The sequence below is a fragment of the Arthrobacter sp. MYb23 genome, from assembly GCF_002979775.1.
Classification (GTDB): Bacteria; Actinomycetota; Actinomycetes; order Actinomycetales; family Micrococcaceae; genus Arthrobacter.
Genome location: NZ_PCPR01000004.1, coordinates 169,069 through 225,388, shown reverse-complemented (window position 1 = coordinate 225,388; position 56,320 = coordinate 169,069). Strand labels below are relative to the sequence as shown.

At 61.5% G+C, this 56,320-nt stretch carries 53 protein-coding genes and 1 tRNA gene (1 of these 54 cut by a window edge); 19 read left to right on the top strand and 35 right to left on the bottom strand.

The window, feature by feature from the left end:
- Together CQ020_RS07480 and CQ020_RS07475 are read right to left on the bottom strand one after the other, a co-directional pair.
- A protein-coding gene (locus CQ020_RS07480; protein WP_105691246.1) for an SRPBCC family protein crosses the window boundary here: on the bottom strand, positions 1 to 251 show its 5' portion. 199 nt of this gene lie to the left of the window's left edge; 251 of the gene's 450 nt are visible here — the first part of the coding sequence; it begins with the start codon at positions 249 to 251; the stop codon falls past the left edge of the window.
- Positions 252 to 330: 79 nt separating this feature from the next.
- Positions 331 to 624, bottom strand: a complete 294-nt coding sequence (locus tag CQ020_RS07475) for a DUF4287 domain-containing protein (RefSeq protein ID WP_105691245.1) — start codon at positions 622 to 624, stop codon at positions 331 to 333.
- 117 nt (positions 625 to 741) lie between these two features.
- Between CQ020_RS07475 and CQ020_RS07470 the strand changes: the two genes are divergently transcribed.
- Positions 742 to 1,656 carry a hypothetical protein gene (locus tag CQ020_RS07470; RefSeq protein WP_258141752.1) on the top strand — a complete coding sequence of 305 codons (915 nt, stop codon included), beginning with the start codon at positions 742 to 744 and terminating at the stop codon, positions 1,654 to 1,656.
- A 6-nt stretch (positions 1,657 to 1,662) separates the two neighbouring features.
- Here the strand turns inward: CQ020_RS07470 and CQ020_RS07465 are convergent, their stop codons facing one another.
- The 4 genes from CQ020_RS07465 to CQ020_RS07450 are packed head-to-tail and all read right to left on the bottom strand — an operon-like array spanning position 1,663 to position 4,527.
- Positions 1,663 to 2,562 (bottom strand): diacylglycerol kinase family protein, encoded by a 900-nt coding sequence (locus tag CQ020_RS07465; RefSeq protein ID WP_105691243.1) that lies wholly within the window; start codon positions 2,560 to 2,562, stop codon positions 1,663 to 1,665.
- A 32-nt stretch (positions 2,563 to 2,594) separates the two neighbouring features.
- Entirely contained in the window at positions 2,595 to 3,350 is a 756-nt protein-coding gene (locus CQ020_RS07460) for a class I SAM-dependent methyltransferase (protein ID WP_105691242.1), read from the bottom strand.
- The gene (locus CQ020_RS07455; RefSeq protein WP_181151797.1) at positions 3,350 to 3,709 is read right to left on the bottom strand and encodes an iron chaperone; all 360 of its coding nucleotides are present in this window, start codon (positions 3,707 to 3,709) and stop codon (positions 3,350 to 3,352) included. Before CQ020_RS07455 ends, CQ020_RS07460 begins: the two co-directional genes overlap by 1 nt.
- A 26-nt stretch (positions 3,710 to 3,735) precedes the next feature.
- A complete protein-coding gene (locus tag CQ020_RS07450) occupies positions 3,736 to 4,527 on the bottom strand; it encodes an IclR family transcriptional regulator (protein ID WP_105691241.1) in 792 nt (263 codons plus the stop codon).
- Positions 4,528 to 4,585: 58 nt separating this feature from the next.
- Here CQ020_RS07450 and CQ020_RS07445 point away from each other — a divergent pair, with 58 nt between their 5' ends.
- Entirely contained in the window at positions 4,586 to 5,263 is a 678-nt protein-coding gene (locus CQ020_RS07445; protein WP_105691240.1) for an ABC transporter ATP-binding protein, read from the top strand.
- A gap of 1 nt (position 5,264) precedes the next feature.
- The gene (locus CQ020_RS07440) at positions 5,265 to 6,827 is read left to right on the top strand and encodes a DUF6297 family protein (RefSeq protein WP_105691239.1); all 1,563 of its coding nucleotides are present in this window, start codon (positions 5,265 to 5,267) and stop codon (positions 6,825 to 6,827) included.
- 7 nt (positions 6,828 to 6,834) lie between these two features.
- On the opposite strand, the gene CQ020_RS07435 is transcribed toward CQ020_RS07440, so the two are convergent.
- Positions 6,835 to 7,686 carry a PhzF family phenazine biosynthesis protein gene (locus tag CQ020_RS07435; protein WP_105691238.1) on the bottom strand — a complete coding sequence of 284 codons (852 nt, stop codon included), beginning with the start codon at positions 7,684 to 7,686 and terminating at the stop codon, positions 6,835 to 6,837.
- A gap of 73 nt (positions 7,687 to 7,759) precedes the next feature.
- On the opposite strand from CQ020_RS07435, the gene CQ020_RS07430 reads away from it, so the two are divergent.
- Positions 7,760 to 8,182, top strand: coding sequence for a DUF1801 domain-containing protein (locus CQ020_RS07430; RefSeq protein ID WP_024818807.1), 423 nt, complete (start codon positions 7,760 to 7,762; stop codon positions 8,180 to 8,182).
- A 68-nt stretch (positions 8,183 to 8,250) separates the two neighbouring features.
- Here the strand turns inward: CQ020_RS07430 and rplI are convergent, their stop codons facing one another.
- The 4 genes from rplI to rpsF form a co-directional block, all read right to left on the bottom strand.
- Positions 8,251 to 8,703, bottom strand: coding sequence for a 50S ribosomal protein L9 (gene rplI, locus CQ020_RS07425; protein WP_024818808.1), 453 nt, complete (start codon positions 8,701 to 8,703; stop codon positions 8,251 to 8,253).
- 18 nt (positions 8,704 to 8,721) lie between these two features.
- Entirely contained in the window at positions 8,722 to 8,961 is a 240-nt protein-coding gene (rpsR, locus tag CQ020_RS07420; protein WP_003800144.1) for a 30S ribosomal protein S18, read from the bottom strand.
- Positions 8,962 to 9,089: 128 nt separating this feature from the next.
- Positions 9,090 to 9,671 (bottom strand): single-stranded DNA-binding protein, encoded by a 582-nt coding sequence (locus tag CQ020_RS07415; protein WP_011776754.1) that lies wholly within the window; start codon positions 9,669 to 9,671, stop codon positions 9,090 to 9,092.
- Positions 9,672 to 9,721: 50 nt separating this feature from the next.
- Positions 9,722 to 10,027, bottom strand: a complete 306-nt coding sequence (gene rpsF / locus CQ020_RS07410; protein WP_011776755.1) for a 30S ribosomal protein S6 — start codon at positions 10,025 to 10,027, stop codon at positions 9,722 to 9,724.
- A gap of 232 nt (positions 10,028 to 10,259) precedes the next feature.
- Here rpsF and CQ020_RS07405 point away from each other — a divergent pair, with 232 nt between their 5' ends.
- Complete coding sequence (locus tag CQ020_RS07405) at positions 10,260 to 10,598, top strand: YnfA family protein (protein ID WP_105691237.1); 339 nt, start codon at positions 10,260 to 10,262, stop codon at positions 10,596 to 10,598.
- Between the two features lie 76 nt (positions 10,599 to 10,674).
- On the opposite strand, the gene CQ020_RS07400 is transcribed toward CQ020_RS07405, so the two are convergent.
- A tRNA-Leu gene (locus CQ020_RS07400) sits at positions 10,675 to 10,757 on the bottom strand.
- Positions 10,758 to 10,877: 120 nt separating this feature from the next.
- Between CQ020_RS07400 and CQ020_RS24125 the strand changes: the two genes are divergently transcribed.
- The gene (locus tag CQ020_RS24125) at positions 10,878 to 11,048 is read left to right on the top strand and encodes a hypothetical protein (protein ID WP_181151796.1); all 171 of its coding nucleotides are present in this window, start codon (positions 10,878 to 10,880) and stop codon (positions 11,046 to 11,048) included.
- Between the two features lie 26 nt (positions 11,049 to 11,074).
- Positions 11,075 to 11,734 carry a DUF1345 domain-containing protein gene (locus CQ020_RS07395; RefSeq protein ID WP_258141750.1) on the top strand — a complete coding sequence of 220 codons (660 nt, stop codon included), beginning with the start codon at positions 11,075 to 11,077 and terminating at the stop codon, positions 11,732 to 11,734.
- A gap of 105 nt (positions 11,735 to 11,839) precedes the next feature.
- Here the strand turns inward: CQ020_RS07395 and CQ020_RS07390 are convergent, their stop codons facing one another.
- From CQ020_RS07390 to CQ020_RS07380, 3 genes are all read right to left on the bottom strand, one after another.
- Positions 11,840 to 13,246, bottom strand: a complete 1,407-nt coding sequence (locus CQ020_RS07390; protein WP_024818811.1) for an amino acid permease — start codon at positions 13,244 to 13,246, stop codon at positions 11,840 to 11,842.
- A gap of 222 nt (positions 13,247 to 13,468) precedes the next feature.
- Positions 13,469 to 14,776, bottom strand: a complete 1,308-nt coding sequence (locus CQ020_RS07385; protein WP_105691236.1) for a M18 family aminopeptidase — start codon at positions 14,774 to 14,776, stop codon at positions 13,469 to 13,471.
- Between the two features lie 37 nt (positions 14,777 to 14,813).
- Positions 14,814 to 15,701: an intradiol ring-cleavage dioxygenase gene (locus CQ020_RS07380; RefSeq protein WP_105691235.1), complete on the bottom strand. Its 888-nt coding sequence runs from the start codon at positions 15,699 to 15,701 to the stop codon at positions 14,814 to 14,816.
- Positions 15,702 to 15,865: 164 nt separating this feature from the next.
- Here CQ020_RS07380 and CQ020_RS07375 point away from each other — a divergent pair, with 164 nt between their 5' ends.
- Genes CQ020_RS07375 through CQ020_RS07365 form a run of 3 tightly spaced genes read left to right on the top strand, consistent with a single transcriptional unit; the run spans position 15,866 to position 17,875 of the window.
- On the top strand, positions 15,866 to 16,315 hold the full coding sequence (locus CQ020_RS07375) for a hypothetical protein (RefSeq protein WP_105691234.1): 450 nt from the start codon (positions 15,866 to 15,868) through the stop codon (positions 16,313 to 16,315).
- A complete protein-coding gene (locus tag CQ020_RS07370; RefSeq protein WP_105691233.1) occupies positions 16,312 to 17,052 on the top strand; it encodes a cyclase family protein in 741 nt (246 codons plus the stop codon). Before CQ020_RS07375 ends, CQ020_RS07370 begins: the two co-directional genes overlap by 4 nt.
- Before the next feature lie 52 nt (positions 17,053 to 17,104).
- Positions 17,105 to 17,875, top strand: coding sequence for an IclR family transcriptional regulator (locus CQ020_RS07365; RefSeq protein ID WP_105691232.1), 771 nt, complete (start codon positions 17,105 to 17,107; stop codon positions 17,873 to 17,875).
- Here the strand turns inward: CQ020_RS07365 and CQ020_RS07360 are convergent.
- The 8 genes from CQ020_RS07360 to CQ020_RS07325 all read right to left on the bottom strand — a co-directional run bounded on the left by CQ020_RS07360 (position 17,822) and on the right by CQ020_RS07325 (position 27,137).
- Positions 17,822 to 18,607, bottom strand: coding sequence for an IclR family transcriptional regulator (locus tag CQ020_RS07360; RefSeq protein ID WP_105691231.1), 786 nt, complete (start codon positions 18,605 to 18,607; stop codon positions 17,822 to 17,824). The two genes, CQ020_RS07365 and CQ020_RS07360, sit on opposite strands and share 54 nt — an antisense overlap.
- 35 nt (positions 18,608 to 18,642) lie before the next feature.
- Positions 18,643 to 19,791, bottom strand: a complete 1,149-nt coding sequence (gene alr, locus CQ020_RS07355) for an alanine racemase (RefSeq protein WP_258141749.1) — start codon at positions 19,789 to 19,791, stop codon at positions 18,643 to 18,645.
- Between the two features lie 75 nt (positions 19,792 to 19,866).
- On the bottom strand, positions 19,867 to 21,324 hold the full coding sequence (locus CQ020_RS07350) for an amino acid permease (protein ID WP_105691230.1): 1,458 nt from the start codon (positions 21,322 to 21,324) through the stop codon (positions 19,867 to 19,869).
- A gap of 310 nt (positions 21,325 to 21,634) precedes the next feature.
- Positions 21,635 to 22,327 (bottom strand): response regulator transcription factor, encoded by a 693-nt coding sequence (locus CQ020_RS07345; protein WP_105691229.1) that lies wholly within the window; start codon positions 22,325 to 22,327, stop codon positions 21,635 to 21,637.
- Positions 22,324 to 23,613: a histidine kinase gene (locus tag CQ020_RS07340; RefSeq protein WP_105691228.1), complete on the bottom strand. Its 1,290-nt coding sequence runs from the start codon at positions 23,611 to 23,613 to the stop codon at positions 22,324 to 22,326. The genes CQ020_RS07345 and CQ020_RS07340 overlap by 4 nt, the downstream gene beginning before the upstream one ends.
- Positions 23,614 to 23,639: 26 nt before the next feature.
- Entirely contained in the window at positions 23,640 to 24,539 is a 900-nt protein-coding gene (locus CQ020_RS07335; RefSeq protein ID WP_024818816.1) for an ABC transporter permease, read from the bottom strand.
- Between the two features lie 5 nt (positions 24,540 to 24,544).
- Positions 24,545 to 25,486, bottom strand: a complete 942-nt coding sequence (locus CQ020_RS07330) for an ABC transporter ATP-binding protein (protein WP_024818817.1) — start codon at positions 25,484 to 25,486, stop codon at positions 24,545 to 24,547.
- A gap of 148 nt (positions 25,487 to 25,634) precedes the next feature.
- Positions 25,635 to 27,137, bottom strand: coding sequence for a bifunctional phosphatase PAP2/diacylglycerol kinase family protein (locus CQ020_RS07325; RefSeq protein WP_105691227.1), 1,503 nt, complete (start codon positions 27,135 to 27,137; stop codon positions 25,635 to 25,637).
- Between the two features lie 55 nt (positions 27,138 to 27,192).
- Between CQ020_RS07325 and CQ020_RS07320 the strand changes: the two genes are divergently transcribed.
- Positions 27,193 to 27,897 carry a phosphatase PAP2 family protein gene (locus CQ020_RS07320; protein ID WP_105691317.1) on the top strand — a complete coding sequence of 235 codons (705 nt, stop codon included), beginning with the start codon at positions 27,193 to 27,195 and terminating at the stop codon, positions 27,895 to 27,897.
- Here the strand turns inward: CQ020_RS07320 and CQ020_RS07315 are convergent.
- From CQ020_RS07315 to CQ020_RS07290, 6 genes are all read right to left on the bottom strand, one after another.
- Entirely contained in the window at positions 27,842 to 29,029 is a 1,188-nt protein-coding gene (locus CQ020_RS07315; protein WP_105691226.1) for an MFS transporter, read from the bottom strand. The two genes, CQ020_RS07320 and CQ020_RS07315, sit on opposite strands and share 56 nt — an antisense overlap.
- Positions 29,026 to 29,793, bottom strand: a complete 768-nt coding sequence (locus tag CQ020_RS07310) for a DeoR/GlpR family DNA-binding transcription regulator (RefSeq protein WP_105691225.1) — start codon at positions 29,791 to 29,793, stop codon at positions 29,026 to 29,028. The genes CQ020_RS07315 and CQ020_RS07310 overlap by 4 nt, the downstream gene beginning before the upstream one ends.
- A gap of 154 nt (positions 29,794 to 29,947) precedes the next feature.
- Positions 29,948 to 31,630 (bottom strand): ABC-F family ATP-binding cassette domain-containing protein, encoded by a 1,683-nt coding sequence (locus CQ020_RS07305; protein ID WP_105691224.1) that lies wholly within the window; start codon positions 31,628 to 31,630, stop codon positions 29,948 to 29,950.
- A gap of 72 nt (positions 31,631 to 31,702) precedes the next feature.
- Positions 31,703 to 33,703 (bottom strand): penicillin-binding transpeptidase domain-containing protein, encoded by a 2,001-nt coding sequence (locus CQ020_RS07300; protein ID WP_105691223.1) that lies wholly within the window; start codon positions 33,701 to 33,703, stop codon positions 31,703 to 31,705.
- A gap of 122 nt (positions 33,704 to 33,825) precedes the next feature.
- Complete coding sequence (locus tag CQ020_RS07295; RefSeq protein ID WP_105691222.1) at positions 33,826 to 34,482, bottom strand: response regulator transcription factor; 657 nt, start codon at positions 34,480 to 34,482, stop codon at positions 33,826 to 33,828.
- Entirely contained in the window at positions 34,479 to 35,759 is a 1,281-nt protein-coding gene (locus CQ020_RS07290; protein ID WP_105691221.1) for a sensor histidine kinase, read from the bottom strand. Before CQ020_RS07290 ends, CQ020_RS07295 begins: the two co-directional genes overlap by 4 nt.
- A gap of 195 nt (positions 35,760 to 35,954) precedes the next feature.
- Here CQ020_RS07290 and CQ020_RS07285 point away from each other — a divergent pair, with 195 nt between their 5' ends.
- Both CQ020_RS07285 and CQ020_RS07280 read left to right on the top strand, forming a co-directional pair.
- A complete protein-coding gene (locus CQ020_RS07285) occupies positions 35,955 to 37,049 on the top strand; it encodes an ABC transporter permease (protein ID WP_105691220.1) in 1,095 nt (364 codons plus the stop codon).
- Positions 37,050 to 37,073: 24 nt separating this feature from the next.
- Positions 37,074 to 37,790, top strand: a complete 717-nt coding sequence (locus tag CQ020_RS07280; RefSeq protein ID WP_258141748.1) for an ABC transporter ATP-binding protein — start codon at positions 37,074 to 37,076, stop codon at positions 37,788 to 37,790.
- A gap of 48 nt (positions 37,791 to 37,838) precedes the next feature.
- Here the strand turns inward: CQ020_RS07280 and CQ020_RS07275 are convergent, their stop codons facing one another.
- Positions 37,839 to 38,210 carry a helix-turn-helix domain-containing protein gene (locus CQ020_RS07275; RefSeq protein WP_181151807.1) on the bottom strand — a complete coding sequence of 124 codons (372 nt, stop codon included), beginning with the start codon at positions 38,208 to 38,210 and terminating at the stop codon, positions 37,839 to 37,841.
- 125 nt (positions 38,211 to 38,335) lie between these two features.
- Here CQ020_RS07275 and CQ020_RS07270 point away from each other — a divergent pair, with 125 nt between their 5' ends.
- The gene (locus CQ020_RS07270) at positions 38,336 to 38,941 is read left to right on the top strand and encodes an NAD(P)-dependent oxidoreductase (protein ID WP_105691218.1); all 606 of its coding nucleotides are present in this window, start codon (positions 38,336 to 38,338) and stop codon (positions 38,939 to 38,941) included.
- Positions 38,942 to 38,947: 6 nt separating this feature from the next.
- Here the strand turns inward: CQ020_RS07270 and CQ020_RS07265 are convergent, their stop codons facing one another.
- The 5 genes from CQ020_RS07265 to CQ020_RS07245 all read right to left on the bottom strand — a co-directional run bounded on the left by CQ020_RS07265 (position 38,948) and on the right by CQ020_RS07245 (position 44,873).
- Positions 38,948 to 40,393: an NAD(P)/FAD-dependent oxidoreductase gene (locus CQ020_RS07265; RefSeq protein WP_105691217.1), complete on the bottom strand. Its 1,446-nt coding sequence runs from the start codon at positions 40,391 to 40,393 to the stop codon at positions 38,948 to 38,950.
- Positions 40,386 to 41,903, bottom strand: coding sequence for a glycosyltransferase family 87 protein (locus tag CQ020_RS07260; RefSeq protein WP_181151795.1), 1,518 nt, complete (start codon positions 41,901 to 41,903; stop codon positions 40,386 to 40,388). The genes CQ020_RS07265 and CQ020_RS07260 overlap by 8 nt, the downstream gene beginning before the upstream one ends.
- Before the next feature lie 183 nt (positions 41,904 to 42,086).
- Positions 42,087 to 42,227, bottom strand: coding sequence for a hypothetical protein (locus CQ020_RS24120; RefSeq protein WP_181151794.1), 141 nt, complete (start codon positions 42,225 to 42,227; stop codon positions 42,087 to 42,089).
- 598 nt (positions 42,228 to 42,825) lie between these two features.
- Complete coding sequence (locus CQ020_RS07250) at positions 42,826 to 43,407, bottom strand: histidine phosphatase family protein (RefSeq protein WP_091464242.1); 582 nt, start codon at positions 43,405 to 43,407, stop codon at positions 42,826 to 42,828.
- Positions 43,404 to 44,873, bottom strand: coding sequence for a CCA tRNA nucleotidyltransferase (locus tag CQ020_RS07245; RefSeq protein WP_105691215.1), 1,470 nt, complete (start codon positions 44,871 to 44,873; stop codon positions 43,404 to 43,406). The genes CQ020_RS07250 and CQ020_RS07245 overlap by 4 nt, the downstream gene beginning before the upstream one ends.
- A gap of 196 nt (positions 44,874 to 45,069) precedes the next feature.
- On the opposite strand from CQ020_RS07245, the gene CQ020_RS07240 reads away from it, so the two are divergent.
- From CQ020_RS07240 to trxA, 5 genes are all read left to right on the top strand, one after another.
- Positions 45,070 to 45,573 (top strand): NUDIX hydrolase, encoded by a 504-nt coding sequence (locus CQ020_RS07240; RefSeq protein WP_105691314.1) that lies wholly within the window; start codon positions 45,070 to 45,072, stop codon positions 45,571 to 45,573.
- 26 nt (positions 45,574 to 45,599) lie between these two features.
- Positions 45,600 to 47,627: a murein biosynthesis integral membrane protein MurJ gene (murJ, locus tag CQ020_RS07235; protein ID WP_105691214.1), complete on the top strand. Its 2,028-nt coding sequence runs from the start codon at positions 45,600 to 45,602 to the stop codon at positions 47,625 to 47,627.
- Positions 47,628 to 47,766: 139 nt separating this feature from the next.
- Positions 47,767 to 49,470 (top strand): ABC transporter substrate-binding protein, encoded by a 1,704-nt coding sequence (locus CQ020_RS07230; RefSeq protein ID WP_105691213.1) that lies wholly within the window; start codon positions 47,767 to 47,769, stop codon positions 49,468 to 49,470.
- 244 nt (positions 49,471 to 49,714) lie between these two features.
- Positions 49,715 to 50,671: a thioredoxin-disulfide reductase gene (trxB, locus tag CQ020_RS07225; RefSeq protein WP_024818838.1), complete on the top strand. Its 957-nt coding sequence runs from the start codon at positions 49,715 to 49,717 to the stop codon at positions 50,669 to 50,671.
- 35 nt (positions 50,672 to 50,706) lie between these two features.
- Positions 50,707 to 51,033, top strand: coding sequence for a thioredoxin (trxA, locus tag CQ020_RS07220; RefSeq protein WP_024818839.1), 327 nt, complete (start codon positions 50,707 to 50,709; stop codon positions 51,031 to 51,033).
- Positions 51,034 to 56,320 lie beyond the last annotated feature (5,287 nt).

Here is a 56,320-nt window from a genome sequence, read left to right as displayed (position 1 = left end):
AGTGGCCAGCCCCTCGCAAGGAGTTCCAGCTTGTGGCCGGGTTCCATGCTTGTCACGCGGCTGCTGTCATCAATAAGGAAGGGCCAAGAGCCTACGGAATGGTGCAACGTCGCACCAACTTGTGGCCACTGCTCGTCCACGGCGCGGATCCTTGAGGCCCCCACCACCCAGCCGGAATAGAGCCATCCGTCCTCGATGACCTTCCAGATGTCAGCGGCAGGGGACGTGAACAGCTGCGTCACGGTGGCCATGGCGTTCCTCTCTGCGTGCACAACAGGAATGGCTTGACCCTAAGCTAAGCATGCTTAGTGTTACCCTGCCACCATCTCATCAGTGAGTTGGCTTGCTGTCCTTGCCGTCCAGCCACAGCATGTCCGACTCATCGCGGTGGGTTCCGTCCGACCCCACATGCTTGGTGTCGATTTTTGGGCCCTTCTTGATGACGTGCACCAACGCCATTCCGTGGCCACGGCCAAGATCATAGTCAGATTTGAGCCATTCAAGAATGGTCCCGGCTTTCACCGCAGGGTCCTTGAATCCCTTGGTTTCCGCAATTTCAACCAGTTGCCGCGGGGTAAGCCCGGTTTTGTCTTCAATGGCATCAAGGTAAGCCTGGAACGACATCGGTGTCGCCTTTCGTCTGTGCTTCAACGGGCGGAATTCTTAGTACGTGCGGACATCCTATCGGCCCGAGAGCACCAACTCGTGCCCCATGAGGGAGGTGAGCCCTACACTGATCGCATGATGAGCCGGCGGGGGCGTTGTTGTGCGGTGGGCATGGTCGTCGCTGTGACGCTGCCGCTTGCGGTTGCCTGCGACTCCGGCGGCTCCGGCAGCTCCGGCAGCTCCGGCGGTATCCACTCGACGACCGCCAGTGGAAGCCCTGGACCCATCACAGTGGAGGTCAACCAATCCCGGGATCAATACGGCAAGCAAGCCATCCAACTACAGCTCACCAACACCACGGATTCACCACTGACCGTGACCAGTGCGCGGCTGCAATCCAGGCTGTTTGAAGGTGACATCTCCTGGGAATCATCAGGGGGCGGCCTTGAGTTGCCGCCCCGTCAGCCCAAAAGCCTGCCTGCTGCTTTGCCTGCGGCTAACTGTGAAGCATCCACGGACGAGTCCACGGAACTCAGCGTCAGGATCAATTACTCGGCAGCGGACACGGCCCCTGTGGAGGAGAACACCAGCGCCTCAGATCCCTTCGGCGTCCTGCCCAGGAACGCCAGCGAGCTGTGCATCGCGTCGGAAGCAGCAGCCATCGCAACCATGGTCTTGGACCCCGTACTTGAGGTGGCCGCGGACGGCCGCACCGCCGTCGTGCGCCTTGTCATCAGCCCAGCCACGCCGGGAAGTGACGTGCCAAGCCTCACTATCGAGTCATTCGAGGAGACCACGCTGCTGGCCCAATCCTCCGCAGCTCCCTGGCCCGTAAACGTAACCGTGGGCGCGGCCCAACAGGAACTCCCGCTGACCATCCGCCCGGCCCGTTGCGATCCTCATGCTGTTGCTGAAGACAAGGTGGGGACACTCTTGCCGCTGAGGGTCGTGATCGGTGACCGGAAGGGCTTGCTGAAGATTGCGGCGTCCAATGACCTGCGCGGCCGGATCTACGACTTCGTCACCGCCGCCTGCGCCCCGGCAGGATAGACGCGTCTAGCCGAGAGTAGCCAAAGCCTGGGGAGCGCACTCCACTTTCACCTTGACGTTGGCCTCCACGCTCTTTACTTCACCGTCGATTTGGTACGGGAGCGGCTTGAGGGTTGTGAATTCGTAGCTGGTCACGCTCGGCTGATCGCCCAACCCTTGCGTAGTTGCCTTCAGCGCAGTCAGGAGAGTGCGCCATTTGGGCATGTGCGGGAAAACGATCACCTCGAACTTCCCATCCGACGGGTGATTCTCTGCTTCGCTCAACGTGGCGTATTTGGCCATTTCATTGATGTTGGCGAAGACTAGGCTGTCGAACTTCCGGCGCTTCCCATCCTCCATACGGATGCCAAAGGGCTCGAACTTGGAGAACGTCTGGATGACGGTGACCATTTCCTTGAGAGCGCCCTTGCTGCCCTTTTCAAGTTCGGTGGCCACCACCGGAGTGAGTCCGAATCCGATGTAGGAATGCGCGTACTCGAAGGGCTCGTTCTCTTGTTGTCCCGTGTGAATACGGAGGAGGTCGATATTGTGGACCCGCCCGTCCGCAATGGCCTCTTCCAACGGCTTTGTACCAATGATCCGGCTGTGGTCATTGGCGTTTCCGGCGGCCCTGACTGCACAGACGGCCTGCGGGTTTCCGGCCTGCATCACACCGTTGACCACCTCGTTGTAGCCGCCATCGCCACTCACCGAAACCACCAGGACGTCGCCGCCTTCAGATGCCGCCTCCCGCGCCAGGTCAACCGCATGCCCGGCGTGCTCAGTGGGCTGGAGGGTGATCTTGGGCTGATACGTGAGCAACCCCCTCAGCTTGTCGTGCAGCTGCTGCGCCAACTCAGGCGCGTCCCCGGTGCTGTTGGGATTGAAGATGATGACAATCGACTCAAAGGTCCGTGCAGAATCCATACGTGCTCCTCCTAGGTGCGCCCGTTTAACTTCTACCCATTGCGCTGGGCGTCAATCAGGTGCCGGGTGGAGTGAGCGATGAAGGGGCGGCCAGCTCTCATGTGCTCGTCCAGCTCCTTGAGTTTGTCACGATAGGCCGCCACGGAGAAGTCGGGCACCCACCACACGCATTTACGCAGAATCCACACCACCGCGCCCACGTCGAAGAACTCCATGCGGCACCGGGCCGTCCGAAGGTCCACGACGGTCAAGCCTGCAGCTTCCGCAGCGGCCGACTCGGCCTGCGGATCACGGCCCTTCCTCTGTTCCGGCAGCGGTCCGAGGAAATGCTCAATGAGTTCAAACGCCGACGCCGGGCCAACATGTTGGGCGAAATAGTGCCCACCCGGGGCCAAGACACGGTGGATCTCGGTCCAGTCCGGCCGAACGGGGTGCCGGGCCGTAACCAATTCGAATGACTGGTCCGGGAACGGCAACGGCATATCAGTGGTTACTTCAACCACTTCAACCCCGCGGGGACCGAGCCTCTCAGCAGCCCTCCGGGCGTTGGGCGGCCAGCCCTCGGTAGCCACCATGCGCTCAGGGAACTTGCCAGCCTCTGAAAGTACCTCTCCCCCACCGGTATCAAGATCCAGTGCGCTCCGCACGGTAGCAAGGCGCCCGGCCAGCAACGTGGCGAATCCCCACGGCGGACGTTCCTCGGTGGCCCGCCCGTCCAGCCAATCAAATCCCCACCCTGTCACGTCCGCTTCGGCGGCCTCGTTCACCAAGGTTTCGAAGTCCCTCATCAGTTCTCCATCTTTTTCTCAGCCGCGAGTTGGGCAGCAACTTTGGCGATCAGGCTGTAGGGAATCGGCTTGGCCAGCGGAAACTTCAGCGTCCCCTTGCCTGACAAGTAAGGAGCCAGCTCCGTGGCTAGACCTTCATCGCCGCGAGGGACCGGATAGACCGAAATGTGGTGCACCCAGGCAGCGAAGTACACCACATAGTGCCCGCCCATGGTGATGGTGGGAATGCCGTAACTGATCATCTCCCCCGCACCCGGCACGGCAGCGTGAATGGTTCGGCGGATTTCGTGGAGGACCCGCTGAGTGGCCTCAGGCTGGGCGGAGATGTACGCGTCCACAGTTGGGTGTGTCTCAGGCATCGTCATTCTCTCCCTTTGGTTATGGATCAGCTTTCGCCGGGAAACCGGCCCCCGATGAGCCTGGTCATGTGTTCAGCAATAGCGAGAAGGGGTTCCACCCAGGCTTCACACGTCTCCAGCGGCATCCGAAGTGTTGGTCCGCTGATGGTCACAGCTCCCACCAAGCCGGCGGCTGAGTCAAAAACAGGGGCAGATAGGCCGGACGCCCCGTCCTCCCTCTCGCCCACAGTGATCGCGAACCCATCCGCATGGGTCTTCTTTACGGCGGCCTCAAGTTCCTCGGAGCTGGTGATGGTGTAGTCCGTGATGGACTCCAAAGGATCCCTCAAGACAGCTTCCATCAGTTCCGGAGACCAAGCGAGCAGAACCCTGCCCGCTGATCCGGCATGAAGAGGGACAATCTTGCCCAGATGCATCTCGCGGCGGAGTGCGTGATGAGTATCAGCCATGGCCACGCAAACCCGGTAGTGCTGCTCGGCCTTAAAGAAGCATGCAGTCTCGCCAGTGGTGTCCCGCAGGGTCTTGAGCAGCGGGCTCAGGATGTCCACCACCTCCATTCCCCGCGTGGCAGGCGCCGCCCAATAAGCCATCCGCATGCCGATGCGGTAAGCATCGCCTTCCCGGTCCAGGAAGCCCTGAGAGGTCAGGTTGGTGACCAGTCGCTGCACCGTGGACGTGGGCATGCCGGTGAACTCGCGGATATCGGCCAACTGAAGCACCGGCTCGGACAAGGAAAAGGCATCCAGGATGGACGTGATCTTGCCCAGGACAAGCAACGGGTTGCCGTTGGCCTTCGCGGAAGCATCGGATGCTGACATAGGACTCACGCTAAACGCTGCAGCGGGGTGGCGCCAATCCCGCCGGTAGGGTTGCACCATGGGGACAGTTTTGGAGGCCGAAGGCCTGGTGGTTGGCTATGCCGGAGCTCCCGTGTGCGGCGAAGTATCTGCGACGGTAAACGCGGGCGAGGTCCTGGGAATCGTCGGCGTCAACGGTGCCGGAAAGTCCACGGTAGCCCGGACCATCGCGGGACGGCAGGCCGCCCTGGCCGGAGACGTGAAGGTCCACGGCCTCCTTATCGATCCGGATGCCGTGCCGTTCCGTAGGCAAGTCTCCGCCGTTTTCGACGACGACCTCTTCTTCCCATCGCTCACTGTCCGGGAGCATCTGCTCTTGATCGCCCGGGGACACTCCCTAAATGACCCCGAGGCGCGCGTTGAAGAAGAACTCGAATTCTTCGGGCTGATGGTCAGGTCCCATGCAATCCCGGATGCCCTCTCCTCCGGGCAGCGGCGCAGGCTGTTGCTCGCAGCGGGACTCATCCGCCCGTCGTCGCTCCTGATTCTCGATGAGCCGGAACAGAGGCTGGATCCACAGATGCGCGTTGCCCTCGGTGAGCGCATTGCTGAGCACGCCAGGGATGGTGGCGCGGTGCTGCTGGTGACCCACGATCCGCAACTGCTGCTCGCCACGGCCTCCACGTGTTTGGTCATTGATGAGGAAGTCCGGGAATTCGATCCGGAGCAGGGGGCTTCGATCATTGCCGGGTCCTGACATGCTTGCCCTTGACCGTTCGCCCCGGCACCGGGAGCTGGCCGCTGAGATTGTCCGGTTCACCCGCCGATCCACCAGACACTACAAGCGCAGCCGGATCTCATGGGGAACCCGCTTCGTTGACGTTTACAGTTGGGGACTCGGCATAGGTGTTTCCTTGACCATTGCGGCCTCGTTCGTGTTGGCCCTCCGAAACGAAATCGCACACCGCGCCTCCACCACCGGCAGCATCATTGGAGAGCAATGGCTCGTCCTGCCGGAACCCGTGTTGTGGACCGCCGTGACCTTCGCGGCCCTCCTGGTCATCAGCAACCTTGCAAGGAAGCTGGGACCGATGTCCGTGAACGGAGCCGAGAGCAGTTGGTGGCTGACGCTTCCTGTCGACCGCCGGCCCATGGTCCTGCCGCCCTTCCTTCGCAAAGTGGCGCTCACTGGAGCCGGTGCAGCCGTTGTCTACCTGCCCTTCAGCATGGTGACCGCCGTTGGCCGCGCTCCGCTCGATCACGTTCTTGCGTCGCTCACCTTCGGCCTGGCAGCTGCCATTGCGGTGATTCTGGCGGCCCTGCAGCAGCTTGCTTTCATTGGCCCGCGTCTTCTGGGCCCGCGTCTTCTGGGTCCCCGGCTTGGCAGGACGATTGCGGCGGCCGTACTTCTTGCGTGCGCCGTCCTTCCGGCGCTGACATCCTCCGGGTGGCCCACAGCGCTGGTGGCCGTTGCCGCCGTCGGGCTCCTTGCCGTAGTGGTGCCACGCGCCGGTCAGGTGCGCGGCGACGAACTGGTACGCGGCGGCGCCGTTGCCGGGCACGCCGGAGCTTCCCTGTTCATGATGGACTCCAACGAGGTGCTTCGAGCGCTTGGCGGCACCCGCAAAAGGGTCGACGGCGGCAGGGCAGCCCGCTACTACGGCCGCCCTGCCCAGGGGCCACTGAGGGCGCTGATCCGCGCTGACGTGGTGGCCTTCCTCAGGCTCAATCCCCCAGTGACACCGCCGATTCTGTGGCTCGCCGCCTGCATCACCATACTGCTCGTGGAAGGTGGCCTGCCTGAGTTCGCCCAATTGGCAGTCATCGTGATCGCCGGGTGTGCCACGGCTTCCGGCCTGGGCAGCGTGGCCCGCAGGACGGCGTTGGTCCCCGAGCTCGACGCGATGCTTCCACTGCATCAGGCGCTTGTGCGGACCAGCCGGACATTGATGCCGTGCGTGGCGATGTCCGTGTGGATGGCCGCGTTGTCCAGTCTGCTGGTGCTGCTCGGAGCGGCGAACCCTGCCTTGATAGGCGTTGGCGCCCTCGCCGGGGTCGGCATGGGTGCCGGGACTCTCCGCGCGGCCACAAGGACCCCGCCGGACTGGACTGCGCCACCGGTTGAAACCCCGTTCGGTCCGGTTCCGAGGGCCCAACTCGGCTCCCTCATGCGCGGGCTGGACGTGACCATCCTGGCCACGGTTCCCCTGCTGGTGGCGCTGTACCTTGGCTTCGTGCCGCTGTCCGTTGTTGCTGTCCAAGGGGCCTTCAGTGCCGGCATCTTCCTGCTGGTTGTCCTCACGCGCCCCAAGCGCTCCTAGCCAGCGCTTAGAGCAGCACTGTGCCTTCGATGCACGTGGCTGAGGCGCCGCCCACCCAGATTTCGCCATCCTCCGCCTTGACGTGAATACGGCCAGCCCTGCCCAGGACAGTGCCTTGGGCGGCCACGTACTCATCGGGAGCCCGCCCACTGCCGATCAGCCACTGGGCCGCACCGGCATTGAAACTTCCTGTCACCGGGTCCTCCACCATGGCGTCGCCCGGGATGAAGGTGCGGACTTCAAAGTCGACGGCGGCACCTGGCTTATGCGGGCCAATGATCCCGACCTTCAGGTCACCCATGGCAGGGAGATCCGGCTCCACGGCCAAGACCTGCTCCGCTGAGCCAAGCAGCACGCCGATCCATGTGGGGCCGTTGACCAGCCATGACGCGTCCAGCAGGGCATCCTCGGGCAGTTGCAGGCCGGCAGCGAGCTGCGCCCGGGTATTGTCATCCACCGGACCGAAGCGGGTCAACGGTGGTGCAGCGAAAGCCAAGCGACCGGCGTCGTGCTTGACCCTCACCAAACCCGCGCCGCATTCCTGAACCAGCACACCGTCCACCTTGGGCACTCCCCCGGCTTGCAGCCACGTATGGGCCGAACCAAGCGTGGGGTGGCCCGCGAAAGGGAACTCCTCGCTGCCCGTGAAGATCCGCACCTTGTAGTCCGCTTGGGGATGTGTGGGCGGGAGCAGGAACGTCGTCTCAGAGAGGTTCGTCCAGTTGGCGAAGTGCTGCATGGTCTCCGTACTGAGGCCTTCGGCATCCACGACGACGGCGAGCGGGTTGCCCAGGTAAGGCACCTCGGAGAAAACGTCCACTTGCTTGAACGGGCGGATACGCAGGGCTTCTGAAGTCACTGCTGAAGGCTATCACCGGGGTGCCCTCCGGTTTTTACTGTCGCACCCGCGACGCGTCTGCGAAACTACCCCTATGGCAGAGAACAAGACTCAGCCCACGGATACCTCCGTGGAAGAATTCCTGGCCGCGGTGGAACACCCAAAACGGCGCGAGGACGGCTTCGAGTTGCTGGAAATGATGCGCGACATCACCGGCCAGGAAGCCGTCATGTGGGGCCCTACGATCGTTGGCTTCGGCAGCTATCACTACAAGTACGAGACCGGCCGCGAAGGTGACTCAGCCGCCGTCGGATTCTCCCCGCGCAAGGCCAACCTGGCCCTGTACGGGCTGACGTACGGCCCGGATGCGGACCGGTTGCTTCCCGAACTCGGTAAACACAAGACCGGGGCCGCTTGCCTCTACGTCAACAAACTCGACGACGTGGACCGTGACATTCTGGCCGAGATGATCCGTACTGGGTACAAGCACGTCATGGAGGAGCTCAACTCTCCCTGATCCTGCGGGAAAGCAAAAGGCCCCCACCACCGGAATCCGGTAGCGGGGGCCTTTCTTGCAGTCAGAGACTACTTGCTTGCAACGACCTCGAGGTCGATGACAGCAGAAACATCCTCGTGCAGGCGAACGTTAGCCGTGTACGAACCGACAGACTTGATGTGGTTCGGCAGTTCAACGTTGCGCTTGTCGATGGCGCCGAGGCCAGCGGCCTCAACAGCAGCAGCGACATCAGCAGGCTTGACGGTGCCGAAGAGACGACCGGACTCGCCGGCCTTCACCTCGAGCTTGACCTTCTTGGAGGACAGAGCCTGGGCCTGTGCCTGTGCAGCTTCAACAGAAGCGTGCGCACGAGCGGCGCGGGCAGCCTTGATGGACTCAACCTGCTTCTCGCCACCCTTGGACCAGGTCAGAGCGAAGCCGCGGGGCAGCAGGAAGTTACGTGCGTAACCGTCCTTGACCTCCACAACATCGCCAGCAGCACCGAGACCGGTTACTTCGTGGGTCAGAATGAGCTTTGCCATGTTAGTTAATCCCTTCCCTTAGCCGCGGCCAGCGCCGGAGTAAGGCAGCAGAGCAACTTCGCGGGCGTTCTTGATTGCCTGGGCGATCTTGCGCTGTTCCTGAACGGTAACGCCAGTGACGCGACGAGCGCGGATCTTTCCGCGGTCGGAGATGAACTTGCGCAGCAATGCTACGTCCTTGTAGTCGATGACGGTGATGTCAGCGGCCTTCAAGGGGTTGGACTTTGGTTTGGGCTTACGGAGTTCAGCCTTAGCCATCGTGGAGCTCCTTATCTATGGAGCCCGTGGATATTGATCCACGGGATGGTGGTGTTCGACGGCGATTGTCACCATGATGCCTTTCGGCAGTTCCGGTGAGTGTCCGGCGTCGGACTTTTATTTTTTGTTTAGAAGGGAGGTTCGGAATCCGGGCCGTTGCCCCAGCCGCCAGCATTGCTGACACCGGGCGTAGCCCAAGGGTCATCCTGCTGCTGTGCGGGCTGGTTGCCGCCCCAGGTTCCACCGGAGTTGCCGCCGCCCTGGTTTCCACCAGGAGCGCCTCCTCCGAAGCCACCGGAATTACCGGCGTTACCGCCACCGAAGCCACCCTGGCCACCGCCGGAGCGCTGGGTACGGTTGACCTTGGCGTTTGCGTAACGCAGGCTCGGGCCAATTTCATCGACCTCAAGCTCGATTACGGTGCGCTTTTCGCCTTCTTTTGTTTCGTAAGAACGGCTCTTCAAACGGCCGGAAACGATGACGCGCATGCCCTTGGTGAGGGACTCGGCCACGTTCTCGGCAGCTTCACGCCATACCGATGCGCGGAGGAACAGGGTTTCCCCGTCCTTCCACTCATTGGACTGGCGGTCAAAGGTCCGGGGAGTAGAAGCGATGGTGAAGTTCGCTACTGCTGAGCCAGACGGGGTGAACCGCAGCTCGGGGTCATTGGTGAGATTACCGATGACCGTAATAGTGGTTTCGCCTGCCATCTACTGCCTCCTTGTTCGTTCCTTCGGGGTAAAGACTTGAAAGGGGCTGATTACTCAGCAACGACCTTCTGGTCTTCAGGGCGGATGATCTTGGTGCGCATGATCGTCTCGTTGAGAGACAGCTGGCGATCAAGTTCCTTGGCGGTAGCCGGTGCTGCGGTGAAGTTCACCACTGCGTAGATACCTTCGGACTTCTTCTTGATGTCGTACGCCAGACGGCGACGGCCCCAGATATCAACCTTTTCGATGGTTCCACCATCGGTGGTGATGACATTGAGGAACTTCTGAAGCGACGACTCTACGGTACGCTCTTCGACCTCGGGGTCGATGATTACCATCAATTCGTAAGGACGCATATGTGAACCCACCTCCTTTGGGCTAAGCGGTTACGGTATTTCCGTAACAGGAGGTTCATTTGCGATGCTGCGTTGGCGCTCCCCGGCCTAAAACACGACAAGAGGGCGTAACACAGACTTCAATATCTTAGTGCATCTCCTGCACTCAAAGCTATTCGGCGGGATCCCCGGCCGGAACCCGCCACGTTACGTATGTGGATAACCCCGGCCCCCGGCGCGCAATACTGGGGTTATGACCGTACTGAAGTCAATCGTCCTCTTCGTTTTCGCCGCTGTCGCAGAGATCGGCGGAGCCTGGCTGATCTGGCAGTCCGTACGCGAAGGCAAAGCCTGGTGGTGGGCAGGGCTCGGCATCATTGCGCTGGGCATTTACGGATTCTTCGCAGCATTCCAACCCGAGGCCCACTTTGGCCGGGTCCTCGCGGCCTACGGCGGCGTGTTCATTGCCGGTTCCCTGGCGTGGGGAATGCTCATGGACGGCTTCCGGCCGGACCGCTGGGATGTGATGGGCGCAGCGATCTGCATCGTCGGGGTGGGCATCATCATGTTTGCGCCGCGCACGGGCAGCTGAAGCCGGCAACTGAGGACCTAAGGCAGGCCCGAGCACGACAAAACCCCCGGAAGATCAGCTTCCGGGGGTTTCTCTGTGCGCGGAGGGGGACTTGAACCCCCACCCCCTTTCGAGGACTAGCACCTCAAGCTAGCGCGTCTGCCATTCCGCCACCCGCGCAAGGTGATCAGGAGAAATAGTGTTTCGTTTTTCTCCTTGACAGCGACAAAGACAATAACACGACCGGGAGCAATCCGTAGATTCCAGTTGCGGTGGAAGCCTCCCGCTAGGGTGGGGGCCATGGATGCCACACCGCTTAGCACCTTGGTTCTGACCGTTGTTTTCTCAGCGATCGCCCTCTATTTCCTGTACTTCGTGATCCGCGCGGGCGTCCGGGACGGCATTCTGCAGGCTGACAAGAAGCGCAGCGAGCACGATGCCACCGACCCGTCACGCCGTACAGACTTTTGAGATCCCGCACTGGCTAGGGTGAGCTCATGCACAACGTCAGGGTGAAGCGGAGCCGGCTGCGCTTTGTGGTCATGGTTCTAGCCGGCGCATCGGCCTTCGCCGTTACCGGCGCCTTAGGTAACTGGGTGGATGCTCCGGCTGTCGGCTGGGCCGTGGCCGCCTTGGTCTACGTGGCCTGGGTGTGGTTGGTGATCGCGCGGCTTGATCCTATGGAAACGCAGCACCATGCAACCTCCGAGGACCCGTCGCGGGGGGTCACGGACGTACTAATACTCATCGCCAACCTGGCCAGCCTTGCGGCTGTGGCCGCAGTAATCGTCGATTCGCATACGCAAGGAACCGGCGCACGCCTTTCCTCTGCAGCACTCGCCCTGGCATGCGTGGGACTGTCCTGGATGCTGGTCCAAACCCTCTTCACGCTGCGCTACGCCGAGCTTTACTACAGCCAGGACGGCCGTGCCGGGGGCGAAGTGGGCGGCATCAACTTCAACCAGGACCGCCCTCCGCAGTACACAGACTTCGCCTATCTGGCCACGAGTTTGGGCATGACCTACCAAGTATCGGACACCAACCTCGGGAATCACACCATCCGGCTCGAGGCGCTGAAACATAGCCTGCTGTCCTACTTGTTCGGGACCGTCATTTTGGCCGTCACCATCAACCTGGTCATCGGCCTGGCCCAGTAGCCGAGCAATGGTGTCCTTAAAGCGAAACTGGACAGCCGCCGTCGAATATTGACGGCGGCTGTCCAGTTTGAGAAATGGCGACGCTTTCAGAAATAACGACGCCGGTCAGGAACCGATCTTGGTGCGTTCGGCTTCCCCTCCAAGCACCGGGGTTGAAGGAGTAGCGCCCTTTCGGCGGTACCGAAGCACTCCGATACCCACCACAATGGCGGCCAAAGCCAGCGACAGGAACAGCGATTCGCGCGTGGATTCGATGACGACCATACCGATGATCAGTGCCACGATGGCGCCGATAGTGACCCACGTGAGGTAAGGGAAGAGCCACATTTTGAGCTCAAGATCCTTGGCGGCGGCCCCCATTCGCTTGCGGAGGATCAACTGCGAGGTGGCAATGACCAACCACACAAACAGCGCGATGGCACCCGAGGTGTTCACAAGGAACAGGAACACGGTGTCCGGGGCGATGTAGTTGGCTCCCACGGTGAGGAATCCCACCACGGTGGATGCAAGTACTGCCGCAGCCGGAACGCCGCGCTTGGAGATCTTCATCCATGCCCGGGGAGCATCGCCGCGCTGCGACAGCGAGAAGAGCATGCGGCTGGCGGTGTAAAGGCCCGAGTTCAGGCAGGAGAGCACCGAGGTGAGGACAACGATGTCCATGATGGTGCCGGCGCCCGGGATTCCGTAGAGCTCGATGACGGCGACGTAGGGGCTCTTGGCCACGGAAGCATCGTTCCAGGGCAGCAGGGTCACCACGATGGCAATGGAGCCGATGTAGAAGATCAGGATGCGCCACACGGTGGACTTCACTGCCTTCTTGACAGCGTCCACAGGGTTCTCGGATTCGCCAGCGGCGATGGTGGCGATTTCGGCGCCGAAGAAGGAGAAGACCACCACGAGAATGCCTGCAAGGACCGCGCCGGGGCCGTTTGGCATAAACCCGCCCTGGTCCAGCAGGTTGGCGACGCCGGGGGCGGAAACACCTGGCATGAAGCCGAGGATGGCTACGATGCCTGCGAGGAGGAAGATGACGATTGCCGCCACTTTGATGGAGGCGAACCAAAATTCGAACTCACCGTAGGACTTCACGGATCCCAGGTTGGTCAGCGTGAGGAGCACCATGAGAACGAGTGCCCAGATCCACTGATCCACGCCGGGAACCCAGCGATGCATGATGGCGGCACCGGCCGTGGCTTCGATGCCAAGGACGATGATCCAGAACCAGGCGTAGAGCCAGCCGATGCTGAATCCGGCCCAGCGGCCGAGTGCCTTGTCTGCATAGGTGGAGAAGGAGCCCGTCTCAGGATTGGCCGCAGCCATCTCACCAAGCATGCGCATGACGAGGATGACCACAAGGCCCGCAGCAAGGTAGGCCACGAGGATGCCCGGACCGGCCTGCTGGATGGCGGCCCCGGAGCCAACGAACAGCCCGGCTCCGATGACGCCGGCAATGGCGATCATGGAGAGGTGTCGTGGCTTCAGGGACTTGGAAAGTTGTTGGTCAGCGTGCATGGTTCGGCGCCGTCCTTTAGGTTTTGAGGTTGGCCACGGTGGTGTGCCACGGGCCACATGACTACATCACGCTAACCTGCTACACGAAGGCCGATCCTATGCAACCGAACAGTTTGATCATCCAGAAACAGGGACAACGCACAAAATGTAACCAAGGAAGCAATCAATGTTTCCTATAGGAAACATTCGAAATACCCCTGAAATGACTGCTTGAGGCTTTACTCAGACAGCGGTCCGGAAGAACAACTCCGAAACGGCGGCCAGACTCTTCGGATCGTCCACCCCGCACAGCTCCCTTGCGGAGTGCATGGACAGAAGCGGGATCCCCACGTCCACCGTCCGGATCCCCAGGCGGGTAGCAGTCAGTGGCCCGATGGTGGAACCGCACGGAAGATCGTTGTGGGAAACGTACTCCTGGTATGGGACATCCGACTCGTCGCAGAGCCGGGCCCACAAAGCGGCTCCCGTGGCATCCGTTGCGTACCGCTGGTTGGCGTTGATTTTGAGCAGTGGACCGCCGTTCAACACCGGCCTGTTGGCGGGATCGTGCTTCTCCGCATAGTTCGGATGGACGGCGTGGCCCGCGTCTGCAGAAACACAGAACGACGCCGCCAGGGCCTGCCGCCTTTGGCTCACCGAAGCACCCAGGCCGTCGGAAATGCGCACCAGGATGTCCTCAAGGATTGGCCCGCAGGCGCCGGAGCGCGAATTGGAACCGATCTCCTCATGGTCGAACGCCGCGAGGACAGCGATGGGGCCTGTCGCCGGCGCAGCGGATGCGTGGGCTATCAGAGCCAGCAGGCCTGCGTGGGTGGAGGAAAGGTTGTCCAATCGGCCGGAGGCGAAGAACTCACCCTTGGCCCCGAACACCGCAGGTGTCTGCGTGTCCGCCACGACGACGTCGTAACCACCGATGTCCGCGGCATCAACAGTGGCGCCTTCAACACGATCGGCAAGCAATCCCAAAAGGTCCTCACCGGCAGGATCTCCTTGGCCGAAGATGGGGTTCATGTGCTGCTGCTTGGACAGGTGGAGCCCGTTGTCATTGACGCCGCGGTCCAAGTGAATTGCTAGTTGCGGAAAACGAAGAAGCGGACCGGTGGCGGTCAGGTGCTGAGTGCCGTCACGCAGGACCAATCGGCCGGCCAGCTGCAATTCGCGGTCCAGCCAGGAGTTCAGCAACGGTCCGCCGTACACCTCGACGCCTGCCTGCAGCCAGCCGAATTTTCCGGTGGTGGGCTTCGGCTTCAGCTTGAACGACGGCGAGTCGGTGTGTGCACCCAGAATATTGAAACCAGTGGTGGGCCCGGCTTTCTCGGGTGTCACCCAAGCGATGAGTGCACCGTCGCGGATCACGTAGAACTTACCTGCTACACCATCCCAAGGCTGGAGTTCATCCAGCCCGGTGAAGCCAACAGCATCCAGGCGTCGAGCAGCCTCGTGCACCGCGTGGAAACTCGACGGGGACGCCGACACGTACGCACCGAGGTCCTTGATGTGGTCAATTGCGGCGGAGGCATTCGAAGGCATGCCCCCGAGTCTAGCCCCGCTTTCGTTGACGGCCGGGCTAGACGGTGACGTTCAGCGCGGCCGTGTAGCCGCCCGCCACAGAACCGGACATAGTCGCCAATTGGTATATGCCTCCATCGTCACCAAAGACGTTGTCCGAGGTCAGAGTGGTAATCGGGAAGTTGCGGGCACTCGATTCGTACCCGGAAGTCGCGTAGACCTCCTTGCACGCCTTTTCAGTCAGCGCGATCTGCGAGACCGCCAGCACCTGCCCGGCAGCGGAGGTGTTGCTCATGGATTCGAATACCTCAAAGTGAATATGAGGCCAGCGGCCCCTGTATGCACCCGGGAAGATGGTGCTGAAGGTAAGTTGCCCGTTGGAGTCAGCTTCCTGCACGCCGCGGAGGTAGTTCTCATTCTCAAGGCCCGAATCGTAGAGCGAGTATTTGCCGTCCTGGTCGCAGTGCCAGGCATACACGGCCGCTCCGGCCAAGGGAGCGCAACCATTGGAGTTGTCCAGAAGCGTCAGGGTAACCGTCAACGGCACGCCTTCGGCTTTAGTGGTGGACGTGCCAAAGCTGGACCTGATATCGCGACGAACCACCCCTGAAGCCTCGAGCACGTTAGGACCATTGGAACCGTCGCCCGGGTAGGGCCCCAACGTCTCCTCCGGGATCTCCACCCCGCATTCCGCGAAGGCACGGGTCACGGTGCTCGTAGCCGACGCAGAAGGCGACGCGGCCGCCGTCGTGCTTGCCGTGGGGGCGGCAGTAGCGCTGGCAGTGCTCGACGGCGTTGCGCTGCCGCCTCCCGTACTTGGCGTACAAGCCGCGAGGGCCGCTGCAGTGCCTGCGCCGAAGAGGATCCCTAAGCTGCGACGCCGGCTCAAGAGAGTGGAGAGATCAAACTCAAGGCCGCGATCGTGATTGGGGTGAGGAGTAGTCATGCATCCATGAAACGCGTCGCGCCTATGGCTTGTACATGGGGAAACTGTGCCGGGACTGTGAACTCCTCCCTAAGGTGTGCAATATAAACATTTCTATATGCTTGTAATGCTCATCACATCGTGGCACGATATCTCGAAGACACACTGAAAGAAGGGTCCCCCTAATGAACATTGAACTCAAAGCGGTGCGCAAGCTTCGCATCCATTGGCCCATACCAACGGAGACCATGACCCAACTCGCTGGTGGCGACCTCCAGGCGTTGAACTCCGACGCCGGCATCACCTCGTTGCTGGATGAACTGCAGGCCACACCGGAACTGGGCGGCTTTGGCAATTACCACCACGTCTTCGAGTCCTCAGCAGGATTCGAAGGCTTCACCGTGGCCGAAGGGGCCAACCCCACCCTCGGCACGGTGGGCCAGCGGACAATCTCACCCACGTTCGTGTTCACCACCTACTTTGACGACTCCCTGGATCAAGGCACCGTCCAAGCCCTTGTTCAACGAATTGTGGACATCCACCCTTGGGAAGTTCCCGTGATTGAGGTTTCAGGTCCGCTCAGCGTTTCCAGCAGCGCCGCAGCCACTCACGCCGAATCGAGGTTGGCATCATGAGCTCTCCCTTGTGGCAGCAGCTGGCACCACTTCTCCTCAACAGAACATTCACGGACCTGACCCATGCCTTTCATCCAGGTCAGCCCCACTTTCCGGCCTTTCCTGACGAATCCAGGGAAACTCTCTTCGATCTGGAAAAGGGAGACGGATTCACGGCCCACAGGTACTCGATTGTGGGCCAGTGGGGGACTCATGTGGATCCGCCGTCGCACTTTGTCCGCGGCGGGCGGACACTTGATCAACTCCCCGTCGAAGAAATGATTCTGCCGTTGGTGGTCCTGGACATCAGCAGCCGGGTCCTGGCCAATCCGGATGCTACGCCCACCATGGACGACGTCCTGGAGTGGGAATCGCGCAACGGCGACATCCCCGCAGGTTCCTTCGTGGCACTGCGCACAGGATGGAGCCGCCGGTGGCCGGACACAGCAGCCATGGCAAACCGGGACCGCCAAGGGATAAGCCACACTCCAGGGTGGTCCGGCGACGTGCTGGAGTACTTGATCGAAAAGCGCGCAGTCACTGCCGTGGGCCACGAACAAACAGACACCGACCCGGGCATGGCCACCTCCCGCCAGGATTTCAGCCTCGAAACTTACGTGCTCGCCCAGGACAAATGGCAGATCGAATTAATGGCCAATCTGGAGCATGTTCCGGAGGCTGGAGCCGCCCTGATTGCTACCTGGGCAAAGCCGCTCGAGGGCAGTGGCTTTCCGGCCAGGGTCTTCTCCATCCACTAGGTCCGCCCGCCCCCTGACACGCGTGCCTCAACGGGGTGGCTAGAATCGACCCATGTCAAAGACCTCCAGCATGGGCCGTGGAATGCTGGCCCTCCTTGCCGTGGGAGAACGTCATACAGAAGGATTCGACGGCGGCACGGTGGCTGACGTCGCAGCACGCTTGGGCAAAGACCGCAGTCAAGTGTCGCGGAGCCTTAAAGGCGCGCAGCAGGAAGGCTTCCTCAGGCGTACCGAGCAGCGTGAATACAGCTTGGACTGGTCCATCCTCACGGATGCTCAGCTGGTAACTGAGCAGCGGCTCAAGACCGACGGCCTCACTGCGTTGGAAGGCTTGGCCTCCGAAACCAATGAGGCCTGCTTTCTGGGCGTGCTCAGCGGAAACAGTACGGTGACAATCGGCGAGCAAGTTCCGGAAAGCGCCAATCTGGTGGGTTCCTGGCTGGGCCGCCCCTACCCGGCCTACTGTAGTGACGCCGGCCAAGCACTCCTCTGGGATGCCGACGACGCTGAAATACGGCTCATCTTTGACGACGTGGAGTTCATCAGGCACGGACCCAACACGCCCGTTTCAGTAGACGACTTCCTGGAGCGGCTCAGCAAAGCACGCGCCCGAGGATACTCAGTTGTGGATGAAGAGGCCGAACCCGGACTCTACTCGCTGTCCGCGCCCATCAGGGACTTCAAAGGAGAAGTTTCGGCTGCCCTGCAGATCGTTGGCCCGAAGTCACGCATCGAACCCCAGCGGGAGGCATTCGCCGTAGCACTGGGCTCATGGCGTGAGTGGCTTGAGGCCCAGGTGGGCGGGCGCGCCAAGGCGCAGTGAAGCCGACTGAAGAACCGCGGCAATCTCCGGGGCGGCCGCCTCAAGGCTTGACCTGCTTCCCAGGACGCTGAGGGCCGCTGCTATCCTGCCACCGGTTTCGCGGACAGGGACAGCCAACTCCCAGACTCCGTGTTCAAACTCTTCGGCCGCCAGAACAAAGCCACGGGGGCGATCGCGCTCCATGAGTCTTGCGACCTCCACCGCTGAATGCGCCGCCGCCGGACCGCCCACGCCAATGAAGTTGACCTCGGCGAGCAGCGACTCAATTTCAGTGACTGAATGATCCCACAGCAAAGCCCGCCCCGAGCCTGTGCACCACACCGGCGTCACCATACCCGGCTTTGCGAACCCACCCAGCACTGAGTTGTTGGTTGACGAGCGCAACAAGAGGACCCGGACGCCGTCGCGGACCGACAGCCGGGACCTCAGCCCGAAAGCCGACACCAACTCTTCCAACTCCGCGCGGGATTGCTGGACCCATCCTGCGTTGAGGGATGCAGCCAGACTGAAAAACCGCGGCCCGGTCCTGAAGGGACCCCGGTCCACGCGCTCCAACAGCCCCAAATCACACAGCTCCTGAGCGAGGCGGGACACCCGGCTCTGTTCCATGTCCAGCTCCGCGGCCAGCTGTGACACTCCCAGGAGTTGGCGGCCCTGTTTCTCCCGGTCCGTTACCAAGCGAACAAGACGAAGGCCCTGCGACAAGGACGACGCCTCGGGTGACACATCCACGAATCCGCTCCTTCCACCAAGCGTTCACGCAATTCTCACACGCTGACGTCAGCCGCAAGGACCCGGGCACGGTTGCCCCACACTGTGTAGAGGTCTGCGAGTATCGCGGCGTTCGCCGTTTCAAGTTCTTCCACCGTGATTTTCACGCCGTCCTGCCCGCCGAACAGCACTACCTCGTCCCCGGGCCGGACATCCCTCAGAGAAGAGACATCAACCACCAAGGAGTTCATGGAAATGATGTCCACTACCGGTACCCGGTGTCCTCGAACCAGCACCTTGCCCTGCCGGCCCAGTGAGCGCCGGTAGCCGTCGCCGTAGCCTGCGGTCACCGTGGCGAGACGCGAATCCTCGGCGAGAGTATGGGTAAGCCCATAACCGACGCTGCTTCCAGCCGGATAGCAATTGACAGAACCGATCCGGGCTTTGAACGTCATGCACCTTTGGAAAATGGTGTGCCCCGGATCCGAATCACCGTACAGGGCAGCACCCATGCGCACCATGTCCAACCACGTTGATGGGACGTTCAGGGCCGCGTAGGAGTTCGCGGCATGCAGCAGGATTTCGCTTCGGGATATGCCAGCCCCCTGAAGGATTGCTTTCGATTCAGCTTTGAAGCGGTGCAGCGCGCGCTTCACATGGTCAACATCATCTTGCGGGAAATGCGTCATGATGCCGGCAAGCTCAAGATGCGGAAGACCCACAATTTCCAGTGCGCAGGCCCGTCCCAGCGGAGAGGATACGTCGAGGCTGTGACGGCTGATTCCAGAAGAGTTGATGTCCAGATGCACGCGCAGCCTCCGCCCCTCATCGGCGGCGATCCTGCTCATTTCCCACGCACTTTGTGGATCAGCAACAAGTTCCTCGATGCTGTGGGGCAGACCGGCTTTGATCTCCTGCGGCGCCGCAGCCCGGACCCGCAATAGCCGCCCACTGAACCCATGCTCCCGGGCGAGTCCTGCTTCCGAGTTGGTGCCAACCCCTATGTACGGAACACCGAGCGCCACCAGGGACGGTAGCAGGAGGTCGGCACCGTGCCCATAAGCGTCGGACTTAATCACGGCGCACAGCAGAGCCCTCCCCTGCAACATGTCCAGCGCGGACCGGACATTCGCGTCGAAGGCGGCTCCGTCAATTTCAAGCCAACTGGAAAGGTTGTCCGTCGTCGAAGAGTGATTTTCCTTCACGGTCATTCTGTTTCCCCCTGGAACGGCGCCGCGACCGGGCACGAAGTCCCGGTCGTGGCGCATCGCAACTTCTCATCAGGCCGAACGGCGTGCCTTCGCCTTCGGACCGTAGCGGAAGTGGAAGAACAAGTAACAGGCGGCCACAAAGGGAACCCCAAAGTACAGGGCAGCAATCTGTGAAGGATCAAAAGCGATACCAACGAGGGAGACCAGGCAGAGCGCAAAAGCCAGGATAGGCACCAGCGGATAGAGCGGGGCTTTGTAGGCCAGGTCCGCCACACGCCCGCCGTTGCGGACGAATGCCCTTCGATGGAAGAAGTGGGATGCGGTGATGGACATCCACACACCCACCACGGCAAAACCAGCGACGGAAACGAGGGCCAGGTACACAGTCTCCGGGGCAGCCACACTGCTGACCAGGGATGCCAACCCGCCAACCATGCTGACAGAAAGGGCTATCAGCGGTATTCCGCGCCGGGTGAGACGCTTGAGGGCCCTGGGTGCGTGCCCTTCATCGGCTAGTGAATAGAGCATGCGGGCGCAAGAGAACAGACCGCTGTTTCCCGCGGACAGGAGCGCGGTAATGATGACGAAGTTCATGATGTCCGCTGCGAAGGGGATTCCGACGGAAGCAAAGACCGTGACGAAGGGACTCTCATCCAATCCCACTTGGTCGAAGGGTACGGTGGCGGCGATGACGGCGATGGCGCCCACAAAGAAGATCAGGAGCCGGATCACGGTGCTGCGCATGGCTTTGGGGATGCTCCGGGCCGGGTCCTTGGTTTCCCCGGCGGCTACGCCAATGAGTTCGGAGCCGGAAAAGGCATAGAAGACAGCCAGTGCTGTCACCAGGACGCCGGCAAAGCCGTTGGGGAACAGACCAGCCGAAGTGTTGAAATTTTCGAAGAGAAACGGGTGGCTGTTGGACTCGGACATTGGGTGGAAGCCGAACAGGGCAGCTCCGCCAAAGATGATCAGGGCGATGATGGCCCCCACCTTGACTATGGAGAACCAGAACTCGGACTCTCCGAAGAACTTTGAGGAGAAGGCGTTGAATCCGAACAGCATGGCGGCGAAGACCAGGCACCACACCCACACCTCAACGTCCGGGAACCATCGCTGCATCAGCAATCCGGAGGCCGTGAACTCAGATCCGATTGCTACGGCCCAACAAAGCCAATAGAGCCAGGCCGTGGCGAAGCCCGTTGCCGGTCCGATGCTGCGGGACGCGTAGATGTGAAAAGCGCCGGACACCGGGTACGCAATGGCCAGCTCTCCAAGGCAGGCCATCACCAGGTAGACCACGAAGGCTCCCACCAGATAGGCAATGACGGCGCCAAGTGGGCCTGCTTGGGAAATGGTGTAGCCGGAACTCAGGAACAGTCCTGAGCCGATCACCCCTCCCATCGCGATCATGATCAGGTGCCGTGGGCCCATTGACCGGCGCAGGCCTGTTTCCACCAGGGTGGTTTCCACCGGGGTGGGTGAGGCGTCCGATGGATGGTCCAGTTTCAGGGGTGTAGATGATTCCATGTCTTGTCTCCGTTACGTGACAGATGCGAACGGCACGCCGTGGTTGCTGGGGAACCAGGGCGCTTGTAGTGACGAAGGTAACACAGAATCAACCCTTGTGGGCGTTAAATGCATTTATGAATGTATATAACGCACACGCTGGTATGGAACCAGGGAAGGTCGCACGGCTGGGTTCTACGAAGTAGGGGTCAAGCCATCCTTGTGAGTTGCTTCCCGACCCTCTTTGAGGCGCAAACACGTGAACAACAACCTGGATAGGTTGCCATTTCGAAGTTTTCTTATCAAAAGAGGTCAGGAAGCCACAGACGGACTAGTAGTCCGGGTTGCTGGGAACCACGAGCCCGGTTTCGTAGGCATAGACAACAACCTGCACCCGGTCACGCAACTGGAGCTTGCTCAGGATCCGGCGGACGTGGGTCTTCACCGTAGCCTCGGAGAGGAAGAACTTCTGGGCAATCTCAGCGTTGGAGAGGCCCTCAGCAATGGTGGTGAGTATTTCAGTCTCACGTGGCGTGAGCTCATCCAGGAGCGGGTCACGGTGCGGAATGGGCGTTTGTCCGGGCACGACGCCGCCGCGGACATACGTTTCCAGCAAGCGTTGAGTGACGCGTGGTGCCACCACCGCGTCGCCGCTGGCCACCAGGCGCACCGCGTGAACCAGTTCAGAGGGTGCAACGTCCTTGAGCAGGAACGCAGATGCCCCGGCCTGCAAGCCGCTGAAGGCGTACTCATCAAGATCGAAGGTAGTCAGGATGATGACCCGTGCGTCGGTGCCTGAATCCGAGATCCGTCGTGTTGCTTCGATGCCGTCCATGCCTGGCATACGAACGTCCATCAGGACAACATCCGGTTGCAGGGCCTCCACCTGGCGGACTGCCTCAATCCCGTCCGAAGCCTCGCCCACAACGTGGAAGTCCTCTTCGCCTTCAAGAATGAGCCGGAAGCCCATCCGCAGCAGCGGCTGATCGTCCACCAGCAGCACATTGATAATGCCATCGGTCATGATTCCCCCTTTTCGCCGTTCCAGCGGAGCTCAGCGTGGACCGCCCAGCCTCCTCTTTTTCCCGGACCGGCAGTAACGATTCCAGCATAGATTCCGGCACGTTCATTCATTCCAGCAATCCCTTGTCCGCTCCCCAGGCTGCCCACGGACTCGCTGCCGCCCTCACGGCTTCCACGGCCGTCGTCGAGCACGTCAATGGTGACCAAATCGCCGTCGCGGGCCACTTGAACGTCAACACGGCTGAGCGATCGCCCGTACCTCAGTACATTGGTGAGCGACTCCTGCACGATCCTGTAAACGGTGAGTTCAAAGGCCGGGTCAGCCGGGAGGCCCGGGCCCGTATGGGCGTAGTGCAGCGGCAATCCAGCAGTTCGGAACCCATCCAGGAGTTTCGCCAGGTTCTGCCCGGATTCAAGGGGGGTCAGCGGTGCCGGCCGCCCGGAATCGTCCCGAAGGACGCCGAGCACCCTGCGCATATCTGCCAGGGCGGCCCTCCCCGTGCGCGACAGTTCGCCGAGGACGTCGCCGGCCCGCTGCGGATCCTTCTTCACCACCACTGCGGCACCGTCCGAGAGACTGATCATTACCGTCAGTGAGTGTGCAACGACGTCGTGCATTTCACGGGCGATCCTGTTCCGTTCAGTGACCTTGCCAAGCTGGGTCGTCCGCGCGGCCCACGCCGCGATCTCTGCCTCATGCTCCCTGCGCTGGCGTACCGAGATGCCGATGCCCGTGGCCAAGAGGTTGGAAAGCATGATGGTTACAGCGGTGGCAATGTTGTTGATGAGGTGGAAGTTCTCCGGGACGTCCTGCAAGTTGTCCATCTGGCTGGGACTCGTCCACATGAACAGGTACAAAAGGCTCAAGGGCAGGCTGGCTGCCGCGAAAACCACCAGCGTCAGTGCGCGCCTCCGGAGCGACGCCACCGCGTACAGTGCGAACCACAGGCCAGCCGAAACGTTCGAGCCCCAGGGGTTAAGGATGGTGGCCGCTATTTCAAGAAGTGCGACGGCGAGAACCACCTGCAGCGGGAACCGTCGCCTGAAGAACAACGCCGAGGCGATCAACAGCAGTATTGCCACCACGAGCCATTTGCCGTCGACGGCCGACGGAATGATGGTGGGCAGCGCCAACAGAACGTAGCAGAGGATCACCACGGCATCCATGGCGCGGGGGCGCTTGAAGAAGTAGCGCCGGATCCGGCCCCTGCGTCGCTGGGCAATTTCAGCGAAGGACGCATCGGCCGTGGTGGCCGATGCGTCCTTCATCTGTGGAGCTTCAGTCATGAATTGAGCCTAGACGGCAACCCGTCCTAGACGTCCCGCTTCTTGATGACCACCATGGCCGGAATGAGGAAGAGCAGGACGTAGCCCAGGAAGATCAGGCCACCCTGCCACGGATCGATGATGCCATCGATGTGCCCGATGGAGAGGAACCGGCCGCCTGCCTCGCTGGGAATGTACTGGGGCACGTACTTCCAGAAGTCGCCCGGAACCAGGGACAGGAAGCCCGAAGCAATGGACAACACGAAGAACAAAGCCACCAGGACGGTAACGCCGCCAGCGGAATTGCGGAGCAAGGTGCCCAATGACAGACCGATCAAGGCCACACCGGCCACATACAGTCCACCGGTGAAGATGCTGTACATCACGCCATCGGTTGACCAATCAAGATTCATGTCCAGGCCCTGGAATACGGGCATGGCGATCAGGAAGGTGATCACCGCTGCGATGGTGGTGATCACGTAGGAAATGACCACCAGAAGCAAGGCCTTCGCGGCGAAAGCCGGAATGCGCTTGGGAACGGCGTTCATGGTGGAACGGATCATGCCCGTGGCGTACTCGGAAGAGATGAAGAGGACGGCCAGGGAGCCAAGCACCAGAGTGCCAATCTGGATTCCGGCGTTGGGCAGGTTGTAAAGGTCAAATCCTGAGCCCGGGGGGAACGACTGAGTCAGCATCTCCGGGGTGACAGGCTGGCCCGCATCCTTGGCCTGCTGGATCATCTGGTCAAGGAAGGTGAAGCGGATCAAGACAGCCAGGGCGCCAACGCCAACGGTGGCCACCAAGGTCACTGCAAGCAGGATCACCGTGGATGTCAGTGAACGGAGCTTAATCCATTCGGACTTGAGAATTCCGCCAAAGGTCACGCCGCGGACGCCGGCCGATGCATGGGCGGGTGAGTTGGTGCGGTTTTCGGTCATGGTGCTCATCGTCCTTACTTTCCTTCCGGTGCAGCGGCGACGGGCTCGCCAGTCATGTGCGAGTGGTACTCCACCTCGTCTTTGGTGAGGCTGAAGTAAGCGTCTTCAAGGGACGAAACCTGCGGCGTGAGCTCGTAAACCAGGACGTTGTTGTCCAACGCAACCTGCGCGATTTCCCTCGGCTGCAAACCGACCACTTCGAGGGTTTCGGTTTGGCTCTGATCCACCCGGACGCCTTCACCCACAAGCAAAGCCGACAATTGGCTTGCGGCGGACGTACGAACCAGGGTCTTCGCCTGCTGGGCGCCGGCGATGATGTCCTGCACCGGCGCATCAGCGATGATCTTGCCACGGCCGATGACGATCAGGTGATCGGCCGTCTGCGCCATCTCACTCATGAGGTGCGAAGAGAGGAAAACGGTCTTGCCCTGGGTGGCAAGGTACTTGACCAGGTTGCGTACCCACAGCACACCTTCAGGGTCCAAGCCATTGACGGGCTCGTCGAGGATGAGGGTTTGAGGGTCTCCCAGCAGCGCTGCGGCAATACCGAGCCGCTGCCCCATACCCAGCGAGAACCCTCCCGCTTTCTTCTTGGCGACGGCCCCGAGTCCGGTCATCTCGATGACCTCGTGGACACGGGACGTGGGGATGCTGTGCGTTGCGGCCATGGCCAGCAAGTGGTTGTAAGCGCTGCGGCTGGTGTGGACAGCCTTGGCGTCCAACAGAGCACCGACCTGGTGCAGCGGCGCCTTGTGCTGCGCGTAGTGCAGGCCGTTGACCGTGACATCACCTGCTGTTGGACGGTCCAGCCCCATGATCATGCGCATCGTGGTTGACTTACCGGCACCGTTCGGGCCCAGGAAGCCCGTCACCCGTCCGGCTTGGACAGTGAAACTGACGCCGCCTACGGCGGTCTTCTCGCCGTAGACCTTGGTCAGGCCTTTTGCTTCGATCATGGAAGCGTTCCCTCCTCGGAGCACATGTGCGTGCAAGTGAGTTTTGAATGTACCTACAACGCTACTCACGGAGGGCCAGTAAATCGCCTGTCTCAGGGATGATTCAGGGTTCAGTCAGGGTAATCCCAGCGGATGACACCACGGCCCTTTAATCCACCGGCAGGGGCGAGTAGACGGTGAGTTCGCGCGCTTTTATGGTGAATGTGGCGCTACGGACGCCGGGCTTCGGCTCCCCATCGACCGCCAGGACCAATGGCTGACCGATCGCTTCCACCGTGATCTCCGTAGCCTCCGTCAGGTGGGTGACCTTGGATGCGGCCACGGTGCCGGTCACCACTGCCCACAGCAAGCGCGCACGGGCGAACGGCTCATCCGCCGTGATCATGCGGATGTCCAGGACACCGTCGTCCACCACCGGCCTTCGAAGCGGTGCATGGTCACGAGGGTAGTAGCGGCCGCGTCCCAGGTAGAGGATCCAGAGTTTGTGTTTCACTCCGTCCACCGTGAGTGTGGTGGGCGAGTTCACGCCGAAGGTGCGCAGGGAGGCAACCAATCCGGCCAATGGTTTTCCGAGTGCCGGTTGCAGTCGCTCCCGCCTGCGGACCAGGTTGGGATACACGCCAACGCTGGCGGTGTTCAGCATGGCTAGTTCAGATGTTTCCGGCAAGTCCGGCAGGCCTCGCTGGATCACCACACGCCCCAAATCAACGGACGCCGCGTGGCCTTTGGTTGCGGCGTCAATGGCATTGTCGATCGAGTTGGTCCCGAGGTCCCGGGCGAAATGGTTGAGCGTTCCGCCTGGGAGGACCAGCAGCGGCAGTGAATGCTCGACGGCGGCAGCTGCCGCAGTGCCGACCGTTCCGTCACCGCCCCACACGCCAAGGGCAACGGTGCCTTCCCTGGTGGCCGCGGCTTCGATCTCTGCAGCAATGTCTTCGCCTTCGGCAATCTCCCGAATATACGCCTTTGGGAATATGCCTTTCAGTAATTCTCCCGTTTCCGCAGTGTAGGAACCACCCATGGCGTTGACGGCGATACTCAGCCCTTCGCCGTCGTGAATTGCCGGCGCCTCCGCTGGCGTACGGCGCGGAGTCGGTTCAGGGGGCCGGGCAGGCCACCACTTGCGTGTTACCAGCGCTGCGCCAGCACCGAGGGCCGAACCCAGCACCACATCGGAGGGCCAATGAGCTCCCGTGTGCACGCGGGAATAGGCGACTCCCACGGCAATGGGGGCCAAGGCGACTCCAATCGCCGGGGAGACGATTCCAGCACCCACGGCGAAAGCAATGGCCGAGGCTGAGTGGCCGGAGGGCATGGAGGAACTGGTGGGTTGTGGATTCACAAAGCGGAACAGCGGCAGATGCTCCGGGCGCGGGCGGTTCCGGGGGAGTGCCCTCTTGAAGATGACATTGGTGACACCCGAGGCAACACCCAAGGCGAGCACTCCGTGAAGCGCTGCCCTGCGCGGTTTACCGGGGAAGGCAGCCATGACTCCGGCGATGCCGAACCACAGTTTCCCCTTGGTGGCCGCAGCGGAGAGTCTCCTGAAAAAGACATCGTGATCGCCCTGGGGTTGCCGGGACACTGCCTGCACCAGGAAATGGTCGAATCTCGCAACCCGTTTGGGGCCTTTGCCCAAGAAGCCTCGCATCCCATCACACTAACGCCTGCCGGTGACGCTCATCTGCCGTGGCTACGATGAATGGATGATTCGCGTACTCCATCCACGTCCACAGCCTGGCTGGCAGCTGGTCACTCCCGGAGTACTCCTGCTCTGTGCCTTCGTGGTTCCGGGGGTAATGATTATGGCCGGACAAGGCGAGCCGGCTTTCAACCGGGTGGATACCGGCTGGCAGTCTTACGCCTTCAGCCTGCACTCCCCCTTCTGGGATGGCGTGAACGTTGTCCTCAACTGGGCTGGGTATGCCGGGATGCTCTTCTTCCACGTGGTGCTCGCGATTTCGCTCCTCATATGGCAGCGGCCCATGGCAGCCATCTTCGCGGCTGCAAGTGGCATTTCGGTGCTCGCACTGACGCAACTGGCAAAAGCGGTGGTGGGTAGGGAAAGGCCTGAGGGGGCGAAAGTACTGACCGATACCGGCTCATACCCCTCGGGGCATGTATCTGCCACCACGGCATTCCTGCTGGTACTGGCGCTGCTGATCGGGCGCTGGTGGATGGCACTCATAGCCGTCATCGGCATGGTGGCCATGATGGTCAGCCGCACTTACCTCTCCGCCCACTGGTTCAGTGACGTTTTGGGGGGCGCGTGTCTTGCCGCTGGCATCGTCCTTCTGATGTGGTGGCGCTTCCGCGACATATGCATCAAGGAGAATGAATTAGCTGACGGCCGGACTATTTGGGCGGTAAAGGCTTCGCAACGCCGGCAAGCAGCAGGGCAAGCAAAATAGGCGCCCCGATGGCCAGCAAGGCCAGGTGGATTCCTGTGTGGTCGCCGAGGTAGCCCAGGAGCGGCGGTCCAGCAAGGAACGCGATGTAGCCGATGGTGGAAACCACGGAAACGCGGGCCGCCGCATGCTTGGGGTCATCCGCCGCGGCTGACATTCCCATGGGGAAGGCCAGAGCCGCACCGATGCCCCACAGTGCCGCGCCGATTCCGGCCAGGACTACGTTGCCGGCAAAGACGAACAAGGCCAGTCCAGCTGCGGCCGCTGCCATGCTGGCCCTCAGCACTGCGACTCGGCCGAACTTATCAATCGCCTTCCCGCCCAGGAACCTCATGATGGTCATGGCCAGGACAAAGAGGGCGAACAGCAACGCACCCGTGGATTCCGAGGCGCCCAGGCCATCAACGGCGGCCTTGGCGATCCAGTCGTTGCCAGCGCCTTCGGTCAGTGTGGCACCGAGGACCACGACGCCGATGAGCAGCGTCCTTCCATCACGCCAAGCCGTGGGACCCTTCTCAGCCGGCACGCCGCCGTCGTGAATTTCTTCTACCTCGTGCGGCAGGAAGTACTTGGGAACGGTCAGGGCGAGGGCGACCGCAATCGCCGCAATAACCAACAGGTGCTCCGGCAAACCCACACCCAATTGGGAGAGACCGGCGCCGATCAGCGCGCCCAGGAACGCGCCACCGCTGAAGGCGGCGTGGAACTGGGGCATGATGGTGCGCTTGAGCCGGTGCTCGACGTCGGCGCCCTCAATGTTTTGAGCCACGTCCCATAGCCCGATTCCGATGCCGAAGAAGAACAGGGCAACGGCCGTCGCCGGAACCGAGGCAGCCATGAGCGAGAAGGCAATGGCCGCACCTGCAGCGCCCGCGACGATGCCGGCCACCCGGACCGTATTAGCTGTGCCGATCCTGCCCACCACCCAGCCGGCCGATGGCAGCGCCAGCAAAGAACCGACGGCGGTGCACAGCAGTAAAGTGCCCATCTGGCCGGACGTCAGGCTCAGTGTTTCGGTCACGGCCGGGATGCGCGCAGCCCAGCTGGCGAAGACCAAGCCGTTCATGCCGAAGATCAGGAACGTCGCCACCGCTGCGGCGTTGACGCTCTTGGTACTTTTGGTGCTGGTGGTCATGCAATCACAACTTCCACGGAGAGTTTGTTGAGCCGGGCAAGGTCTTCGGTCGATGGCTTGAGGTCTGTCACAATGACGTCCACAGCCTCCATGGCTGCCACCAGGGCCACCGCGCTGGCGTCCCACTTGCTGCCTGCGGATGCCACGATCACCCGCGTCGCGGATTCCAGACCGGCGCGTTTCACCGCCGCATCATCAAGATCGTGAGCCAGCAGGCCGTCCTTGAGGTTGAGCGCGCAGGGAGTTACGACGGCGGCGTCGAACCTCAGCGAGCGGATGTTGGCTTCGGTCATGGGTCCCCTGAAGGACTGTTCCCCCGGGATGAGTCGGCCGCCGGGGAGGATGAGCTCCGGAGCGCGGACATCCTTGGTACTCGTCAGTGCTTCGACGCCGTGCAGTGACATGGGCATCACCGTGATTTCACGGTTGCTCAGGCGGCGTGCGACCTCCGTTGCCGTGGATCCGCTGTCCAGCCACACGTACTGGCGGTCCCTGATCAACTGGTCTACAGCCGCCGCGATTCGGACCTTAACCTCGTGGTCTTCCAATTCGCGCTGCCCATAGCCTGGGTTATCCCCGCGTGCCAGCAAGCTGCGGGCACCGCCGTGGACGCGCTTCAGCACTCCGTTGGCGGCGAGGATTTCCAGATCCCGTCTCACAGTTGCTCCAGAGGCTCCCGTGGCGTGGACGAGTTCGTCCACCGTGGCTTCCTCGCGGGTGCGCAACAGCTCGCCAATGAGCCGGTGGCGGTCAGCAGTTCCCATACTCCAACCCTAGCAATGTCTGATCAATTAATCACCTGGCATGATCATTTGCGCACCAACCCTCTCTCACCTCCTATGGCCTAAAACGAAACGCTCTTGCAGCAGGTGCAAGAGCGTTCGCTAAAAGGGGCTGTTGTGTGAGAGAGCGACGGAACTAACGGGCGCGCTCCACCCGCTTCTCATCCCACACGGGTTCCTCGGATTCGTAGACCTTGCCGTCGGAGCCGAAGATCATGAAGCGGTCGAAGGACTTTGCGAACCAGCGGTCGTGCGTGACCGCCAGAACGGTGCCTTCGAAAGCATCGATAGCACGTTCCAGGGCCTCGCCCGAGTGCAGGTCCAAGTTGTCCGTGGGCTCGTCGAGCAGCAGCAAAGTGGCGCCGGAGAGTTGCAGGAGCAGGATCTGGAACCGTGCCTGTTGGCCGCCGGACAAGGACTCGTACTTCTGCTCGGACTGACCAGCCAAGCCGTACGAATCCAAGGCTCCAGCGGCGGCCTCGCGGGCAAGTCCGGAACGGTGTTCGTCGCCGCGGTGCAGGATCTCCAGCAGGGTTCGACCCAACAGATCAGGCCGGACGTGCGTCTGCGCGAAGAACCCGGGCCGGATGCGGGCCCCCAGCTTCACGGTGCCTTGATGCGGTACTTCAGCAATCACTACCTCGGATACCGGCAGGTGCTCGCGCTCCGGATCGGTGCCGCCTGTGGCGAGGAGGCGCAGGAAGTGGCTCTTGCCCGAACCGTTGGAGCCGAGCACACCCACACGGTCTCCGAACCAGATTTCCGTGGAGAACGGCTTCATGAGTCCGGTCAGTTCGAGCTTCTCTGCCACTACGGCACGCTTGGCCGTTCGCCCACCTTTGAGGCGCATCTTGACGTTCTGCTCGATCGGCAAGGCCTCGGGTGGGCCGGCTTCCAGGAACTTGGCCAGGCGGGTTTGCGCAGCTTGGTACCGGTTGGCCATATCGGAACGGAAAGCAGCCTTGTTCTTGTACATATTGACGAGTTCTTTGAGCTTTATGTGCTCCTCATCCCAGCGCTTGCGGAGTTCTTCAAACCGGGCGTTACGGTCCGCGCGGGCCTCCACATAGGATCCGAAACCGCCGCCATGAATCCACGCGCTGGCGCCGTTGATGCCCGGTTCGAGCGTCACGATGCGACCCGCCGCGTTGTTGAGCAGCTCGCGGTCGTGGCTGATGAACAGCACGGTCTTCTTGGATTCGTTGAGCTTCCCCTCCAGCCAGCGCTTGCCAGGGACATCCAGGTAGTTGTCCGGTTCGTCGAGGAGGAGGAGCTCATCCGGGCCGGCAAACAGCGCTTCGAGCACCAGGCGCTTCTGCTCGCCACCTGACAACGTGGAGGCGCGGCGGAACTGTGCTTTGTCGAAGGAAATTCCGAGGGCTGCCATGCAGACTTCGTCCCAGACGGTCTCGACGTCGTATCCGCCGGCGTCTCCCCAATCCACGATCGCTTGCGCATACTTCATCTGGGTGGGCTCGTCGTCGTGCTCCATCATGGCCAGCTCGGCGTCCTCCACGGCCTTGGCAGCGGCCGCTAGGCTGGCCTGCGCCGTAGAAACCAGGAGGTCCCGGACGGTGGATTCGTCACGGACCTGGCCCACGAACTGCCGCATGATGCCCATGTTTCCGGAACGGCCCACCACGCCTTCGTCAGCGGTGAGATCGCCGGAAATGATCTTGAACAGGGTGGTCTTGCCCGTTCCGTTGGGTCCGATGAGCGCCGTTTTGGTGCCATCGGGGACCTTGAAGGTCACCCCGTTGAGCAGCTGGGTGCCGTCGGAGAGGAAGTAGTCGATGCCGGAAACGTCAATATGGGCCACGTTTCAATCCTCCCACGGCGGCGGATTGGCACTCGACGGCGGACCCACCCGTTCGCCGCCGCCCCAGCGGTATCAGCCGGCGGCGGTAAGGAACGACTTCAGCAGGGGTCCGCTGGTGGTGGCACCCAAGCCGCCTTCTTCCACGAACACAGCAACGGCCAGGTCCCCATGCGTTGCGACAATCCATGCATGGGTCTTTGGCGGGTTGTCATTGCCGAATTCCGCGGTGCCTGTTTTGGCCCCAACCGGAGTACCGGGGACTTCGGCGAGGAAGCCTGCGTGGCCTGAGGTCACTACTGCCCGCATCATGTCGGCCAGTGAAGCGGCTTCTTCCTTGGTGATCGGCTGGGTGGATGCCGGTGACACAGGAACGGCGCTCACTGAAGCAGACGCGGACGACGGCGATGCGGTGCCACTTTCGGTGGGCGAGGCACCGGCGCTGGGGTTCTGAGCATCGGTGTTCTGGGCGGCGTTGGCATTAAGCACGAGCTGCGGAGAAACCGGTGCGCCGTTGGCGACGGAAGCCGCCATGACCGCGGCCGAGAGCGGGGAAAAGAGCACCTTGCCCTGGCCAATCATGGAAGCTGCGTGTTCGGTACCTTCGGCAGCCCCGGGAACCGAACCCAAGAACGCGTCGGCGCCCAGTTTGGGAGCTTCAACCGCCACGCCCAGGGCCTGCGCTGCGGATTCAAGCTGGTCCTGGCTGACGGCATCCCGGGCGTTGATGAAAGCCGTATTGCAGGAGTGCGCAAAAGCGTCGCGGAGGGTCACCGAGCCAAGGGAGCTTTCCGGATAGCCTTCGGCGTTCTTGAAGGTGCGGCCGTCCACCGTCAGTGTTGAGGGGCACTCCACCTTCGAGTCCGAGGTGGCGCCGTTGCGGAACATTGCCAGGGAATCAACAATCTTGAACGTGGAACCTGGAGCATATTGACCAAGCATGGCTGTGTTGTAGCCGTTACTGCCTGGCCCGGATGCTGCAGCAAGGACGGCCCCGGTGGAGGGTTTGAGGGCAACAATGGCTGACGCTGGTCCAACGCCGGCCAGTGTCTCTTCCGCCAACTGCTGGAGTTTCAGGTCAAGCGTGGTTTTGAGCGTAGTGCCGGGGGACGGCAGGGACGTGAAGAACACCTTGGTGCCGGGCGTCTCACCTTCGGACTTCACCTCGGGAGTGGCACGGACTTCCACGCCGTCTTTGCCGCGCAGCAACGAGTCGTACTTCTGCTGCAGACCGCCGGTACCCGTGGTGTCCCCGGCGCGCAGCGCACCATTGGAATTTTCAATCTGTTCAGCACTGGCCTGGCCAACGCTGCCGAGCAGGGCCCGCGCGAAAGTCCGCGTGGGAGCCAGAGCCATGGAATCCAAAATGCTGGAACCGCCCGGAATGGCTTCGATTTTCGCTTCAGTGATATCCGCCGTGTAGGCGCGCAGGACGAGGCCCTCTACAAAGGCCTGCGGACCTGAGGCGGCAACCTGTTTGGCGTACTCCTCGGCGTCCAGCCCGAGCAGAGCCGCCATGGCACGCGCAGAAGCGTCGGCTTGCTCTGCCGGAACCTTGGTTTTGTCGATGCCCACCCGGAAGACGGGACGGTCCTCAACAATGGGAGCATCTACGGCACCCAGGATCTGGCCGCGCTGGGCGGGAACGACCTTGACGGACAAGTTTTCACCCTCGGAGAGTTCCGGGGCAAGGAGTGCAGGGGTCCATTGGACAGCCCACTTGTCGCCGACCTTCTTCAGCGTGGCTTCGGAGCTGTACTCCCACTTGGCCGAGCCGATGTTCCAACTGTAGTTAAGGGGGAAAGTTGCGGTGTCGCCGTCGAGCTTGACGTCGCCTGACTGTACTGCTGGTTTGGCGTCGAGTCCCTCAAAAACGGCTTTGAGTTGATCATTGGCCGCGGCAGCGTCTTTACCTTCAACGGCGATCTGACCGACGTCGAGCGCCGCCAGCGAGGACGCCAGCTGCTTGGCGGCTCCTTCGGCACCGGCGCGGCCGTCATCACAGGCGGTGAGTGATCCAGCCATCACGAGCGTAACGAGACCAAGGACAAGACGATGTTTTTGCAATTTCCCCATTTGCGACATTATGCCCGGTTCCCCTGACAGTTTCTTGTCCCGGCCAGCAGACGGACGCCGCCGCCCGCCACCCCGGCTGGAGTTACCGGGCAACAGCCAAACCTACAACCCGGTCCGGGGACTCAGCGCCCGCGAATGATCCTGCGCTGCGTGGCTACAGCAATGGCAGCGGTCCGGTTGTCCACGCCGAGCTTCGAATAGATGTGCACCAAGTGGGTCTTCACCGTGGCCTCGGAAATGAAAAGTTGCTTAGCCATGGCACGGTTGCTCATGCCCGTGGCCAGGAGCTCCAAAAGTTGGACTTCCCGGGCGCTCAAAGCAGGCGAAGGATTGCGGATCCGGCCCATGAGCCGCGCCGCAACCTCGGGTGCCAACGCGGTTTGCCCGGCCGCCGCGGACAACACGGCCTGCCGGATCTGCTCCGGCGGGGCGTCCTTCAGCATGTAGCCACTCGCGCCAGCCTCCACTGCGGCGAGGATATCGGCGTCGGTGTCGTAAGTGGTCAGAATCAGCACCGGCGGCGGGGGAGTCCCGGCCTCGCCCGCCTTGATCTTCTCCGTGGCCGTCACGCCGTCCATGCCGCTGCCCATTTGCAAGTCCATGAGCACCAGGTCCACCGGCTCACCCAGGGTGTGCAGCTTGCTGAGCTTGAGCAGCGCGTCATCACCATCAGCTGCCTCTGCAACCACTGTCACTCCCGGGAAATCGGCGAGCATTGCCCGCAGTCCCGCTCGAACCACGGGGTGGTCATCCACCAGCAGCACTCGAATCTCACTCATTCAGCACCCTCATCCGCCGGCAACGGCACCCGGATCGCAACAACTGTCCCCTCACCCGGCGCCGACTCAATCTCCAGACTGCCGTTCAATGCGGCCAGCCGCTCACGCAAACTCTGAAGCCCGACGCCGGTTCCGTCGCCTCGCGCAGTGCCGGCCGCCGTCGACGGTTCGAATCCTATGCCGTCGTCAAAAACATCCAAGGTCACTTCCGCTCCGAGGAAGGCAAGGGTCACGACGGCGGTGCCCGCGCGGGCGTGCGCCCATACGTTCGCGAGGGAAGCCTGAGCGGCCCGGAGCAGGGTGGTCTGGTAGGTATTCGGCAGCTCAGCAGGCGTGCCCACCAGCTCGAAGCGGCAGCGCAGCGCAGACCCCCGCGCGGCAGCCTCAGTCTCCGTCTTCCCGCAGAGTCGCCGGAGTGTGTCCACGAGCCCGGACTCCTCAAGGTCCGGCGATCGAAGGCCGCGAACAAAGCTCCGGGCCTCGGCAAGATTGGCTGACGCAGTGTCCTGCACCGTCCGCAACCTTTCCTTTGCAACGGTGACGTCGCCGTCATCCAGTGCTTTCTCCGCGGACCTGCCCATCAGGATGATGCTTGAGAAGCCCTGCGCAAGGGTGTCGTGGATTTCCCGGGCGAGCCGTCCGCGCTCAGCCAGCATTCCGGCGTCGTGCTGGGTTTGCGCGAGTTCGGCGCGTGTCCTGCGAAGCTCGTCAGCAACGGCACGCTGGTTCTCGGCCTCGACGAAAAGTGCGCGGTAGGCCAGGCCGGTAACCACCGCGAAGACTGCCCCGAACACCGGCCCCAGAACCATCGCAAGCTGCAGGCCGCCGTCGGAAGATCCCCGGCTGTGGAACCACAGCGTACCCACCAGAAGGGCAGTGCTTACGGCAATCGCGGGCAAGGCGAGGCCTCGGGGCAGCAGGTGAAGTTGCAGGAAGAACAAAGGAAAGGCCACCCAGGCGAAGTCGCTGCTGACCAGGAGGAGCAGCAGCCACAGGAGCATCACCGCGCCCAGCCACCAGCGCGCGTACGGCGTCGGATTGAAACGGGTGGAGTCGCTTGCATGGCGCTTTTCCAGAAGAGTCCCGCTGAGGTACACCAGAGCCAGCAGAGCAGAAAGCCCCAGACCGGCAACTACGGCCACTGCCGACGGCGCACCGGTGGTTCCCATTCCCGACATCAATCGGACGACGGCCACCAGCAATAGAACCGCGAAACCAACATGCAGGCTCACGCGCAGCACGCGGAGGATTGTGGCGGCGCCAGCGGGAGACTGCATGCTTCACAGCGTATCCCCGGCGTGAAGTAAACAGCCCCGGATTGAGCCCTGTTTGGCCTGAATCAACCATTCGGATGATCGCCGCCTCAACCCCACGGTGCCAGCCAATCCATCCGGCTCCCGATGTCCCTCCGGCCGATCGCCGGAAGAGTTGATATAGCCGGGATCAAGCCCGCATTGAATCGAAGGAATCCGATGTTTCTTGCCATCCGCGACATCCGTTTCGCCAAGGGCCGCTTTGCTCTCATGGGCAGCGTAGTCGCGCTGATTACCTTGTTGCTGGTCATGTTGTCCGGGCTGACGGCTGGCTTGGGCAACCAGTCGACGTCGGCACTGGGGGACCTTCCTGTGCAGCAGATTGCCTTCGGCGCACCCGCTGGGGGAGAGCCAAAGGCTTCGTACACCGAGTCCGAAGTTTCCGCTGGCCAGCTTGCGGCATGGCGGAACCAGCCGGGCGTGGCATCCGCGCAGGCGCTGGGAATCAGCCAAACCCGTTTCCAGTCACTGGGTGATGGCGGAAACGCGAATGGAACCGCCAACGTGGCAGTCTTTGGCGGCGCCGTGGCACCGTCCCCGGCGGGTCCGTCCGCTGTGGAGGACGGGACGGTGGTGGTGGGTGAATCACTGGCCAAGGAACTGACGTTGGACGTTGGCAGCCGGGTTCGTGCAGGTGGGACAGACCTGACGGTCTCAGCTGTTGTGGAGGACCAGTGGTACTCCCACACGGGCGTGGTGTGGACAACGCTCGACACGTGGCGGTCCATGGCGCACGCGGCTCCTGGCACTGCCACTGTTATCACCGCAACGTTCGACGCCGGAGCTTCCGTGGACGTTGACGCCGCCAACGCGGCGGCCGGCACGGTAAGTACCGATCCTGTGGGGTCTTTCCAAGCACTGGCCTCGTACAAGAGCGAAAACGGCTCCCTCATGCTGATGCAGGCATTCCTCTACGGCATTTCGGCTTTGGTGATCGTCGCTTTCCTGACGGTGTGGACCGTGCAGCGCACGCGCGACATCGCCGTCCTCAAAGCCTTGGGAGCTTCGTCCGGCTACGTTTTGCGGGATGCCCTCACCCAGGCCGCCATGGTGCTGCTGGTCGGTGCCGTTGGAGGCGGACTTCTTGGCTTGGCTGGCGGAACATTTGCGGCCCAGGCCGCACCATTTCTGATCACTCCCATGACCACGCTGCTCCCCATCGCGGGGATCACCCTGCTCGGTCTAGGGGGCGCAGTCCTGGCAGTCAGAAGCGTCACCAAGGTGGATCCGCTGTTGGCCCTCGGCGGCAACTAAAACATTCCCAGAAAGGCATGCATCGTGAGTACAGCATTGAACGGCACAGCACTCAACCTCGTCAACGTCTCCCTCGAATACCCGGACGGCGCATCAACCCTCAAGGCACTGGACGCCGCGAACCTCAGCGTCCGCACGGGTGAATTCCTCTCACTCGTGGGTCCCTCCGGTTCCGGCAAGTCCTCACTTCTCGCCGTCGCCGCGACCCTGGTGAAACCCACGGCCGGGCTGGTCATCATCGACGGGCAGGACGTCTCTACCTTTTCGGAGGCCGAGCGCACCACCCTTCGCCGGGACAAAGTGGGCATCATCTTCCAGCAACCCAACCTGCTGCCCGCACTGACCGCCGTCGAGCAGTTGCTGATCCGCGAGCATCTGAGGGGTAAACGTGTACGCGAAGAACGGGAAAAAGCAGCTGAGCTGCTGGACGTCGTCGGACTTTCCGGCGCGGCAGATAAGAGGCCTCACCAGCTGTCCGGCGGCCAACGTCAGAGGGTGAATATTGCGAGGGCCCTCATGGGAAGCCCCACCGTTCTGCTGGTCGATGAACCAACAGCCGCACTCGATCACGAACGCAGCGAGTCGATCGTCCGGCTATTGCGGCGGGTTACGGACGAGTTCCAGACGGCAACCGTCATGGTCACGCACGACACCGAGTTCCTACCCCTCACTGACGCGGTCGCGACTATGAGAGACGGACGTATCAGCCGCGCCCTGGTCCCGTCCGCGCAACCCAACTGAGTCGCAGTTCAGGTCGTTCTCAGAGCTGGGAACGACCTGAACTGCGACTCAGTTGGGTGAGCCGAGGAGGGCTTCGTCCTGCGCTTCATCGTAGGCGTCGCGGGCTTCCAGAATGGTGGGCACGTGGCTCTCGGCCCAGTGGCGCAGAACGGTCAGCGGCTGGAGCAGGGACTCGCCCAAGGACGTCAGCTCATATTCCACCCGTGGCGGTACCTGCGCGTACACAGTCCGCGTGATCAGGCCGTCGCGCTCCAAGGCGCGCAGGGTTTGCGTCAGGACTTTGGGAGTTACCACGTTCACCATTTTGCGAAGTTCCGAGAACCGAACCGGCCCATCCCCGAGCACTTGGATCACCAATGATGCCCATTTGTCTCCAATGCGCTGGAACACTACCCGGGATGGGCAATTGGGGTCCAGGATGTTTGCGGGGAGGTCGGTGGTGTCGACGGTGTCAGTATCCTTTTGGTAACTAGGTACCTTTGAAGCTATCAGTATCCGTTGGATACCTTTGAGTTATTGCAAGGATACCAACTTCAAGGAGAGCTATGAAAATCGCAGTCTACGGCGCAACGGGCATGGTCGGCAGCCAGATCGTCAACGAGTCCATCACCCGCGGCCACGAGGTCACGGCCATCTCCCGCAAGGGCGCCGAGGTTCCCGGCGCCGCTGCACAGGCAGCTGATCAGGCTGACGCTGAGACGTTTGCCTCCATTGCCAAGGCGCACGACGTCGTGGTGCTGGCGACGGGGCCCAGCCGCACCGGCGGCGACCATGCAGAATGGCTCGATGCCATGACCACTGCATACAGCAACGCCGAGGGCACCCGTCTGATGATCGTGGGCGGCGCCGGCACCTTGGAGATCGACGGCGTACGCCTCCTGGATTCCCCCGACTTCCCCGAGGCCTACAAGGCTGAAGCCACCACTGCGGCCATGGCCCTCGAAACCGTCAAGCAGTCCCCGGAATCCCTTGATTGGACCGTCCTGGCTCCTGCACCCGCCATCCAGCCGGGTGAGCGCACGGGCGAATACACCGTGGCCAAGGATTCACCGGCCGGCAACAGCATCTCCACCCAGGACTACGCAGTAGCCATGCTGGACGAAATCGAGAGCCCGGCTCACCGCCGCGCCCGCTTCACCGCTGCCAACTAAGGCCCTCTACAGTCCTACGCGCAGCCCGGGTACCCGCATCTTGAATATGTCCTTGAGGGCATATCTTGCTGCATGGTACCCGGGCATTCCCGTCACCCCAGGTCCGGGCGGAGTTGAGGAGGAACACAGGTATACGCCGTGCATGGGGGTTCGCCACGGCACGTTGGACACTACCGGCCGTTGCACCAGGCCCCGTAGGTCCAGCAGACCTGCGCTGAAGTCTCCACCAACATAGTTCTCGTTGTACGCGGACAGTTCCGCCGCCGTCGTGGTCTTTGATCCCACCACAAGATCACGGAAGCCGGGTGCGTAGCGCTCGATGCGGGCAATGACAGCTTCGGCCATGTCAACGGTGGAGTAGGCAGGTACGTGGCAGTAGGTCCACAGAACGTGGCGGCCTTCCGGTGCCCGTGTCGAGTCCACCAAAGATGGCTGGGACACCAAAACGTATGGCTCAGTTGGGTGTTTGCCCATGTCCACCAAGTTCTCCGACTCGGCCATTGCCAGCCTTGAACCGCCGACGTGGACTGTCCCGGCCTTTGCCAAACCGGGGTCGCGCCACGGAACGGGCCCGGACAGGATGAAGTCCACTTTGCAGGCTGCATTCCCGAATCGGAATGCTTCCAATGCCCGGCGGTAGCGGTCTGGAACTTCCGCTCCACCCAAGCGGGCCAAAGTAGGCGGGGCAACATCCAGCAAGATGGCTTTCGCGGGCCGGACCTGATCCAGTGAGTCCACGCGTTCGCCCACGTGGATAGTGCCTCCGTGCGCCGTGAGGTCGTCAGCCATTGCTTTGGCGATGGACATCGAACCTCCAACAGGAATCACCCAACCGCCCGCGTGAGCGAGAACGCTGAGCAACAGTCCGGCACCCGTTGAACTGAGGGACGGCTGCGAGCCGAGGGCGTGTGACATCACGCCCGTCAACAGCGCGGGCGCGGCTTCCTCGCGGAACCGCCGCATCCAAAGCGGGGTCCCCTGATCCAGGGTAGCCAGACCAAACCTGACAGCCGCCAAAGGATCCTTCGGGATACGCAGGAGTTGGTTGGACGTAAAGTCCACCACCCCGTCCACCCGCTCCAACAAGGGCTGCAGCAGCCGACGGTAAGCCGGCCCATCGACGCCCAGCTCCTGCACCGTCCGATCCAGGGATTGGTAGGCCAAGGCCGCTCCTCCGATGTCCAACGGCGTTCCGTGCTGGACCTCCGGCAATCGCAGATCCACGCGCTGCGACAACTCAAAATCGCGGAAGAAGGGGGACGCCACGGCCATGGGGTGCACTGCCGAGCAGATGTCGTAAAGGTAGCCGGGTTCAATCAACTCGCTGGTCCGCGATCCGCCCCCGATCGCATCGGCTGCCTCGTACAGGTGGACACTCAGGCCGGCGCGGGCCATCACCACTGCGGCGGCCAGGCCGTTGGGACCGGCGCCGACGACGGCGACATCAACCATCGCTGTTTACCTCCATACGCTGGGGTGCTTTCGCTTCGGTAGATTCCACCGTAGCCCGGGGACGCCACGGCAGCACTGACCGGGACGGGCGGAAAACGTCGAACCGCAGCCAGTCCCGTGCTCCGTCGAATGGTCCGCCATGCGGATCATCCTCTCCATCAGCGCGGAGTGGGTCCTGGGCGGGATCCCAGATATCCATGACCACCCGCGCCATGAGATAGGCGGTCGCCACCATGTGCAATCCCACGGCCAGCACGTAGTAAGACATGTCTATGTTGTGCTGGACGGAGCCGCCACTGGTCGTTTGGCCCAGGTACATCCAGACGGCCGCCCAGTGCAGACCCTCGGCCGCTTGCCAGATGAGGAAATCGCGCCAGCGGGGCCGGGCCAGGGCAAGGAGCGGTATAAGCCAGATGACGAACTGCGGTGAGTAGACCTTGTTGATGAGGATGAACGCGGCAACCAGCAGGAACATCAGTTGAGCCAGGCGGGGTCGCCGCGGAGCGCACAAGGCCAAGGCGCCAATAAGCACGCATGCAAGAACGAACAGGGACAGGGCCAGCGTGTTGACGGTTGCGCCATCAATCTGCGTCCATCGCACTCTGTCGGCCACGAGGTTGTAAGCGAACCAGGGTGAGCTGAATCCGGCCGGACGGTCTTGGCTGAATTCGAAGAAGTAGCGCCAGCCCGATGGGTTCACCGCTGCGATGGGCAGATTCACCACCAGCCAGGATGCCAGTGCTGTGCCAGCCGTAATGAAGAATGCGCGCAGCTTGCCGGTGCGCAGGGCGAGGACCAACACTGCACCGAGTATCAGGACCGGGTACATCTTGGTGGCTGATCCCAGCCCGATGAACACGCCGGCCAGGATCAGCTTGTCCCGGGAGATGAAGTACATCGCCGCAGCCAGGAGCCCTACAGCCCACATGTCCCAGTTGATGAATCCGGCCAGAATGATCCCGGGAGCTACGGCCACCATGGCTGCGTCCCAGGGGCGGCGCCTGTTGATCCTTGCGGTCAGGAGCACCGTGATGATCCATACTGCGACGATCAGTGTTGCGTTGACGTCGAAGTAGCCCAGAATGCGTTCGTTTCCCACGCCCTGGCCGGGAACCAGGAAGGCCGTGATACCGGCGATGATGCCCATGAGCACCGGGTACTCGAACAGGCTGCCTTGGGTGAAGAACGGAAAGATGCCCTCGCCCAGGCCGCGGTTCCGGAAAAGCTCAGGGAAGTCCGAATAGCACGTTGCGTAGAACTGGCCGGGCGTCTCCCAGCCGCGGACACGGCAGTAGTCCTTTGCGAGTATGGCGAGCACTGCAGCGAATACGGTGAGGATGATCAGGACGCGTTCCACGGTGAACGGACCGGACGTCATCTTCCCCGGGGAGGAGTGCTTCCCCAGGGGACCGCCCACAAGTTCCGTGAAATTTCGAAGCAGGGCGTCACTGCGGCTCGGAACCACAAAGCGGGCACGTTTTTGCAGCCGGTGAGGCTTCGTCTCCTGCATGGGATCGAGCTTACAGTCCTGAAAGGTCCAGCCGGCTAAAGGTCCACCAGGCCAAAGGTCCAGCCGCCTAAAGAGGGTCCACCCAGGTTAAAAGGGGAGGAGCCCACGCGTAGCCGCGTGGGCTCCTTGAGGTTCAGCATCAATGTGTGGCATCTGAACTCCTTCGGGCTCAGCCGTTGGGCATCAGCGGATGAGTCCCATCTGGTGCAGGACAACGTAGACGTCTTCACGACGTTGGTCGAGCAGCTGGCCGTTGAACAGAGTGCGATCCTTGGGAGCGTTGGTGCTCTTGAAGAAGCGCATGTCTTCTGGGCGTTTTCGCATGATTCACCTCCTTTCGGGAGATATGTCATCGGAATTTAGGCGCGACAATTAGAGCCATATGAATTCAAAAGAAATCAAGGCCAAAAGGGCATAAATAGCCGAGGCTAATAGAGGGGATTGCGGACCGGGCCGAAAAGGGATTCGTCCTGCAATAGCGCGTGCTTCCGGCAGTCGACCCAACAAGAAGCTGGTTCCGAACTATGGGGAAACTGCGCACCCGCGGCATGCTGCGTGGGTCCGCGCCTACAACTGACTACTCAGCCATCCAAAGACAGGAAGGCCGCCAGGAATACCGCCGGCATCAAGCCGGTCCGGTAGATCAGGAGTGGGTCAGTGAGCAAAAATGGCGCGCGTCATCAGCAGAGGCCGGGGTAGCAGTGACGGTCAACTTCCGTCCGCTAGTCAAAGTAATCATTTTTCCCAACCTCCTTCCGGCCTTTACAGCCTGCTGTGGCATTGTCCCGGTTGACTGAACCGGGGAATGCGCGCCTTGTTCCCGGCGAGTCGCTCTGGGAACAAGATATAAGCTACCTCATGAAGAAGTAGTTTGACCAGCGAAATTAGCTAATTCGCCTAAAGTTTTTCGAAATTCGCGTTTTTAGAGTCCCCAACGCACAATTGCAGGCGTCCGCTTATCCCAACCAAGGGTGCAGACCTTCGCCGTTCCCAGAATGAAATGCCGTCCTTCGCGGGCGTCCATTTCGAGCCAGCGGGCGGTAAGGATCCTGGAGAAATGTCCGTGGGCCACTATCAGGACGTTGTCCATTCCTGATTCCAGGACCCGTCCAATGATCTTGTCCGCGCGGGCAGCAACTTCGTCCAAGGTTTCGCCGTTGGGTACGCCATCAGTCCAAATGAGGTAGTCGGGGTTGTCCTTGCGGATCAGGTCCGAGCTGATGCCTTCGTAGTCGCCGTAGTTCCATTCAACGGCCAACGGTTCATGGACGGCCTCCGGGTAGCCTGCGAGTTCTGCCGTGCGCCGGGCGCGGCGCAGCGGCGAGGTCAGGACGAGGTCGAAGTCGATGCTTTCCAGAACCTTGCGGGCCTCAACCGCTTGCTGCTCGCCCTCAACGGTGAGGGGAAGGTCAGTCAGACCGGTGTACTGACCGCTCTTGGACCACTCCGTCTCGCCGTGGCGAAGGATCCAGAGTTGCGGACGCGGTGAAGTCGCAGCGTTCATGAGGGCTCCTCAGTTTCGGTCAATGGCTCGACGACGGCGGACTCGGGTTGCGCTTCCCACCACGCCAAGAGTTTCTGCTCGGCTTCCTCGGAGGAGAGCGGTCCGTGTTCCATCCGCTCTTCCAGAAGGAACTTGTAGGCCCGCCCCACCACGGGGCCAGGCTTAAGTCCCAGAAGCGACATGATCTTCGCTCCATCGAGGTCAGGCCGGACTGCTGCCAATGATTCCTGTTCCAGAAGCTTCGAGATGCGATGCTCAAGGTCATCGTAGGCGAAGGACAGACGGTCGGCCTTGCGTTGGTTACGCGTGGTGACGTCGGACCGAGTGAGGCGGTGCAGGCGTTCCAGGAGGGGGCCGGCGTCGGTGACGTAGCGGCGGACTGCGGAGTCGCTCCAGCCGGCATCGCCGTAGCCGTAGAACCGCATGTGCAGTTCAACAAGTCGGGACACTGCTTTGATCGACTCATTGTCGAAACGCAGCGCCTTCATGCGCTTGGCTGTCAGCTTTGCACCTACAACGTCGTGGTGGCGGAAGCTCACAGCGCCGCCCGGTTCAAAGCGGCGCGTAGCCGGCTTGCCGACGTCGTGCATCAACGCAGCGAACCTCAGGACGAAGTCGGGGCCGGGCACGGCGCCGTCAGGACCCGTTTCCAGCGCAGCCGCCTGCTCCAGCACCTGCAGTGAGTGCTGGTACACGTCCTTGTGGCGGTGGTGCTCATCGGCTTCGAGGCGCAGGGCGGAAACTTCGGGGAGCACAAACTCTGCGAGCCCGGTGTCCACCAGGAGATCGATGCCCACCCGGGGATGGGCTCCATTAATGAGCTTGACCAATTCCTCGCGGACCCGCTCAGCGGAAATGATCTTGATGCGGTCCGCCATTTGGGACATGGCCAGCCGGACGTTGTCGTGAACCGACACGCCGAGCTGCGACGCGAAGCGTGCCGCACGCATCATGCGCAGCGGATCGTCCGAGAAGGACGATTCAGGAGCGCCGGGCGTGGCGAGCTCCGAGGCGTGAAGGTCGCGGACACCGCCGAACGGATCCACGAGTTCAAGGCTGGGCAGCCGCAGCGCCATGGCGTTGATGGTGAAGTCGCGGCGAAGGAGATCGTCTGTCAGGGAGTTGCCGAACGCCACCACTGGCTTCCGCGAATCGGGGTCGTAGGCTTCCGCACGGTACGTGGTGATTTCGATCTGGAAACCACTCTTCTTCATCCCGATAGTGCCGAAAGCACGCCCGATTTCCCAGAAATTGTCCGCCCACTTCTTAATGACGGCAATGGTCTGGTCAGGAGTGGCGTCGGTGGTGAAATCGAGGTCCGGGGAGGTCCTCCCCAGGAAGAGGTCGCGCACGGGCCCACCCACCAGGGACAGCTCGAAGCCGGCATCGACGAAGCGCTGCCCGAGGTCGAGCACCACCGGATCGATGGTGAAGTTAACTGAAGAGCTGTCCAATACGTGCGCCATAGTCCCTTAAGCTTGGCAGATTTTTACTCAGCATTGGGCCACTGTTCCATGCGAAATCAGGCATGTGTCCGCAGACCATCTCCCGCAGTCCATCTTGTGGCCATGTCCCAGTCATCACTCGGGGGCAAGAGTCGTTAGAGTGGACCTCATGGCCAACCCGATCCCGAGCGCTCCTGGCAGGAGGACAAACGCACCGTTGCCGTCGGCAATCGGTGCACACGTCGCGCCCGCCCAGCAGCACCCGGTGCAGGCCTCGCTTCCCACTGTGGAGGAAGTGTCGGCTGGTGGCGTCGTTGTAGATACGTCCGACGGCGAACTCCGGGTTGCGATCATCGCCCGCCTTAATAGGGGTGGCCGGCTTGAGTGGTGCCTCCCAAAGGGCCATCCGGAAGGCCGGGAGAACAACGAGGAAGCTGCTGTCCGCGAGATCGCCGAGGAAACCGGCATCGAAGGCAACATCCTGGCGCCCCTTGGCAGCATCGACTACTGGTTCACTGTGAGCGGCCACCGCGTCCATAAGACCGTCCACCACTTTCTCCTCCGGGCAACGGGTGGAGAGCTGACAATCGAGAATGATCCGGACCAAGAGGCCGTGGACGCTGCCTGGGTTCCCCTCCACGAACTGGCCCGGAAATTGTCCTTCCCGAACGAACGCCGCATCGCCGATTTGGCTCGGGAAGTACTGCCCGAACATCTCTGACCCGGCTACATGGGACGATAAAGGCGATGTCTGAAGCCAAAACCACCCAGTCCGTTCAGTCCGGAGAAGCACGTTCCAGCGCCATCATGGCAGCAGGAACGCTCGTTTCCCGGTTCCTTGGCTTCGCCAAAACCTGGATGCTCGGCGCCGCCCTCGGCCTGGGTTCCACCATCAATGACACGTTCATTAACGCGAACAACCTGCCCAACCTGATCTTCCTGCTGGTGGCCGGCGGCGTGTTCAACGCAGTCCTGGTCCCGCAGATCATCAAGGCAAGCAAGGCACCCGACCGTGGTGCGGACTACATCAGCCGCCTGCTGACCCTCGCAGTCCTGGTGCTGCTGGCGTTGACCGCGCTGGTGACCCTCGCGGCGCCTCTGGTCATCGACCTCACAACACAGGGCTACTCCGAGCAACAAAAGGCCTTGGCTGTTACCTTCGCTTTCTGGTGCCTGCCGCAGATCTTCTTCTACGGGCTCTACGCCCTTCTCACGCAGGTGCTGAACGCCCACGGGGCGTTCGGGCCTGCCATGTGGGCCCCCATCCTGAACAACCTGGTGGCCATAGCCGGCCTGGGCATGTTCATCTGGATTCTGGGCGAGAACATCCACAACCCGCATACCTTGGACAATTGGGGCCCCACCCAGACGCTCCTTATTGCCGGTTTCTCCACATTTGGTGTGGTGGCGCAGACCGCCATCCTGCTGATTCCCGTCTTCCGCTTGCGCCTTGGGCTACGTCCCCGGTTCGGCTGGCGCGGCGTGGGACTGGGCCAGGCCGCCAAGTTGAGCGTCTGGACGCTGGCGACTGCCGCCGTCGGGCAGCTGGCGTTCCTGTACATCATGAGAATCGCCACCATTCCCGGTGCTGAGCGCCTGCGTTTGGACAACGCCGGGGACAAGGCCGCTGCTGCGGTCCTGCCCGGTAACGCTGTCCTGGAAGTCGCGAGCCAGCTGTACTTGCTGCCGCACTCCATCATTGCGCTGTCCCTGGCAACCGTCCTCTTTAACCGGATGACGCGTGCGTCGCAGGACGGCAACAAAGCCGAACTGCGCGAAGCCCTGTCCCACGGGCTCCGCACCATGGCCGTGGCCACGGTCTTCGGTGCCTTGGCGCTGTTCGCCCTGGCGGGTCCGCTGGGCATGTTCTTCTCCGGCGGCGAGCCCCAGGACGGCGTCATGCTGGCCCAGACGCTCACCATCCTTGCCCTCAGCACACCCTTCCTGAGCGCAAACTTCATGATGTCCCGCGTGTTTTACGCCAACGAGGACGCCCGCACGCCCCTGTATGTCCAGCTGTGGCTGGCGATCATCTACGTGGTGGGCGCATTCTTCATCCAGTTCCTCCCCGTCGGCCAGATCATCTACGCGATCGCCATCCTCTATACGCTGGGCAACATCCTGTCCGTGGTCATCAGCGTCGTGTTCCTGCGCCGTTTGCTGGGCCACCTCGACGGTCCCCGCATCGCTAATTCGTACATCCGCATGGGCTACGCAGGCTTGGGTTCTGCCTTGGCCGGTGCAGGCGCCTTGTGGCTTCTGGGCAGCTACCGCGCAGACGGCTTCGCATGGAGCAGCCGCCCGGCCGCCCTGGTGACGGTGGTCGTCGTCGGGCCGGTCATGCTGATTGCGTACCTGATCCTTCTCCGCGTCTTCCATGTCACGGAACTACGCGACCTCCTGCGCCCCCTTATGGGTCGCCTGGGTCGAGGCGCGCCTGCGCCAGTTACTGGCGCGGCACCAGAAAGCACGACGCCGGCGCGCGCCACAGTCTCCGACGATACCGGTTTGATTCCGCGCATCTCCGGTGAGTTTGACGCTGCCTCTTTCAGGGCCGGACCCGCGCTTGCACCCCAGCGCTCCAGCGAAACCACCGAGCCAGCCGCTGAAAACCCATCAGAGGCCCCCAAGACCTACCTGCCGGAGGAGGAAGCGCCCAGCACAGCTCGTGGCGGCAAGTTCAGACCACAGGTACCGCTGCCGGGCCGGCGCACCTACCAAGGCGACGCCGGACAGAATCCATACTTCCCTGTGCGCGGAAACCACAGGAAGTGAGCCGGTGCCGCCATCACGGGCCGCGGGCGTCAATCCGTTAGGCTAGAAACGAATATAGGTAGTTGCAAAAGCGGTTCAACCGGTCAGCCGGGTGAGCCACGAGCAGGACCGCAGCTCCCGGACAGCCTAGGAGGAACACGTGTCCCACCCGATCGACGTCGGATCAGTACTTGGCGGCCGCTACAAGGTCACGGCCAATGTATTGACCTCGCATGACCAAGATCAGGTGCTCGACGGCGTGGACCAGGTCCTCAACCGTCCCGTGAGCATCCTTGTTGCCGGTCCTGGAAATGCTGAGCAAGTGGCCCAGAGCGCCCGCGAGGTAGCCACGGGGGAGCGGCCGGGACACGTTCAGATCCTGGACCTTGGCATCAGCGAAAACACCACGTACCTGATCACCAACCACAGCACCGCCGCTGATCTGCTGGACCTCGTGGTGGCCACCAACCCTCCGTACATCGAGCCATTCTTTACGGAAACGCTCGGTAGCGAGATCTTCGGCCAGCCGCGGACCTATGAGCCTGAGACGTACGACGGCCTGTATGAGGATGACGAGCACGACGCCGAGTACATTCAGTACGACGAAAACGGCTACCCCATCCCGTCGGAGTACGACGATACGCCCGAGGCTGAGCCGGCCGCACCCGCACGCACGGCGCCGCACGTTCCGCCCATGCCCTCGTCCAGCCCGTCCTCGCCCAAGAGCGGCATTGCGGGCAAGCTCGCTGCGGCCGCTGCCGGCGCCGGAGCAGCGGGCGTTGCCGCCGCTGCAGCGCTGAAGAATTCCGGCTCCAGGAACAACGACGCCGGTGCTGCCGCGAATGCTTCTGCTGGCGCCGGTTCTTCCGATGCTGGTTCCTCGGACGTCGGCCATCGAGCATCGCCTGCTGCGTCGCAGCCCCCCACCCAGGCCGTCTCTTCGCAGCCAGCCAGCCGCGAGCCTGCAACCCGTGAGCCTGTCAATCGTGATTCGGCTGCGGAACCGAAGGTTTCACTGTGGTCCGAAGAGGACTATGGCTTTAGCGACCGGGGTGCATCCGCTGGCGGTGCCGGTGCAGCTGCTGGTGGTCTTGGAAGCCGCGGCAATGACTCCGGTTACGATCGCTCTGCTACCAACTTCCCGGCGTCGTCCGCTGCCGCGGGCAATTACTCGGATGATTATGCGGACGAGGAAGTTTACGAAGATGAGGCCCCTGAGAAGGAACCGCGTTCTCTTCGCTGGCTGGTAGGTGGCCTGCTTGCCGCCGTCTTGGTGGTAGGACTCGTTCTTGCTGTCACTAACCTTGGGAGCCTCCTGCCCAGCGGTGCACCCGCTGCGACGCAGAGCACGTCCGCCCCGCAAACCTCCGCCACGGAAACCGAGGAGCCTGAGCCCACCGAGGCCCCCGCACCCGCTACACCGCCGGCCATTGAAGGGATCACACGCCTTGGCGACTTCCCCTTCGCCGCCACTTATGACAAGGATCTTGTCAGGGCCTTTGACGGTAACGCTGCCAGCTACTGGTCGGACATGGAGTTTGCTTCCGCAAACTGGGGCGGACTCTTTGAAGATATGCCGCTCGTGGTCAAACTCAAGGAACCCACCGAGGTCAAGTCCGTCGTCCTCAACCAGTTGGGTGGCTCCGGCGGCAGCATCAGCGTCTACACCAACGATCGTCCTGCCATGGATGGCGCAAAACTGGTGGGAACCAACAGCTTCACGTCACCTGAACTGACCATGCCTCTTGCAGCGCCGACGCAGACCCAATACGTCATTGTGGTCATCAGCGCCCTGCCCAAGCTGGCAGCCCCGAAGACGCGATTCGGATTCGGTCTTCGCCTCGCCGAGGTCACCGTCCAGTAGGCGCACCTCAGTAGCAGCACCCAACTGAGTAGCAGTAGAGGCCGTTTTGATTCGTCAAGACGGCCTCTACTGCTACTTACCTTGGCGTCACCGCTTTAGATCCGCCACGCCTGCAGACGGTACCCTGAATGTTGGTGGCTTTTTGGGTCCCCAACTCCAACGGAATATTTGGAACGCAACAGGGGTTGAGTCAGATGGCTGCCCCGAGAGCCGCAGCATCGACTAAGGAAGAGGTTCACGCCACGTGAGCATTGCAGAAAACAGCGCATCGCAGGTGCGTGACGTCATCATCGTAGGTTCAGGCCCCGCTGGCTACACAGCCGCTGTTTACACCGCCCGCGCCAACATGAAACCTCTGCTCATTGCTGGTTCCGTCACCGCTGGTGGCGAACTGATGAACACCACCGACGTGGAAAACTACCCCGGCTTCCCCGACGGCATCATGGGTCCGGACCTGATGGAAAACTTCGAAAAGCAGGCCGCGCGTTTCGGTACCGAGATTCAGTTCGAGGATGTCACCGAGCTGGACCTCGACGGCGACATCAAGACCGTGACCATTGGAACGGGGGAGACCTTCCAGGCGAAGGCCATCATCCTCTCCACCGGTTCGGCTTACCGCGAGCTCGGCTTGGCCAACGAGAAGCGCCTCTCAGGCCACGGCGTTAGCTGGTGTGCAACCTGCGACGGTTTCTTCTTCAAGGATCAGGACATCGCCGTCATCGGTGGTGGCGACTCCGCCATGGAGGAAGCACTCTTCCTCACCAAGTTCGCGAAGTCCGTTACGGTTGTCCACCGCCGCGATTCTCTCAAGGCTTCCAAGATCATGGGTGACCGCGCCCAGGCTCACGAGAAGATCAACTTCGTGTGGAACACCGCAGTGGAAGACGTTCTTGGCGAGGACAAGGTCAATGGCCTGAAGCTGAAGAACCTGGTGGACGGCACCGAGTCCGAGCTCGCAGTGACCGGCGTGTTCGTGGCCATTGGTAACGACCCCCGCACGGACCTCATCAAGGGCAAGGTCGATCTGACCCCTGAGGGAACCATCGCCGTTGAGGGCCGCAGCTCCCGGACGAACATCAAGGGTGTCTTCGCCGCGGGCGATGTCATCGACCCCACCTACCGCCAGGCCATCACGGCTTCGGGCTCCGGTTGCGTGGCAGCCCTTGACGTCGAGCACTACCTCGCAGACCTGCACTCCTAAAGCTGCATCCAAGCAACCATACGAAGGGAAAAGTTATGAGCAACGCAAAAGACGTAACTGACGCAAGCTTCAGCACGGATGTCTTGGCTTCCGAGAAGCCGGTCATCGTGGACTTCTGGGCAGAGTGGTGTGGCCCCTGCCGCAAGCTTGGCCCCATCCTCGACGAGATCTCCGTCGAGTACAGCGACAAGGTTGACGTCGTGAAACTCAACGTAGACGACAACCCCGCCATTGCTGCTGAGTACGGCATCACGTCCATCCCGGCCGTGTACCTGTTCAGTGGGGGAGAAGTGAAGAGCACTGTCATCGGCGCCAAGCCGAAGCAGTTCTTCGAGAAGGAATTCGCAGACGTTCTTTCCTAAGCCTCCGCGCTTAGTTGAAGTTTGCCAAGAACCGACGGCTGCTGCTCCATCTGGAGCGGGAGCCGTCGGTTTTGTTGTACTTAACAGAGAAATGAACCGGAAACAGTCGCTTATTGCGCCTTCTTGGCCTCAGTGGGCTTGAGTTTCCTCACAACGGTCCAGTCCGCTTCCCCCTACCTGGGGTAGGGGGAACTCACCGTCCTTCACCATCCCTTGCCCCTCTCTCTTCTCCCTGTCATTGCCATAACTCCACCTCGATCATTTCTCCCCTTAGATCCGAGCCAATCAAGATCCAGCACAGCCATGCCGAGTCTCAAGGGATTGATGACGTATGAAGCGAGCCGCTCCACACGTGCTCACAGCGGCCTGCTCCGTTAATCCTGCTCGACGGAATGCACCCACTGGAGGAATGGGGGTGGTCAGCACTGGTCCGCGTAGGAACCGCCGCCGAGCGTTCCCGAAGGGCACTTCCGTTGTGCACTTCTGCGCCGCACCTACACCCGTGCCGCACCTATACGCGTGGCTCACTGAGCTTTGCCTGCTGTCATCGTGAACTGACTTCACGAACTGACGGTACTAACTACACGTGATTGCCCAGTGGGCATTTCCGGCTCGGGACGTCGCAGACCCCCAGTTCTGTTTCACGTGAAACATGAGTGATCCGGCGGTCGCCCCTTCCGGTCCAACAGAAATCATTGTATGTTTCACGTGAAACCAAATTGGCCGTTTGCCGTTGAATGCGGCACGTGGCGTGGCGTGGCGTGGCGTGGCGTGGCGTGTAGGAGGATACCGTTCAGCAACAAGCAGAGACACGGACACGGAGCAATGACCGAATGGCGGACAGCTGCGCATCAAACTTCGACAGGCAGTCAGTCACGCGCTTAGCATGGCCCCCAGCGTCAATAGTTGTATCTTGTAAACGCGACCAGTCGTCCGAATTCCAGAAAAAGCGGTTCACTATGGATACGGGCGGAGTGTGAAGCACCATTGCATTGCCGAGTCCAGTGCACGAGTAGCCCCGGCGGGTCATCCATTCACCCCGGCTCCTCGTCTAACCCACTGCAGACTGAATCAACGACGATTCGGAAGCCACGTCTACGTGCAGTGGAGCTTAATAGGCCGCTAGAACAGCGCTTGTGGGGCTCTGTCGCAGTCCGCTTGGGCCGCCACGACTGAATGATCGCCCCTGCGTCCCTGAGCGCCGGAGACCAGCTTCAACGCCTTCACTGACACTACTGCTTCATAGGGTCAGGGGTAATGGCACCCCGCGCGAGCGTACTCAGCGTCTTTCCAAGCTTTGTGTCCAACGCATCCAAACATCTACTCTCCTTAGGTCCCTCGGCAACCGCGAATCTCACTTACTCACAGAGAACCAACCGCGCTTCCAGCAAGCCACCTGGACTGCAAAGCCAGGGAACGGCGCCCTAGGTCTCCACAAGCCCCTAAAAGCGCCCTTCATCCACAACTTTTGCCAGTTAGCAGCGCCCACCGCTCCCAACTGCCACCATCGCAGGCGACGCCGCACCCTCCGCACCAGCCCCCTTACCACCCGCGCTGGCACCGATTCCACCACCGCCCCCCACGTCGGGCAACAGCCTGCAGGACTCAACCACTGCTTCTGCGTTCCGCTGACATCCCCAAAGAAACGCCACGGCTGCCCCGCAATCACGCGACTCCAGCCACAGCTTCTGCGTTGGTTCAACTGGCACCACATGCTCCCACTGCAGCTTCATGAAACCACGCGCTACCGCGATTCGGCCACGGTGAGCACCAACGCCAGTCCGACCAGGACGGAATGCACCTCCGAGTGCGACATAAGAACAAGGCCTCATGATTCGTACCGTTCCCGAAGGGCCACGGCAACTTCCGATGGTAGACGATCTGGTCAGGGCACCGGCCCTACTACGTCGGCGAACGTCATCGACAGGCCCATCGAGCGTACCCACCTATATTTGTAGCCAAAGCACGCACCCCGGAGCGTACCTAACTACAAAGTTCAGCCTTAGTACGGTATCGATGAGAGCGTTTCACGTGAAACAGAGACACGCTTCTGAACATCTTGTTAGTCGATGTCCCGCTATTCACTATATTGCTTAGCCACAGATAGCGTTTGGCATCCGAGGAATAGTACCGTCGCTTCCGTGGAAACCACCATGTAGCCTGGTCATCTTCCAACTGGTAATCAAAACAGAGCCAAAGGATCCGGGGGATCTGAGCGAGGGGAATAGCCCGACTCTGCATCACCGGCGAATCACGGGAGATGTTATCTGCGTCGTAGACCAGTTTTCGGGCTGCTCACATCGCTGCCAGGTGTGAACACGGTTCGATACACAAAGGGCGGGCAGTGGCTAACCGCTACTGCGGTCATACCGTCGAACCGATTGCGACGGACCGTCCACCCGTGCAGGACGCCCAGAACTACTCCAGGTCTAACGACAGCCCAGCCCTTCCGACGTGGTGGCACTCTACTCTTTCCCGGGCCATTTGATAGAGGAAACTACTGACTGCCCGTGCCTTGCGGCGCATCCCAATGTTGAATCTCAGCTGAAGAATCTAGCTTCGTACCGGCAGGCATCGGCAGCCCTCGGATCTGGGCATCAAGTATGTTCACGATCGCACCAGTTCGGCATCGTTCAATGGAAAAAGTATCTTCAGGCGTTTCGACAGTTCATCCGAAACGAGGGAAAGCCCTCTGGCTGTTTCACGTGAAACATAACGGCGCGTCCAAACACTGGAGCTAGCCGGCTCACGTGAATGAGGCCGTCCCCAACCCCAGCCCTGGGCTCTAGCTGTTTCACGTGAAACATACCTGCCACTGGGGTAGACCCATTGGGAAGCCCCATCCAATCCGGACTCAGTGATCCTCAGCGAATGAACTCTAGTAGCTAGACCAGGATCCTATTGTTGTTTGGAGTTAGGTTGGTCAGGCATAACCATCGTCGGCCCACGTGGACATCCCCATCTAGTCACCGGGGTATCGTATCCGCCGAATCGGCTCTGGCTGTTTCGGCAACGGCCTTGGTGGCCGGCGTGAGCGACCCTGCACGCTCCGCATCCACTCTTAGCATCCGTAGAAAAGTTGGAGACATCGGATGAATATGATGGAACGTGCAAGGTCCGATGTTGAGAAGAGACCGCTGAGACCACCCGGCTGTGCAGAGGAACGGTGCGATAACTTTGGCTCTGAATGCGACAAGGCCTCCAACGCTAAAGTCATGGATCTAGTAACGTGAGCCAACGGGTACTGCAGACAGAATCATGCTTGGGGTGCCAGCGAGCCACGGGCACATTGCTTCGGAGGGAATCGAAAGCCACGAATATTCCACAGACTTATCCACGGACTTATGCACAGCGTTATCCACAGGCTTATCCACTGCCCATGACCTTGCCCACACTCAGGCTTCAGCACGATCCCACATCCCCACATATGCACCCCAGCCGAACTCCATCATGACCGGTGGGCCGGATGTTGAGGAATGTCGAACTAACAGTGCGGTGTTGAGAGAAAACAATGCAAATTGGGCTATCTGCGGCATTCAGGCACACAAAGATTGCCCGCGCTACACGAGACTGACGGAGCTAGCACCACTACCCTCCGACGAAGCTCGCCTGGGTCGAAATGGTCGGCCCAACTAATAAGAGGGAAGACGGGAACACGGACTGTAGCCACATGGTTATCCCCAAAGTTATCCACAAGGATATCCACCGGCTTATCCACTGAGTTCGACAAGACTTCCCGGACCTTCCCAATCGCCGCGGCAGCCGGTAGTGTGCTGTTTCACGTGAAACAGTACGAAGGTCCCTACTTGCATTGTCAGCATCTACAAGCGCCTGACATGAACAAATTGATAGCCTCAGCGTCCGATCGCGAACGCGCGCTGGGGGACTCCCGGCGTCCAAGTAGTTCATCTTCGAAGGACGACCTTCAACATCTGACCATTCGTGGGCAACATCACTGTTTCACCAGTGAATCCTTCTCAGGCCCAAAGGCCATATCTCCCTCCCGAAGGGCAGGCCCTTCGACCATCCGCCTTGCGATCATCGGGGAGGCCGGGCCGAAGACAATCCCGTAACCTTGTCGCCCAGAATGATTGGCTCTCACTTCCGCCAGCACGAACTTCCAACAAGATGCCTTACTCCAGCGGACACCGTGCGCCGAGTTGAATCAGGCCCGTGGTCCGACCCTTTCATTCGTGCCACATGCTGAGCACATCCCAGGTTGTCCTCATTGGCCTCACCGCGCCGCGTCTGTTCAATGACAATTGCAGGCAGGTATAGATGAGGGCGCCGTCAGCTCTTCGACTACAGCTCCAGATGCCTCTGTAGGCTTCAACAGCGGCCAGACATTTTGCATAGGACTGTGGGCTGCCGTTCCCAGTCTTCGCTGCCCTACAACGGCAGGAGACGGAATGCGTACGTCCGACGCAGCGGGCACTGCAGAAAGCAGTTATGAGCCCGCTACAAACATCGGCAGCAGTATCGTGCTCGCGCTCACTGCCTGCCCACGGCATCGCTGACCCAACGAAGATTAGAAGCGAGCCACCTCAAATCGCTCACCGGGGGAGCGCCCAAGGCAGCCGGTCATCTATAGCGATGCACCCTGCCCCTCACTAATCCAGAACACCCCCGAGATGCAGGTTGCCACTTCGCTCACCTAGAAGCATTGGCTGGTCACTCCGGCAGTTGGATTTACTTCCGCGTGGAGTATCCCCAACAGACGATTGTTCCCACGAGTGTGGAACCCTGTCGTCAGGACACTGATGAGGAATGCGAAGGACTTCCATAGACGGGAAGATTCGAAGTCCGATACATACAATGCGTTCCGCTTCTCGAGTCAGTTCAGGCCTGGCATGGGTCCTATTCGACAGGGCGCGCACAGAAGGACGCGTCTGCCGGCTGGATGGAACAGCGAAATCCAATTTCGTCTGTGCGCACCTAGCGACTCAGCCCAGAAGAATGAATTGCAGTGTTGTTGACGCTGCTGTGTGCCAGGAATTTATCATCCAGAGAAACACATCAGCCGGCGGAAACACATCGCCTCAGTCTCAAAAGAAGCGTTATGACACTACGAGAACCCGATTGTTTCACGTGAAACGACGGAAAAATCGCACCTTTCTCACGCTTGGACAAGGGCAGCTGCAGCATCAGGCATCATCTAGCACCACCAGCCGCGGGGGGAGTGCTGGACCGCAATCGCCTGGGGCTCAGGCGCCGGAAGCTCTAGGCCCACATGACCGCGGGTTCTCAGGTTCTAGGCCCTCATGACCTCGGGTTCCCAGGCTCTCAG

Excerpts from the sequence above, each read along its gene's own strand:
- CQ020_RS07405 (WP_105691237.1), top strand. The coding sequence starts at position 10,260 with ATGACCGTACTGAAGTCAATCGTCCTCTTCGTTTTCGCCGCTGTCGCA.
- CQ020_RS24125 (WP_181151796.1), top strand. The coding sequence starts at position 10,878 with ATGGATGCCACACCGCTTAGCACCTTGGTTCTGACCGTTGTTTTCTCA.
- CQ020_RS07440 (WP_105691239.1), top strand. The coding sequence starts at position 5,265 with ATGCTTGCCCTTGACCGTTCGCCCCGGCACCGGGAGCTGGCCGCTGAG.
- CQ020_RS07260 (WP_181151795.1), bottom strand. The coding sequence starts at position 41,903 with ATGCAGGAGACGAAGCCTCACCGGCTGCAAAAACGTGCCCGCTTTGTG.
- CQ020_RS07300 (WP_105691223.1), bottom strand. The coding sequence starts at position 33,703 with ATGGGGAAATTGCAAAAACATCGTCTTGTCCTTGGTCTCGTTACGCTC.
- CQ020_RS07340 (WP_105691228.1), bottom strand. The coding sequence starts at position 23,613 with ATGACTGAAGCTCCACAGATGAAGGACGCATCGGCCACCACGGCCGAT.
- CQ020_RS07445 (WP_105691240.1), top strand. The coding sequence starts at position 4,586 with ATGGGGACAGTTTTGGAGGCCGAAGGCCTGGTGGTTGGCTATGCCGGA.
- CQ020_RS07370 (WP_105691233.1), top strand. The coding sequence starts at position 16,312 with ATGAGCTCTCCCTTGTGGCAGCAGCTGGCACCACTTCTCCTCAACAGA.
- CQ020_RS24120 (WP_181151794.1), bottom strand. The coding sequence starts at position 42,227 with ATGCGAAAACGCCCAGAAGACATGCGCTTCTTCAAGAGCACCAACGCT.
- CQ020_RS07290 (WP_105691221.1), bottom strand. The coding sequence starts at position 35,759 with ATGCAGTCTCCCGCTGGCGCCGCCACAATCCTCCGCGTGCTGCGCGTG.
- CQ020_RS07245 (WP_105691215.1), bottom strand. The coding sequence starts at position 44,873 with ATGGCGCACGTATTGGACAGCTCTTCAGTTAACTTCACCATCGATCCG.
- CQ020_RS07475 (WP_105691245.1), bottom strand. The coding sequence starts at position 624 with ATGTCGTTCCAGGCTTACCTTGATGCCATTGAAGACAAAACCGGGCTT.
- CQ020_RS07465 (WP_105691243.1), bottom strand. The coding sequence starts at position 2,562 with ATGGATTCTGCACGGACCTTTGAGTCGATTGTCATCATCTTCAATCCC.
- CQ020_RS07375 (WP_105691234.1), top strand. The coding sequence starts at position 15,866 with ATGAACATTGAACTCAAAGCGGTGCGCAAGCTTCGCATCCATTGGCCC.
- rpsF (WP_011776755.1), bottom strand. The coding sequence starts at position 10,027 with ATGCGTCCTTACGAATTGATGGTAATCATCGACCCCGAGGTCGAAGAG.
- CQ020_RS07285 (WP_105691220.1), top strand. The coding sequence starts at position 35,955 with ATGTTTCTTGCCATCCGCGACATCCGTTTCGCCAAGGGCCGCTTTGCT.
- CQ020_RS07450 (WP_105691241.1), bottom strand. The coding sequence starts at position 4,527 with ATGTCAGCATCCGATGCTTCCGCGAAGGCCAACGGCAACCCGTTGCTT.
- CQ020_RS07380 (WP_105691235.1), bottom strand. The coding sequence starts at position 15,701 with ATGACTACTCCTCACCCCAATCACGATCGCGGCCTTGAGTTTGATCTC.
- trxA (WP_024818839.1), top strand. The coding sequence starts at position 50,707 with ATGAGCAACGCAAAAGACGTAACTGACGCAAGCTTCAGCACGGATGTC.
- CQ020_RS07335 (WP_024818816.1), bottom strand. The coding sequence starts at position 24,539 with ATGAGCACCATGACCGAAAACCGCACCAACTCACCCGCCCATGCATCG.
- CQ020_RS07330 (WP_024818817.1), bottom strand. The coding sequence starts at position 25,486 with ATGATCGAAGCAAAAGGCCTGACCAAGGTCTACGGCGAGAAGACCGCC.
- CQ020_RS07415 (WP_011776754.1), bottom strand. The coding sequence starts at position 9,671 with ATGGCAGGCGAAACCACTATTACGGTCATCGGTAATCTCACCAATGAC.
- CQ020_RS07315 (WP_105691226.1), bottom strand. The coding sequence starts at position 29,029 with ATGACCACCAGCACCAAAAGTACCAAGAGCGTCAACGCCGCAGCGGTG.
- CQ020_RS07295 (WP_105691222.1), bottom strand. The coding sequence starts at position 34,482 with ATGAGTGAGATTCGAGTGCTGCTGGTGGATGACCACCCCGTGGTTCGA.
- murJ (WP_105691214.1), top strand. The coding sequence starts at position 45,600 with ATGTCTGAAGCCAAAACCACCCAGTCCGTTCAGTCCGGAGAAGCACGT.
- CQ020_RS07455 (WP_181151797.1), bottom strand. The coding sequence starts at position 3,709 with ATGCCTGAGACACACCCAACTGTGGACGCGTACATCTCCGCCCAGCCT.
- rpsR (WP_003800144.1), bottom strand. The coding sequence starts at position 8,961 with ATGGCTAAGGCTGAACTCCGTAAGCCCAAACCAAAGTCCAACCCCTTG.
- CQ020_RS07430 (WP_024818807.1), top strand. The coding sequence starts at position 7,760 with ATGGCAGAGAACAAGACTCAGCCCACGGATACCTCCGTGGAAGAATTC.
- CQ020_RS07365 (WP_105691232.1), top strand. The coding sequence starts at position 17,105 with ATGTCAAAGACCTCCAGCATGGGCCGTGGAATGCTGGCCCTCCTTGCC.
- CQ020_RS07310 (WP_105691225.1), bottom strand. The coding sequence starts at position 29,793 with ATGGGAACTGCTGACCGCCACCGGCTCATTGGCGAGCTGTTGCGCACC.
- CQ020_RS07270 (WP_105691218.1), top strand. The coding sequence starts at position 38,336 with ATGAAAATCGCAGTCTACGGCGCAACGGGCATGGTCGGCAGCCAGATC.
- CQ020_RS07390 (WP_024818811.1), bottom strand. The coding sequence starts at position 13,246 with ATGCACGCTGACCAACAACTTTCCAAGTCCCTGAAGCCACGACACCTC.
- CQ020_RS07345 (WP_105691229.1), bottom strand. The coding sequence starts at position 22,327 with ATGACCGATGGCATTATCAATGTGCTGCTGGTGGACGATCAGCCGCTG.
- CQ020_RS07325 (WP_105691227.1), bottom strand. The coding sequence starts at position 27,137 with ATGCGAGGCTTCTTGGGCAAAGGCCCCAAACGGGTTGCGAGATTCGAC.
- CQ020_RS07460 (WP_105691242.1), bottom strand. The coding sequence starts at position 3,350 with ATGAGGGACTTCGAAACCTTGGTGAACGAGGCCGCCGAAGCGGACGTG.
- rplI (WP_024818808.1), bottom strand. The coding sequence starts at position 8,703 with ATGGCAAAGCTCATTCTGACCCACGAAGTAACCGGTCTCGGTGCTGCT.
- CQ020_RS07265 (WP_105691217.1), bottom strand. The coding sequence starts at position 40,393 with ATGGTTGATGTCGCCGTCGTCGGCGCCGGTCCCAACGGCCTGGCCGCC.
- CQ020_RS07470 (WP_258141752.1), top strand. The coding sequence starts at position 742 with ATGATGAGCCGGCGGGGGCGTTGTTGTGCGGTGGGCATGGTCGTCGCT.
- CQ020_RS07395 (WP_258141750.1), top strand. The coding sequence starts at position 11,075 with ATGCACAACGTCAGGGTGAAGCGGAGCCGGCTGCGCTTTGTGGTCATG.
- CQ020_RS07250 (WP_091464242.1), bottom strand. The coding sequence starts at position 43,407 with ATGAACGCTGCGACTTCACCGCGTCCGCAACTCTGGATCCTTCGCCAC.
- CQ020_RS07385 (WP_105691236.1), bottom strand. The coding sequence starts at position 14,776 with ATGCCTTCGAATGCCTCCGCCGCAATTGACCACATCAAGGACCTCGGT.
- CQ020_RS07320 (WP_105691317.1), top strand. The coding sequence starts at position 27,193 with ATGATTCGCGTACTCCATCCACGTCCACAGCCTGGCTGGCAGCTGGTC.
- CQ020_RS07350 (WP_105691230.1), bottom strand. The coding sequence starts at position 21,324 with ATGGAATCATCTACACCCCTGAAACTGGACCATCCATCGGACGCCTCA.